This window comes from uncultured Streptococcus sp. (assembly GCF_963456385.1).
Taxonomy (GTDB): Bacteria; Bacillota; Bacilli; order Lactobacillales; family Streptococcaceae; genus Streptococcus.
The window spans coordinates 1-57671 of the sequence record NZ_CAUOLF010000011.1 but is presented as its reverse complement, the minus strand read 5'-3'; the positions used below and the strand labels follow the sequence as shown (position 1 = coordinate 57671).

General features: G+C 44.5%; 58 protein-coding genes (1 of these 58 running past the window's edge). 8 read left to right on the top strand and 50 right to left on the bottom strand.

Going from position 1 to position 57671, the window contains the following annotated elements; genetic code table 11:
• From argS to RP262_RS06055, 3 genes are all read left to right on the top strand, one after another.
• A protein-coding gene (gene argS / locus RP262_RS06065; RefSeq protein WP_311154576.1) for an arginine--tRNA ligase crosses the window boundary here: on the top strand, positions 1 to 91 show its 3' end. 1598 nt of this gene lie to the left of the window's left edge; only the last 91 of its 1689 coding nucleotides appear in the window; its start codon lies beyond the left edge, outside the window; it ends in the stop codon at positions 89 to 91.
• A gap of 123 nt (positions 92 to 214) precedes the next feature.
• Positions 215 to 1207 (top strand): hypothetical protein, encoded by a 993-nt coding sequence (locus RP262_RS06060; protein WP_311154575.1) that lies wholly within the window; start codon positions 215 to 217, stop codon positions 1205 to 1207.
• 11 nt (positions 1208 to 1218) lie between these two features.
• Positions 1219 to 1578 carry a hypothetical protein gene (locus tag RP262_RS06055; protein ID WP_311154574.1) on the top strand — a complete coding sequence of 120 codons (360 nt, stop codon included), beginning with the start codon at positions 1219 to 1221 and terminating at the stop codon, positions 1576 to 1578.
• A 118-nt stretch (positions 1579 to 1696) separates the two neighbouring features.
• On the opposite strand, the gene nrdI is transcribed toward RP262_RS06055, so the two are convergent.
• The 4 genes from nrdI to malQ form a co-directional block, all read right to left on the bottom strand.
• A complete protein-coding gene (nrdI, locus tag RP262_RS06050) occupies positions 1697 to 2185 on the bottom strand; it encodes a class Ib ribonucleoside-diphosphate reductase assembly flavoprotein NrdI (RefSeq protein ID WP_125377961.1) in 489 nt (162 codons plus the stop codon).
• Positions 2186 to 2247: 62 nt separating this feature from the next.
• Entirely contained in the window at positions 2248 to 2766 is a 519-nt protein-coding gene (locus RP262_RS06045; RefSeq protein WP_125377962.1) for a lantibiotic ABC transporter permease, read from the bottom strand.
• A 178-nt stretch (positions 2767 to 2944) separates the two neighbouring features.
• Positions 2945 to 5206 carry a glycogen/starch/alpha-glucan family phosphorylase gene (glgP, locus tag RP262_RS06040; RefSeq protein ID WP_002908475.1) on the bottom strand — a complete coding sequence of 754 codons (2262 nt, stop codon included), beginning with the start codon at positions 5204 to 5206 and terminating at the stop codon, positions 2945 to 2947.
• 32 nt (positions 5207 to 5238) lie between these two features.
• On the bottom strand, positions 5239 to 6750 hold the full coding sequence (gene malQ / locus RP262_RS06035) for a 4-alpha-glucanotransferase (protein WP_002908474.1): 1512 nt from the start codon (positions 6748 to 6750) through the stop codon (positions 5239 to 5241).
• Positions 6751 to 7186: 436 nt separating this feature from the next.
• Here malQ and RP262_RS06030 point away from each other — a divergent pair, with 436 nt between their 5' ends.
• Entirely contained in the window at positions 7187 to 8170 is a 984-nt protein-coding gene (locus tag RP262_RS06030) for a LacI family DNA-binding transcriptional regulator (RefSeq protein ID WP_311154573.1), read from the top strand.
• 117 nt (positions 8171 to 8287) lie between these two features.
• Positions 8288 to 10363: a type I pullulanase gene (pulA, locus tag RP262_RS06025; protein ID WP_311154572.1), complete on the top strand. Its 2076-nt coding sequence runs from the start codon at positions 8288 to 8290 to the stop codon at positions 10361 to 10363.
• 43 nt (positions 10364 to 10406) lie between these two features.
• Here pulA and thrC read toward each other — a convergent pair whose 3' ends face one another.
• The 40 genes from thrC to RP262_RS05820 form a co-directional block, all read right to left on the bottom strand.
• Positions 10407 to 11891: a threonine synthase gene (thrC, locus tag RP262_RS06020; RefSeq protein WP_311154571.1), complete on the bottom strand. Its 1485-nt coding sequence runs from the start codon at positions 11889 to 11891 to the stop codon at positions 10407 to 10409.
• A 112-nt stretch (positions 11892 to 12003) separates the two neighbouring features.
• Entirely contained in the window at positions 12004 to 13101 is a 1098-nt protein-coding gene (locus RP262_RS06015; protein WP_125383036.1) for a LysM domain-containing protein, read from the bottom strand.
• Between the two features lie 433 nt (positions 13102 to 13534).
• Positions 13535 to 14158: a V-type ATP synthase subunit D gene (locus RP262_RS06010; RefSeq protein WP_002894455.1), complete on the bottom strand. Its 624-nt coding sequence runs from the start codon at positions 14156 to 14158 to the stop codon at positions 13535 to 13537.
• Positions 14155 to 15549 (bottom strand): V-type ATP synthase subunit B, encoded by a 1395-nt coding sequence (locus RP262_RS06005; protein ID WP_002908469.1) that lies wholly within the window; start codon positions 15547 to 15549, stop codon positions 14155 to 14157. The genes RP262_RS06010 and RP262_RS06005 overlap by 4 nt, the downstream gene beginning before the upstream one ends.
• Entirely contained in the window at positions 15536 to 17326 is a 1791-nt protein-coding gene (locus tag RP262_RS06000; protein WP_002908466.1) for a V-type ATP synthase subunit A, read from the bottom strand. The genes RP262_RS06005 and RP262_RS06000 overlap by 14 nt, the downstream gene beginning before the upstream one ends.
• Before the next feature lie 164 nt (positions 17327 to 17490).
• Positions 17491 to 18186: a GNAT family N-acetyltransferase gene (locus RP262_RS05995; protein WP_002908465.1), complete on the bottom strand. Its 696-nt coding sequence runs from the start codon at positions 18184 to 18186 to the stop codon at positions 17491 to 17493.
• Positions 18187 to 18193: 7 nt separating this feature from the next.
• Complete coding sequence (locus RP262_RS05990) at positions 18194 to 18514, bottom strand: V-type ATP synthase subunit F (protein ID WP_002908464.1); 321 nt, start codon at positions 18512 to 18514, stop codon at positions 18194 to 18196.
• The gene (locus RP262_RS05985; protein WP_311154570.1) at positions 18501 to 19514 is read right to left on the bottom strand and encodes a V-type ATPase subunit; all 1014 of its coding nucleotides are present in this window, start codon (positions 19512 to 19514) and stop codon (positions 18501 to 18503) included. The genes RP262_RS05990 and RP262_RS05985 overlap by 14 nt, the downstream gene beginning before the upstream one ends.
• A 10-nt stretch (positions 19515 to 19524) precedes the next feature.
• Positions 19525 to 20115, bottom strand: a complete 591-nt coding sequence (locus RP262_RS05980) for a hypothetical protein (RefSeq protein WP_311154569.1) — start codon at positions 20113 to 20115, stop codon at positions 19525 to 19527.
• 10 nt (positions 20116 to 20125) lie between these two features.
• Entirely contained in the window at positions 20126 to 20605 is a 480-nt protein-coding gene (locus RP262_RS05975) for a V-type ATP synthase subunit K (RefSeq protein ID WP_311154568.1), read from the bottom strand.
• 132 nt (positions 20606 to 20737) lie between these two features.
• On the bottom strand, positions 20738 to 22693 hold the full coding sequence (locus tag RP262_RS05970) for a V-type ATP synthase subunit I (protein ID WP_311154567.1): 1956 nt from the start codon (positions 22691 to 22693) through the stop codon (positions 20738 to 20740).
• Positions 22683 to 23006 carry a hypothetical protein gene (locus RP262_RS05965; RefSeq protein WP_311154566.1) on the bottom strand — a complete coding sequence of 108 codons (324 nt, stop codon included), beginning with the start codon at positions 23004 to 23006 and terminating at the stop codon, positions 22683 to 22685. Before RP262_RS05965 ends, RP262_RS05970 begins: the two co-directional genes overlap by 11 nt.
• 151 nt (positions 23007 to 23157) lie before the next feature.
• On the bottom strand, positions 23158 to 24054 hold the full coding sequence (locus RP262_RS05960) for an ROK family protein (RefSeq protein WP_311154565.1): 897 nt from the start codon (positions 24052 to 24054) through the stop codon (positions 23158 to 23160).
• Complete coding sequence (locus RP262_RS05955) at positions 24051 to 24893, bottom strand: MurR/RpiR family transcriptional regulator (protein WP_311154564.1); 843 nt, start codon at positions 24891 to 24893, stop codon at positions 24051 to 24053. Before RP262_RS05955 ends, RP262_RS05960 begins: the two co-directional genes overlap by 4 nt.
• Positions 24894 to 25062: 169 nt before the next feature.
• Positions 25063 to 25515: a YhcH/YjgK/YiaL family protein gene (locus RP262_RS05950; RefSeq protein ID WP_004185097.1), complete on the bottom strand. Its 453-nt coding sequence runs from the start codon at positions 25513 to 25515 to the stop codon at positions 25063 to 25065.
• Positions 25515 to 27053 (bottom strand): sodium:solute symporter, encoded by a 1539-nt coding sequence (locus RP262_RS05945; protein ID WP_002901990.1) that lies wholly within the window; start codon positions 27051 to 27053, stop codon positions 25515 to 25517. The genes RP262_RS05950 and RP262_RS05945 overlap by 1 nt, the downstream gene beginning before the upstream one ends.
• Before the next feature lie 84 nt (positions 27054 to 27137).
• Positions 27138 to 28055, bottom strand: a complete 918-nt coding sequence (locus RP262_RS05940; protein WP_125337558.1) for a dihydrodipicolinate synthase family protein — start codon at positions 28053 to 28055, stop codon at positions 27138 to 27140.
• A 14-nt stretch (positions 28056 to 28069) separates the two neighbouring features.
• Entirely contained in the window at positions 28070 to 28771 is a 702-nt protein-coding gene (locus tag RP262_RS05935) for an N-acetylmannosamine-6-phosphate 2-epimerase (RefSeq protein ID WP_311154563.1), read from the bottom strand.
• Positions 28772 to 29095: 324 nt separating this feature from the next.
• Positions 29096 to 29203 (bottom strand): acetylxylan esterase, encoded by a 108-nt coding sequence (locus RP262_RS05930; protein WP_399553056.1) that lies wholly within the window; start codon positions 29201 to 29203, stop codon positions 29096 to 29098.
• Positions 29204 to 29318: 115 nt separating this feature from the next.
• The gene (locus tag RP262_RS05925; RefSeq protein ID WP_311154593.1) at positions 29319 to 29972 is read right to left on the bottom strand and encodes a DUF6796 family protein; all 654 of its coding nucleotides are present in this window, start codon (positions 29970 to 29972) and stop codon (positions 29319 to 29321) included.
• 108 nt (positions 29973 to 30080) lie between these two features.
• Positions 30081 to 30239, bottom strand: coding sequence for a shikimate dehydrogenase (locus tag RP262_RS05920; RefSeq protein ID WP_311154592.1), 159 nt, complete (start codon positions 30237 to 30239; stop codon positions 30081 to 30083).
• Between the two features lie 202 nt (positions 30240 to 30441).
• Positions 30442 to 33096, bottom strand: a complete 2655-nt coding sequence (gene adhE, locus RP262_RS05910; protein WP_311154562.1) for a bifunctional acetaldehyde-CoA/alcohol dehydrogenase — start codon at positions 33094 to 33096, stop codon at positions 30442 to 30444.
• Positions 33097 to 33400: 304 nt separating this feature from the next.
• Positions 33401 to 35206, bottom strand: a complete 1806-nt coding sequence (locus RP262_RS05905; protein ID WP_311154591.1) for an acyltransferase family protein — start codon at positions 35204 to 35206, stop codon at positions 33401 to 33403.
• Complete coding sequence (locus RP262_RS05900; RefSeq protein ID WP_002907692.1) at positions 35196 to 35621, bottom strand: MORN repeat-containing protein; 426 nt, start codon at positions 35619 to 35621, stop codon at positions 35196 to 35198. The genes RP262_RS05905 and RP262_RS05900 overlap by 11 nt, the downstream gene beginning before the upstream one ends.
• Entirely contained in the window at positions 35614 to 36036 is a 423-nt protein-coding gene (locus tag RP262_RS05895) for a low molecular weight protein-tyrosine-phosphatase (protein WP_049552807.1), read from the bottom strand. The genes RP262_RS05900 and RP262_RS05895 overlap by 8 nt, the downstream gene beginning before the upstream one ends.
• A 459-nt stretch (positions 36037 to 36495) precedes the next feature.
• Positions 36496 to 36939 (bottom strand): hypothetical protein, encoded by a 444-nt coding sequence (locus RP262_RS05890; protein ID WP_049539667.1) that lies wholly within the window; start codon positions 36937 to 36939, stop codon positions 36496 to 36498.
• 53 nt (positions 36940 to 36992) lie between these two features.
• Positions 36993 to 37556: a nucleotidyltransferase family protein gene (locus tag RP262_RS05885; RefSeq protein WP_049552806.1), complete on the bottom strand. Its 564-nt coding sequence runs from the start codon at positions 37554 to 37556 to the stop codon at positions 36993 to 36995.
• A gap of 40 nt (positions 37557 to 37596) precedes the next feature.
• On the bottom strand, positions 37597 to 37893 hold the full coding sequence (locus tag RP262_RS05880; protein ID WP_049552805.1) for a hypothetical protein: 297 nt from the start codon (positions 37891 to 37893) through the stop codon (positions 37597 to 37599).
• Positions 37874 to 38266, bottom strand: coding sequence for a hypothetical protein (locus RP262_RS05875; RefSeq protein WP_049552804.1), 393 nt, complete (start codon positions 38264 to 38266; stop codon positions 37874 to 37876). Before RP262_RS05875 ends, RP262_RS05880 begins: the two co-directional genes overlap by 20 nt.
• Positions 38248 to 39528 carry a hypothetical protein gene (locus RP262_RS05870; protein ID WP_049552803.1) on the bottom strand — a complete coding sequence of 427 codons (1281 nt, stop codon included), beginning with the start codon at positions 39526 to 39528 and terminating at the stop codon, positions 38248 to 38250. Before RP262_RS05870 ends, RP262_RS05875 begins: the two co-directional genes overlap by 19 nt.
• Positions 39528 to 39962, bottom strand: coding sequence for a hypothetical protein (locus tag RP262_RS05865; protein WP_239682250.1), 435 nt, complete (start codon positions 39960 to 39962; stop codon positions 39528 to 39530). The genes RP262_RS05870 and RP262_RS05865 overlap by 1 nt, the downstream gene beginning before the upstream one ends.
• A 129-nt stretch (positions 39963 to 40091) precedes the next feature.
• Positions 40092 to 41090, bottom strand: a complete 999-nt coding sequence (gene ruvB / locus RP262_RS05860; protein WP_049552802.1) for a Holliday junction branch migration DNA helicase RuvB — start codon at positions 41088 to 41090, stop codon at positions 40092 to 40094.
• Between the two features lie 559 nt (positions 41091 to 41649).
• Positions 41650 to 42696, bottom strand: a complete 1047-nt coding sequence (locus RP262_RS05855; RefSeq protein WP_125340214.1) for an aldose epimerase family protein — start codon at positions 42694 to 42696, stop codon at positions 41650 to 41652.
• Between the two features lie 24 nt (positions 42697 to 42720).
• Positions 42721 to 43758, bottom strand: coding sequence for a tagatose-bisphosphate aldolase (lacD, locus tag RP262_RS05850; RefSeq protein WP_125340213.1), 1038 nt, complete (start codon positions 43756 to 43758; stop codon positions 42721 to 42723).
• A gap of 14 nt (positions 43759 to 43772) precedes the next feature.
• Positions 43773 to 44951, bottom strand: coding sequence for an SIS domain-containing protein (locus tag RP262_RS05845; RefSeq protein ID WP_311154561.1), 1179 nt, complete (start codon positions 44949 to 44951; stop codon positions 43773 to 43775).
• Positions 44952 to 45262: 311 nt separating this feature from the next.
• Complete coding sequence (locus tag RP262_RS05840; RefSeq protein WP_002894390.1) at positions 45263 to 45667, bottom strand: PTS sugar transporter subunit IIA; 405 nt, start codon at positions 45665 to 45667, stop codon at positions 45263 to 45265.
• An 11-nt stretch (positions 45668 to 45678) separates the two neighbouring features.
• Entirely contained in the window at positions 45679 to 46503 is an 825-nt protein-coding gene (locus RP262_RS05835) for a PTS system mannose/fructose/sorbose family transporter subunit IID (RefSeq protein ID WP_002907685.1), read from the bottom strand.
• Positions 46490 to 47395, bottom strand: a complete 906-nt coding sequence (locus RP262_RS05830) for a PTS mannose/fructose/sorbose/N-acetylgalactosamine transporter subunit IIC (RefSeq protein WP_311154560.1) — start codon at positions 47393 to 47395, stop codon at positions 46490 to 46492. Before RP262_RS05830 ends, RP262_RS05835 begins: the two co-directional genes overlap by 14 nt.
• 25 nt (positions 47396 to 47420) lie before the next feature.
• On the bottom strand, positions 47421 to 47897 hold the full coding sequence (locus RP262_RS05825) for a PTS system mannose/fructose/N-acetylgalactosamine-transporter subunit IIB (protein WP_002898809.1): 477 nt from the start codon (positions 47895 to 47897) through the stop codon (positions 47421 to 47423).
• Positions 47894 to 49714, bottom strand: coding sequence for a beta-galactosidase (locus tag RP262_RS05820; protein ID WP_311154559.1), 1821 nt, complete (start codon positions 49712 to 49714; stop codon positions 47894 to 47896). Before RP262_RS05820 ends, RP262_RS05825 begins: the two co-directional genes overlap by 4 nt.
• A 106-nt stretch (positions 49715 to 49820) precedes the next feature.
• On the opposite strand from RP262_RS05820, the gene RP262_RS05815 reads away from it, so the two are divergent.
• Positions 49821 to 50537, top strand: a complete 717-nt coding sequence (locus tag RP262_RS05815) for a GntR family transcriptional regulator (protein ID WP_002907683.1) — start codon at positions 49821 to 49823, stop codon at positions 50535 to 50537.
• Between the two features lie 327 nt (positions 50538 to 50864).
• Here RP262_RS05815 and dhaM read toward each other — a convergent pair whose 3' ends face one another.
• The 3 genes from dhaM to dhaK are packed head-to-tail and all read right to left on the bottom strand — an operon-like array spanning position 50865 to position 52817.
• A complete protein-coding gene (dhaM, locus tag RP262_RS05810) occupies positions 50865 to 51239 on the bottom strand; it encodes a dihydroxyacetone kinase phosphoryl donor subunit DhaM (RefSeq protein WP_060976538.1) in 375 nt (124 codons plus the stop codon).
• Complete coding sequence (dhaL, locus tag RP262_RS05805; protein ID WP_311154558.1) at positions 51239 to 51817, bottom strand: dihydroxyacetone kinase subunit DhaL; 579 nt, start codon at positions 51815 to 51817, stop codon at positions 51239 to 51241. Before dhaL ends, dhaM begins: the two co-directional genes overlap by 1 nt.
• Positions 51818 to 51827: 10 nt before the next feature.
• Positions 51828 to 52817: a dihydroxyacetone kinase subunit DhaK gene (dhaK, locus tag RP262_RS05800; RefSeq protein WP_311154557.1), complete on the bottom strand. Its 990-nt coding sequence runs from the start codon at positions 52815 to 52817 to the stop codon at positions 51828 to 51830.
• 216 nt (positions 52818 to 53033) lie between these two features.
• On the opposite strand from dhaK, the gene RP262_RS05795 reads away from it, so the two are divergent.
• A complete protein-coding gene (locus RP262_RS05795; protein ID WP_002894377.1) occupies positions 53034 to 53630 on the top strand; it encodes a TetR/AcrR family transcriptional regulator in 597 nt (198 codons plus the stop codon).
• Positions 53627 to 54193 (top strand): NAD(P)H-dependent oxidoreductase, encoded by a 567-nt coding sequence (locus RP262_RS05790; RefSeq protein WP_311154556.1) that lies wholly within the window; start codon positions 53627 to 53629, stop codon positions 54191 to 54193. Before RP262_RS05795 ends, RP262_RS05790 begins: the two co-directional genes overlap by 4 nt.
• Positions 54194 to 54237: 44 nt before the next feature.
• Here RP262_RS05790 and purB read toward each other — a convergent pair whose 3' ends face one another.
• The 3 genes from purB to RP262_RS05775 all read right to left on the bottom strand — a co-directional run.
• Positions 54238 to 55533 carry an adenylosuccinate lyase gene (gene purB / locus RP262_RS05785; RefSeq protein ID WP_311154555.1) on the bottom strand — a complete coding sequence of 432 codons (1296 nt, stop codon included), beginning with the start codon at positions 55531 to 55533 and terminating at the stop codon, positions 54238 to 54240.
• Positions 55530 to 57386: a DUF262 domain-containing protein gene (locus RP262_RS05780; protein ID WP_311154554.1), complete on the bottom strand. Its 1857-nt coding sequence runs from the start codon at positions 57384 to 57386 to the stop codon at positions 55530 to 55532. The genes purB and RP262_RS05780 overlap by 4 nt, the downstream gene beginning before the upstream one ends.
• A 108-nt stretch (positions 57387 to 57494) precedes the next feature.
• A partial coding sequence (locus tag RP262_RS05775; protein ID WP_311154590.1) for an aspartate/glutamate racemase family protein occupies positions 57495 to 57671 on the bottom strand: 177 nt, incomplete at its 5' end.

The following is a 57671-nucleotide window of genomic DNA, read 5'->3' as shown; positions in this document are numbered from 1 at the left end:
CGACAGCCGTCTGGCTCTCAGCTACTCAACAGCTGTTGTCCTCAAAGAAGCTCTGCGTCTGCTGGGAGTAGAAGCGCCAGAAAAGATGTAAGCTTGATTTAGAATATCAAAAAGTCTCTTTGTCAACTGTAGTGGGTTGCCAAAAAGTCATATCCTGGAGAGGACTTCTTAGTCCTCCCCTTTTTAATATTCAAAGCAATAAGGAAGTATACAAATGAAAAACAAGAATAGGTTTGTCAAAAGATACATCTGGATTTTAATCCTATCGATTAGTGTTCTACTCTCTTTTTGGGGCTATCAGGCTTATCAGAACCATCAGAAAAAGGAAGCTAAAGCTAAAGAAGAGGCATACTACAGGCAGTTCTCAACACGTTGGGATCGTCTGAAAGATAGTTCTCCGATTTTGATTGGTGATAAAGGGCAATTTGTAGTTGCGCCTATAGGAGTTAAAGTAAATCAGAATTATATGGTGGATACAAAAATCACCACATATAAAAGAGAGGATATTCCGCCAAGAAAAAAACGAGGATATGAAGCAAAGTTAGTATCTTTGGACCTTAATCAAAACTTTAAACGCCGAGAATATGATCTTTACGAGGCGATAGATAAGTATAAAAAAGGTTCAAAATTAGTAAAGATGCTAATTGATGCTGTAACTTATGAGGGAAGGGATTGGGCTGTTCTGATTTTGACCTCTGATGATGAAAAGAAGGAAGTGGATGAGTATGTAGGTTTGAACTTGGCTACAGGGCGTATAGAAGACCTCCCTCTTCCTTTGAAAAACTTTTATGAAACATCAGATTCTAGACCTGAAGCTTCAGGATGGGAATATTATCATTATTATTACAAAGCCCCCATGACGAATACTAGCTTATTTCACATACTACAAAGTTATAATTTATATGGTAGTTCGGATATCGTATTTAGCGGTGATGACGGTGGAGATAGTAATGCAGCTAGGAATTTGAATCTTTTTGTGGAAGAGCCAACTCTATGGAATAAAATTTATATAGATGACTATGCTATTTATCCTCGGCCAGAGTCGGTCAGCGTGGAAGAGTGGTTTAACACCTCTCTTCACTGGTTTGCACCTGCCGGCGGAGAAGATTTAACAGTTTATGCAAGTGAGAAGGGGCATAGGACAGATTATGCCATTCACAACTATGCGGAATATCAGACTTGGAAACAAGCGCATCCAGATGAATAAAGGAGGGAAAAATGACAATTAATATAAAACCGGATCAGCTGAATGGAACTGTAACAAGTATATCAAACGAAGTTAGTGATATTCATGCGAATGAAGCTATTATTGATGATACTGGTACAAAATTAAATGATTGTACGGCTCTTATTCGTTATACAGGTACCATTTTAGGTGAAACAGTCAGCAAATATAATACTTTTTTGAATGATTTGGCAGAAAAGTTTAAAAAGACAGTTTATAATATCAGTACAGAGATAAGAGATAATTCATCTCGTATTAATGATGGGAAAGTTAATCCAAGCGATGATTTCTTTAGACGTTTCAGTATCCACATAATCCAAAATAGTAATGTTTCGGTCCTTTATTCCCAGTAAGTTTGCGATTAAATGTAACTATTCCATAATATTCTTTCTAACCGATGGTTTTGCTACTTTGCATTATAAGTCTTACGAGACTTTTTTCCACAATTATAGAGCCCAAAAAACGAAAACCTCACTGGTTTTCGTTTTTTTCAATATGATAAAGTTCTTCAATAATGCCTGCTACCTTCTTAATGTCTCCCAACATGCCACGCATTTCAAAATCAGCCAAAACCGGAAATCCGAAGCGCTCTGAATATTGTTTAGCGGTCAGACAGTATTGGTTGTTAAAGTTACGATTGCCGCTGCCAATGACGCCCAGACACTTGCTGGCATTCTGACCATAGGCGATAAAGTCCCCCACATCGGTTGTCAGAATTTCTACATCGCCATTGTCCACACCATTGCCGCCCTCCAGATAAGTCGGCAGAAAAGCGATAAAAGGATTGCCCATTTCAAAAAAGGGCTGCCCTTCCTTTACCAGGTCTTTGATATGAATCTTCTCTACCTCTAGGCTTGGATGCTGCTCCAGCAAATAGTCTGTCAGCCTACGGACGAAACTCTCTGTATTGCCGCTCAAGCTGATGTAAACCAAGGAAACCTTTGTCATTGTATTCTCCATTCTAAAAAATAACAGATATGGTTTCTTAAAATTGTAAGCACTTATCTGTTATTTGTCAAATCTTATTCGTTTGCAGCTAGTTCCGCTTTTTCAGCTTCTTTCTGCTGCTGAATGAGCTTAAAGATGACGATAGAAAGGAAGATTAGACTAATGACTACTGAAAGGAGGATGGAGAAATTCAGCCCCGTCATCTGTGCCGAAAGAAGAGTTGAGTCTGAAAAAGAAGAAGCTATAATTCCCTTTGATACTACATAAGCATAGGCTGTCGAAATCAAGCCCACAAGAACATCGGCAATGTAGATAAGATTGGCCTTAAATATATCTTTCCTAAAAAGGAAGAAAAGAGCCACTATTAAGAGAACGATGTGCCCGTAAAAAAAGAAATTATTGGCTAGCGAATTCGCCACTTCTGCACTCTTGCTAAAATAAGTTGCATACTGGGATTTTGCTGGTTCTTCTATCTGCTTAAGAATGCTTTTCACTCCAGCATCAGAAGAAGTGAACTTGCCAAAAAGTCCCCACAAGGTTCCTACGGTTGACAAGCCCAGCAAAACATAAAGATAAATTGGTTTCTTTTTCATGAACGCCTCCTGTAAAGAAATATTTTCACTTATTATACACCGAAAAGAAAAAGCTGACAAGGCCAAGAGGCTTTCACCTTTTCAGAAGCCCAAACAATAGCTAAATCCTTATTTATTTCTTCGACTAAAAAATCAAAGCCGAAACACTGCTGTCTCGGCTTTTTTTATTTAAAGAATATTAGCTGTTCAAGTGCCATACTTCTTCTTCGTATTGAGCGATAGTACGGTCAGATGAGAAGAAGCCAGCTTTGGCGATATTGACGATGACTTTGTCCATCCATGCATCGCGGTCTTCGTAGTCCGCCAGCATGCGCTCTTTCACTTGGATATAGTCTTCCAGATCCAGCAGGGTCATGAACCAGTCCTTGCTGATCAGTTCATTGTAAAGACGTTCCAAGCGTTCAGCTTTACCAACTGCCAATACTTCATCGCTGACGATAAAGTCAACCAATGGCTTGATAGCTTCACGTGCATAGTACTCACTAGACTTGTAAGCAGATTTTGCGTAGAGGTCAATAACAGTCTCAGAATCTTCACCGAAGATGTAGATGTTGTCTTCGCCGACTAGCTCTGCAATCTCAACGTTTGCTCCGTCCATTGTACCAAGAGTCAAAGCACCGTTAAGCATGAACTTCATGTTACCAGTACCAGATGCTTCCTTAGAAGCCAGGGAAATCTGCTCAGAAATGTCACCAGCTGCAATCAAGAAGCTAGATGCTGTAACATTGTAGTTTTCTACCATAACTACTTGCAGGTGTGGAGCTACTTGAGGGTCATTAGCAATCACTTCTGACAAGCAAAGGATGAGGTGGATGATGTCCTGAGCAATCGTGTAAGCAGGAGCAGCCTTACCACCGAAGAAGACAGTGATTGGACGAGCAGGGATGTTACCAGCCTTGATGTCCAGATACTTGTGGATAACGTACAAAGCGTTCATTTGTTGGCGTTTGTACTCATGCAGACGCTTGATTTGGATATCAAAGATAGAGTCTGGATTGATTTCCACACCTTGGGCTTCCTTCAAGTGACGAGCCAATTTACGCTTGTTGTGAGCCTTGATGCCTTCCAATTTTTCTTTAACATTTGCAGTGCCAGTGAATTCCAACAAGCCTTCGAGCTTAGTTGCATCATGGTGCCAGTCGCGGCCCAGCAACTCATCCAGATAATGAGACAGACGTGGGTTGGCATGCATGAGCCAACGACGGAAAGTAATACCGTTGGTCTTGTTATTGAATTTTTCAGGGTAGATATCGTAGAAGGCTTTAAGCTCAGAGTTTTTCAGGATTTCTGTATGCAGAGCAGCAACCCCATTAACACTGTATCCGTAGTGGATATCCATGTGAGCCATGTGCACACGATCGTCTTCATCAATGATTTGCACTGCTGGATCTGTGTATTTAGCTTTAACGCGCTTGTCAAGCTCTTTGATGATAGGCACCAGGTGCGGCACTACTTCTTTCAAGAATTCCAAAGGCCATTTTTCAAGAGCTTCTGCCAAAATTGTGTGGTTCGTATAAGCAGTCATCTTCTGTACGATGGCAATTGCTTCATCCAGATCCAAACCACGCTCTGTCAAGAGACGAATCATTTCTGGGATAACCAGAGATGGGTGGGTATCATTGATTTGGATGACAGCATAGTCTGCCAAGTCGTGCAGGTTGCTACCTTTTTCAATGGCTTCGTCAATAATCAGCTGAGCACCATTTGAAACCATGAAGTACTGCTGGAAGATACGGAGCAATTCCCCTTGCTTGTCACTATCATCTGGATAGAGGAAGAGGGTCAAGTTGCGAGCGATATCTGTCTTATCAAAGTCAATACCATCTGTGATGATATCTGCATCCACTGAGTCCAAATCAAAGAGACGAAGACGGTTCTTAGTTTCTGTCTTATAACCTGGCACATCAATATCATAAAGAGTAGATGTCAGGGTGAAGTGAGCAAAAGGCACTTGGTAGCTGCGGCTAGAGCGAACCAACCAGTTTTGCTCAGTCAGCCAGAAGTTAGGAATCGTTGTCTGTTCGTTGTTTTTCAAAACCTGTTGGAAAAGACCAAAGTGGTAGTTCAGTCCTACACCATCACCATTGAGACCAAGTGTCGCAATAGAGTCCAAGAAGCAGGCAGCCAGACGGCCCAAGCCTCCGTTACCCAGAGACGGCTCCAACTCAACTTCTTCTACCTCGATCAAGTCTTTACCAGCATCTGCCAACTCTTGCTTCACATCATCGTAAAGCCCAAGGTTGATCAAGTTGTTAGACAAGAGTTTACCGATCAGGAACTCAGCTGAGATATAGTAGAGTTTTTTCTTACCAGTATTGACTGGCTTTTGAGCGCTGGCTAATTTAGTGTAGTTCAAAAGAGCCAGGTAGAGTTCTTCGTTGCTGCAATCAGCAAGATTTTTTGAATAAGTATTTTTGATATAAGTTTGTAAGTTTGACATGATTACTCCTTTCAAGTCTAGTTAACTATTCTTTATTTGTTAATTAAATCGGTATTCATACGACGGTAAGTCTTGGTCAAGCTGTAAAGCTCACCTTCGACAATTGGATTCAGCTCTTCAGCTGTCATCCGCCAAGTCCAGTTACCACCAATTGTGGATGGATAGTTCATCCGTGCTGCACTGTCTAATTCCAGTAGGTCTTGCATGGTCGCAATGGCCATAAAGCTGACTGAAGCAAAGATTGTGCGCAGCATTGCATGAGGTACTGTTTCGTACTCCTTACGGTTGGTGTACTGTGCCATGTACTGGCGAGTAGCGTCGTCAATCTCATCCTTGTACCAGCCCAGAACAGTATTGTTATCATGGGTTCCTGTATACATGACTGAGTTGTTTGGCGCTAGATGCGGACTGTCGATACTTTCATCATCAGGATTGAAGGCAAATTGCAAGATCTTCATTCCTGGGAAACCAGTACGCTCACGCAGTTCAATCACTTCATCCGTCATAAAGCCTAGATCTTCTGCGATGATATTCAAATCACCCAAGGCTTCCTTGACTGCAGCAAAGAGCTTGTAGTCTGGGCCTTTAACCCATTTACCAGTAGCAGATGTATCTGAGTCAGCAGGCACTTCCCAGTAAGACTCAAAGCCGCGGAAGTGGTCGATACGGACAATGTCGTAAATCTTGAAGCTTTCGCGCAGGCGCTCAATCCACCAAGCATAGCCATCTTTATCCATCGCTTCCCAGTCATAGATAGGATTGCCCCAAAGCTGGCCAGTTTCTGAAAATTCATCTGGCGGGCAGCCTGCCACACAGGTCGGCTTGCCAACAGCGTCCGTCTTAAAGAAGTGCGGCTGTGCCCAGACATCAGCACTGTCAGCTGCCACATAGATTGGCATATCTCCGACAATCTCGATGTGATGTTCATTCGCATAGGCTTTTAATCTTAACCACTGCTTAAAGAAGAGATACTGGGTCACACGATGGTAGGTCAGCTTGTCAGCCAGCTTCTCACGATAAGAAGCGAGACTAGCAGCATCACGGCGGCGGATGGCTTCATCCGGCCACTCTGTCCAAGCTAGATTATCAAAATGCTCTTTGATAGCCATGTATTCAGCGAAAACTTCCAACCAAACTGCATTTTGCTCTACAAAGCTCTCATAGTCAGATAGATCATCTGCTTTTAAGAAGCGAGCTACCGCTTTTTCCATGATTGGACGGCGAGCATCGAAAATCTTTGCATAATCCACTTTTCTAGGATCATCTCCAAAATCAGCTCCCTTGACATCTGCCTCGGTTAACAAACCTTCTTCTATCAGAATATCAAAATCGATAAAGTAGGTATTTCCCGCAAAAGCAGAGAAAGACTGATAAGGAGAATCCCCATAACTGGTCGTTCCCAGTGGCAAAATCTGCCAATAGCGCTGCTTGGTGCGAACCAAGAAGTCTACAAAATCATAAGCACTTTGGCCAAAAGATCCGATACCGTACTTGCCCGGAAGGGATGAAATGTGCATGAGCACGCCGCTTTGACGTTTTTTCATTTTGTCACCTCGTTATTTTTTCCTCTACGCCTTTTCATTTTTACTTAATGCAAACGTTTGCGTCGACTTGATTATAACCTATTTTTTTTTTTAGTGCAAGGGGTTTTTGAGATTTTTTTCAATTTATTGGTTAATGGATATAATGCTCTTTTAGGACTCTCTTACAGCCCCAATTATTTACCGTTTTTCTCTTCTTGCAAGCGTTCTCTTTTTGTGTTAAAATGTTCTTACAAACAGAAAACGTTTGCGTTTACTGAGAAACTGCTTTATACTTGTTTTTTCGACCATCATAGTTAAGCAAAATCACTGGTTATAAGAACCATTTTGGGCAGAGGTTTGCATGACTCTTAGAAAGCAAGTGCTTCTACTAGTAGATTTAAAATAGTTGATATTATAGAAAGGATTTCCAGCAAATGCAGGCCTTTAGGAGGTTTTTATGCGAGTTACTATCAAAGAAGTCGCAAAACTAGCAGGCGTGTCGCCCTCTACCGTGACCCGCGTCGTACAAAACAAATCAACCATCAGTGAAGAAACCAAAAAACGGGTCCGTGCTGCTATGAAGGAGCTGGACTATCATCCCAACCTCAATGCCAGAAGTCTGGTCAGCCAGTCCAGCCAAGTCATCGGCTTGGTCCTGCCGGACGACTCAGATTTCTTCTATCAAAACCCTTTTTTCCCAACTGTATTGCGGGGGATTTCTCAGATTGCTTCTGACTATGACTATGCCATCCAGATCAGCACTGGGCAAGATGAAGAGCACCGCTTGGAAAATATGAAGCAGATGATTTTAGGAAAGCGAGTAGACGGACTGATCTTCCTTTATTCTAAGCAGGACGATCCTTTGGTCGACTTTGCAGTCAGAAACAACTTCCCCTTCCTTATCCTTGGGAAAGCTGTCTCACCTTTCATCTCTCTGGTGGACAATGACAATATCAAGGCTGGCTACGACGCGACCAGATACTTCCTTGACAAGGGCTATCGAAAAATCGCCTTTCTGGCCGGGAATAAGGAGTTGGTCGTTTCTCAAGATCGTTACACAGGCTACAAGCAAGCTCTGAATGAAGCAGACCGGCCTTTGGATGATCGCATTATCAAATTTGCTTTCGGTTTCCTTCTGGAAGACAACAGTTACAAGATTATGGAGGAGTTACCGCTGGATGAGATTGAAGCTATTGTGACATCTGATACGCTGGTAGCAGAAGGAGCCCTGCACTATCTCAAAGATCAGGACTACCAGATTCCCATTATCACCTTTGACTCTATCAAACCGCGCATCGATGTGGATGCCTATATTGATATCAATGCCCTCGAGCTTGGGAAAGAGTCTTTCCGGACCCTCTTCCAAATCATCAAGGACAATAAAGAAGACAAGCAAATCTGCTATCGCCAGCTGATTCCGCATAGCATCAGCACTCGCTAATCCGAGTGTTTTTGCTCATTCATCAACGATTCACATATCGGCCTTGTCCCAACCAGGGCAGAGCCCTAAACTCAAAACAATTACCCGAAGAGAAACTGACAAAGAAAGAGGAAAAACATGGCCTTTCGTATTTTTCAAGCCTATTTAGATGACGAAAACATCATCACCATCGAACTGGAAAAGAGCTTTGATGCCTACTCCATCCACTTTACACTGGAAGACAAGCACAGCTCCAGCCCTTTAACTATCAAAAACATCAACAATCAGGAAGAGCGGATTATCTACACCGTGTCGGCTAATGAGCCCATTGACCTGACGCAGTCCTACAAGGTCTATGACCAAGACCGCAACCATACCGACCTGCAGTACCGCCATATCGTGAAAAAGCCTATTTTCGATGAGATTTTTGACTATGCAGGCGACGATTTAGGAGCTCAGTACAGTCCCCAAGCCACCGACTTCAGACTCTGGGCACCTATTTCCGAAAAAGTCCTCCTGCATCTGAAAGACCAGGTTCACCATCTCAAACGTCTGGATAGGGGAGTCTGGCATACCCGAATCGAAGGAGATTTAGAGGGAGCCTCCTATTCTTATCTCCATAAGATTAATGGCATGTGGGTTGAAGTCCACGATCCCTACGCCCTATCCTCAGATGTCAATTCGGGAAACAGCTATGTCATCGATCTAGACAAGATTAAAAAGCCTATCAAACGAGCAAAAACACAGCTGAATCCGACAGAAGCCGTCATTTATGAAATGAGCGTCCGCGATTTTTCTATGCAGAAAGAAGCTGGTTTCTCCTATCCTGGGAAGTTTACCTCGCTAAGCGAATCTCCAGTCGTCCACGGTCAGAAGTTTGGTCTGGACTATCTGAAAGAGCTAGGTATCAGCCACGTGCAGCTTCTGCCTGTCTACGATTTTGGCAGCGTTGATGAAAAGCATCCTGAGCTCGTCTACAACTGGGGCTACGATCCTGTCCAGTACAATGTCCCAGACGGCAGTTTTGCCAGCGACCCACGAGACCCCTATGCCCGTATCATAGAGCTACAGGCGGCCATTACTGCCTTCCACAATGCTGATATCAGCGTCATCATGGACGTGGTCTACAATCATGTCTATGATGCCAACAGCTATGCTTTTGAAAAAATCGTTCCTGGCTATTTTTTCCGACTCAATGACATGGGCTACCGGACTAACGGAACCTTCTGCGGCAATGATGTAGCCAGTGAGAAGGCCATGGTCCGCCGCTATATCAAGCAGTCGGTCAAACAATGGGTCAGCCTCTATGGCTTTGACGGTTTCCGCTTTGATCTGATGGGGATTTTAGATATCCAAACCATGCAGCAGATAGCTGGCGAACTCAAGACGCTCTATCCTAACATCTACCTCTACGGCGAAGGCTGGCAGATGGATACTGGGCTGGCAAGTGAACGTTTGGCTCATCAGTACAATGCTGCCCAGCTGCCAGATTATGGGTTCTTCAGCGACCATTTCCGTGACAGTCTCAAGCAGACCATCGCTCAAGGCCGGCAAACCGAGAGTAAGACTCCTGCCAGTCAGCTTGAAAATGTCCTGACAGCCAATGTTGGTCTAAAAGGCGAGGCCCACTTCACTGCGCCCCAGCAGGCTATTAATTATGTCGAGTGCCATGACAATGCAACGGTTTTTGATTACTTTGATATCGTCAACCCTGCTATCACCTTGCGGGATCGGCTGGCCAATTCGCGGCTGGCTCTCCATCTCGTCCTCCTAGCTCAGGGCGTGCCCTTTATCCACAGCGGTCAGGAATTTTTCCGGACTAAAAATTTGATTGATAACACCTACAATATGCCTGACGAAATCAATAAACTAGACTGGCTGCGCTCCCTGCATTACACAGAGGATATTGCTTTTCTTAAAAAGCTGATTGCCTTTCGCAGAGCACATCCGCTGCTGCATCTAAAAACCAGCGCCGCTATCAAGCAAGCCTGTCAGGTCAACTGGCTGACAGACAGTTTATTGGAGTACAAAATTCAAGACAGGAAAGAAAGTATGACAATCGTCATCAACTTTGGCAACCAAGAGGCTGTCTACGAAAACAAAAACAAGCAAAAGCTGCACCTTCAATACCCAGCCATTGATGCCCAAAAACCAATCGCACCACTAGCTGACAGTTACAGCCTAGCTGGCAAGCAGTTGATTGTGTTAAAATAGATTATAAAACATCAGCCAATGAATAAGCTGATGTTTTCGTTTTTTATAATCCCAAATAATCCTCAACTGCTGCCTGCATTTGGTCTGCAGCGACCGTCGTTTTGTGGCGCACTGGGGCTGTTTCTAAGCCGTCCACAGCTGGTGGCAAGGCTACGCCAGAAAGTTCGTGCAGTTGGTCCAAAGCCTCGAAGTCACTAAGTCCTGACTGACCAGTCACAGCCTCAACAGCCACGACTGGGAATTTATAAGGGCTAGCGGTAGACGCGATAACAGTCTTGCGCTGATCACCTGTCTCTGCCAAGTATTTTTGATAGACAGCGGACGCAACGGCTGTATGAGGATCTTCGATGTAGTCAGATGCCTGATAGACCCGCTTGATTTCAGTTGCTGTTTCTTCTTCTGTCGCATAATCAGCCGCAAAGAGCTCTAAAATCCCAGCGTCAAAGTCCGTTAGTTCATACTGTCCATGCTCATTCAGAGCCGCCATCAGGGCAGCTGTTTTCTCTGCGCTGTTACCAGACAGATGGAAAATCAAGCGCTCCAAGTTAGAGGAAACCAGAATATCCATGGATGGACTAGACGTCACCTTAAAGCTCCGCTTCTTGTCATAAACCTGAGTCTTGAAGAAGTCGGTCAGGACATTGTTCTCATTCGATGCGCAGATTAGCTTGCCAACTGGCAGACCGATTTGCTTGGCATAGTAGGCCGCCAGGATATTACCAAAGTTCCCTGTCGGAACGGTAAAGTTGACCTTGTCTCCTGCTGTGATTTCTCCCGCCTTCACTAGCTGAGCATAGGCATAGACATAGTAAACAATCTGCGGCACCAAACGGCCGATATTCATGGAGTTAGCTGATGAAAACTGCAGTTTGTGCTCCAAGAGACGAGCTCGTAGGTCTGTGTCATTGAACATGTGCTTGACATTAGTCTGGGCATCGTCAAAGTTGCCATCAATAGCCACCACATGCGTATTGGCACCTGTCTGTGTCGTCATTTGCAGCTCTTGGACCTTGCTGACACCGTCTTTCGGATAAAAGACGATAATCTCAGTTCCTGGAACATCCGCAAAGCCTGCCATAGCCGCCTTGCCTGTGTCGCCAGAAGTCGCCGTCAAAATGACAATTTTGTTTTCCAAGCCGTGCTTTTTAGCTGCAGTTGTCATCAGATGAGGCAGGATGGACAAAGCCATGTCCTTGAAGGCAATAGTCGCTCCGTGGAAAAGTTCTAGATTATACTGACCATCCAGCTTGACCAAGGGAGCAATAGCCGCATCATCAAACTTGCTGTCGTAGGCATGGTTGATACAGTAGTCCAGCTCTGCTTCAGAAAAATCATCCAAAAATGCAGACAAAACCAGCTTGGCTACTTCCTGATAAGAAGCGTCTTTGAGCTTGGCAAAGTCCAAATCGACCTGCGGATAGGTAATGGGCGTAAAGAGCCCGCCATCTGTTGCCAAGCCTTGTAGAATCGCCTGGCTGGCTGTTACTCTATTCTTTTCGTCGCGTGTTGATTGATAAACTAAGGTCATTCTCTCTCATCCTTTATCTGTAGTTCGCTTTATTATACCAAAATTTATCAGAAAATTCTCGCCTTTTCACAGAGAATATCAGAAAAAGCCCATTTCTGGGCTTGTATCCATCTTATTCATTCATAGATACGTGAACGTGGTCGTAGTGGTTTTCGGTTACGCTGCCACGGTCTGGCATTTGGTTCCAAGTGTTAGCTGGTCCATAAATGCTTTCAAATGGTGCATAGAACTGTTGCTGCCAGATAACGTAAGAGATTCCTCTTTCAGTCATGTTAGAAGTAACATCGGCTGCGACCTGGTTTCCTAATTCAGTATTCTCACCAACGATAAAGTCAGCTGCCAAGCCCTTACCATGATCTCCGCTATCACCTGGGCGGTAAAGACTAAATTCTGTAATGCCATATTTAGCTGCTATCTCTTCTTTCAGAGCAGCAGTCTGTGGCTGAAGACCTTCATTAGCAGGATTGTTAGTCGTCACGCTAGCAGCATCTGTTACAGCTGGAGCATTGTAAGTTGTTGGCTCAACAGCGGCAGTTGCTTGACTGACTTGGTCTTGGCCTAATTCAGTAGCTTCTGGAGCCGCCTCTGCTGGAGCTGCTGGACTTGCAGCAACTACTGGCTGTGGCGCTGCCTCTACAGGAGCGGCTGCATTTGCTTCCGCAGCTGGGGCTGCTTCACTTGCAACTTCTGCTACTGGGGCAGGAGCTTCTTCAGCAGGCGCTGGTGCTTGGTCTGCTGGAGCTGCAACAGCTTCCTCAGCAGCCGGAGCTGGAGTTTCTGCTGCTTGAGCCGGTGCCGCTGGAGCGGCTTCTTCAGCACCAAAAATATCGCTAGCTGTATAATCTTCCGTTACCAATCCTGCATTATTGCCTGCTTGGTAGCTTTTGATTTCTACAGAGGTGATTTCGTTTTGTCCATTTGTTGTAATGGTCAAAACAGTACCTGGGAAAATCAAGTCTGCATTGGCAATTTGATTGATTTTAGCCAAATCAACAAGATCAATGTTCATCGCTTGAGCGATATTTCCCAAAGTGTCTCCATATTGAACAGTGTATGTTTGTTGGTTTTCATTGCTCGTAATATCTGCTTTAATTTGCTCAACTGTTCTAGCAGTCCAGTTTTGTGGCTGCTCCTCAGCTCGCGTTGTCAACAAAGGCAATGCTGACAAAGCAACAGTTGAAGCCAAAAGTAATTTCTTATTCATTTTCATATGCAAAATGCACCTTCCTAATCATTCATGATACGAAAACCATCTTACCATAATTTTTCTAAGAAAAAAGCCTTTTTCGACCTATTTAACAAAACTGTCCGCCCTTTGTAATATGGAGATTTTTTTGTAACATATAAAAAATGGCAGTAAGCAAAAGAACCCCGTTTAGAGAGGTTCTGTTTCTTTTGGACTTATTTAAACTCTTGGTATTCGGCTAAACTGAACCCGACCTAAGCTCTTGGCAAAAAAGATAAAATCCCTAGAAGCTATCGCTTCTTCGTCTATTTTTGCTGTGAATATATCTATTTACTCTGGCTTAGTTCAGCTAAATCGAACTACGGCTAAAAACTCGGAAAAAAGAGAACTGGACTTGGATTCATCGAATCCATCGTCCAGTTCCTATTTTTCAGTCGTTTTTTAACGCCTACGCATCTTACTTCACCTTCATCATTCGGACGAGGCTGGCTCGTTCGGCTTCTTCCAGCTTCATTTCGATGTAGTAGATGGTTTCTTTGAGGTCAGGGATGGTAGCATACTCTAGCCCGTTGACCCGACGGCGGGTTTTCTCGATTTCATCCGCCATGAGCTGGCAGCTTTTCTCAATCTCAGCCAGTCGCAGCAAGTCAGGAAGCAGATCGCTCATGCTTTCAATGGTTTCATCCATCTGGCTGTTAGACGCCACATAGCTATAAACCACGTCTCCCTCGTCATCACTATGCGGATTGTCAATATGAGCATGCATCTTGGGCACGCGCACACTCATGATATTCTCAGTCTCCACATGCAGATTGACCTCCCGCGTAGGGACGGCAAAAATCTCCTCGACCATGAGGTCGCTCTCCAGCGCCTTTGCCATGACAAAGTCCTGCAGGTGACCGACCAGAGCGGATTCGACCTTTTGGCGGAGCTGATTGTTCTCACGGACAGACTCAATGAAGCGCCGCATCAGCTCATCCCGCTTGTCCTTGAGCAATTTATGCCCACGGACAGCCGTTTTGAGACGGGCTTTTAAGTTATTCAGCTCCATCCGAGTCGGCTTGACATTGAGTCGCGTCATCTTTCTTCCTCCTTGGTTTGCGGCAGGTATTGATCAATCATATCGTCCTTGATCCGCTTGAGCTCCGTTCTAGGTAAGATGGACAGGAGTTCCCAGCCCAGATCCAAGCTTTCCTCGATGGTTCGGTTGTTCTGGAAACCTTGATTGATGTATTCCTGCTCGAAACGGTCAGTAAAGCGCACATAGAGCTTGTCCGTTTCGGACAGGGCAGATTCTCCCAGAACGACAGCTAACTCCTTGGCCTGCTTGCCTTGCGCATAGGCAGCAAATAGCTGATTCATAGTTGCGGCATGGTCACCTCTAGTCTTACCCTCACCTGAGCCCTTGTCCTTGAGACGGGACAGAGATGGCAGGACATTGATGGGCGGACGATAACCACTGTTGTAAAGGTCGCGTGAAAGGATAATCTGCCCCTCTGTAATATAACCCGTCAAGTCTGGAATCGGATGGGTAATGTCATCCTCTGGCATGGACAGGATCGGAATCTGAGTCACTGAGCCTTTCTTGCCGACCAGACGGCCAGCCCGCTCATAGAGGGTGGACAGGTTAGTATAGAGGTAACCCGGATACCCACGGCGGCCCGGCACTTCACGACGAGCTGCAGAAACTTCCCGCAGGGCTTCGCAATAGTTGGTCATGTCAGTCATGATGACCAGAACGTGCATGTCTTTTTCATAAGCTAGGTACTCAGCTGCTGTCAGGGCAATACGCGGCGTCGCAATCCGCTCAATAGCTGGGTCATTAGCCAGATTGATAAAGAGCACCGAGCGGTCAATGGCTCCCGTCTCCCGGAGGTCATTCATGAAGAACTCAGCTTCTTCAAAGGTAATCCCCATGGCAGCAAAGACCACGGCGAAGTTTTCATCAGAGTTAAGCACTGTGGCCTGACGGGCGATTTGAGCGGCTAATTCCTTGTGGGGCAGACCAGAGCCAGAGAATACTGGCAGTTTTTGTCCCCGAACCAAGGTATTGAGGTGGTCGATGGCCGAGATACCGGTCTGGATAAACTCATCCGGATAATCGCGAGCTATTGGATTGATGGCTTGACCGTCAATATCCAGATATTTCTCTGGCAAGATATCTGGCCCGCCATCAATTGGCTTGCCCATGCCATTGAAAATCCGTCCCACCATGTCTTCTGACACTGGTAGCTCTAGCGGATGGCCAGTAAAGCGAACCTTGGCTTTTTCCAGATTGATACCGCTAGATCCCTCAAAAAGCTGAACCATAGCCTTGTCTTCTTGAACTTCCAGAACCTGACCCTGACGCTTGCTGCCGTCATGTAGCTGGATTTCTACCAATTCATTGAAATGCACACCAGCGACTTGGTCGACAATCATCAGAGGGCCGACAACTTCACTGACGGTGCGGTATTCTTTAATGACGCTCATTGTCTAGTCCTCCTTGGGCAAGAATCTGGTGCAGGGTTTCCTCGATAGTCTGACTGAGAGCCTGAATTTTTTCCAGCTGGTCTTCGTGGATAAACTTGCTGCGGGCAATTCGGTCACGCAGCTCCACCGTTCCTTCCATAATTTCCCGGAAATAAGCCCCCAGCTCCAAGGCACGATTGGCCTCCGCATCGAAGGTTAGGATATTGCTCAATAAAGCCACCTGTTTTTTGAAAGAAGTATAGGTGTCAACTTCATCAAAGGCATTCTGCTGCAGATAGTCCTCACGAATCATCTTGGCTGCATTCATGGTCAGCCGGTCCTTTTCAGACAAGGAATCCAAGCCCACCAAACGCACGATTTCCTGCAGTTCGCTTTCCTTTTGCAGGATATTCATGGCCTTGGTCACCTTTTCTGCCCAAGCAATCTTCTCATGCTGGTCGATATAGGCTCCCACTTCGTCTAGGTAGAGCGAGTAAGAGCTCAGCCAGTTGATAGCTGGGAAATGCCGGCGTTGAGCCAGCTGGGCATCCAATCCCCAGAAGACCTTGACAATCCGCAGGGTATTTTGCGTCACCGGCTCAGAAATATCGCCACCCGGAGGTGATACGGCTCCAATAGCAGTAATAGATCCTTCTCGCGCAGACGAACCGAGCGTCTTGACCCGGCCAGCCCGCTCGTAGTACTCAGCAATCCGGCTGCCAAGATAGGCTGGATAACCTTCGTCACCTGGCATTTCTTCCAGACGGCCAGACATTTCCCGCAGGGCTTCTGCCCAGCGAGAGGTAGAGTCCGCCATGATGGCCACGGAGTAGCCCATGTCACGGAAGTATTCTGCGATCGTAATCCCTGTGTAAATTGATGCCTCCCGAGCCGCCACCGGCATATTGGAGGTGTTGGCAATCAGCACCGTCCGCTGCATGATGGACTGGCCAGTTGATGGGTCAATCAGTTCTGGAAATTCATTAAGTACGTCGGTCATCTCATTGCCACGCTCACCGCAGCCGACATAGATAACGATGTCAACATTGGCAAACTTGGCCACCTGATGCTGAACAACAGTCTTACCGGCTCCGAAAGGTCCTGGTACGGCTGCTGCTCCGCCCTTGGTCACTGGGAAGAAGGTATCAATGACCCGCTGACCTGTCACCAAGGGCTCAACTGGAATCAGCTTCTGAGCAAAAGGACGCCCACGACGGACCGGCCATTTTTGCATGAGAGTCCCTTTAAAGACAGACCCGTCCGCCTGCTCAATCTTGTAAACAGTTTCTTCAACAGTGAAACTGCCAGCCGAGATATTGGTCAAACGTCCACTGACACCGACCGGCACCATGATGCGGTGCTCCACCAGATTGGTCTCCTGCACTATTCCCAGAATATCGCCTGCCTCAACCGCATCTCCGACAGACAGACTTGGAACAAAATCCCACTTAGTCTCTCGGTCTAGATTTGGCAATTGGACACCGCGGACGAGGAAGTCGCTCGCCGTGATGGTTTGGAAACGCTCCAAAGGCCGCTGAATTCCGTCAAACATCTGGGAAATCAGGCCTGGTCCCAGTTCAACGGACAGAGGACTTCCAGTCGTGATGACTGGCTCTCCCGGACCCAAGCCAGAAGTTTCTTCATAAACCTGAATAGAAGCTTGGTCCCGCCGCATTTCGATAATTTCACCGATCAGCCCCAAATCGCCAACCCGGCAGATATCCTGAATATTCGCTTCCTGCATCCCTGATGCCAGCACCAGAGGACCAGAAACTTTGATAATCTTTCCTTGACTCACAATCTTCCTCCATTCTTGGGAGATTTTTCTTGTTTCTCAATGAAAATCTAAGCTCAAACTAAGCAACAGTTTGAATTTCATTTCCAAAGAGTATTTTTTGATTCTTGCCGCGAGTTTGAAATTCTTCTTAGCTAACTCTAGGGCAAGGATTGTTTCTTTTTATTTTAAAAATCAGATAAGGCTTTTATTTGCTGGCCCTTTTTGTCGAAATTGTCTGGGCTTAGCCATTTTTCTAGACGGCTCTTGACGGCCGGCCAATCCTTGTCAATCATGGACAGCCAGTCAGTATCTCGATTGCGCCCCTTATAGACTACCGCCTGACGAAACCTACCCTCATAGATGAAACCAAGCCGCTCTGCTGCCCGTCTTGAAGGCTGATTGAGGGAGTCGCATTTCCATTCATAGCGGCGATACTCCAGCCCTTCAAAGACATAGCGTGCCAGTAAGTACTGGGCTTCCGTAGCCAGTCTGGTGCGCTTCAGCTTGGGTGAATAGGTCACCGCTCCCACTTCGATAACGCGGTTATTTCGGTCAATCCTCATCAAGGCAAAAGTTCCTAGAGCCTTGCCGCTCTCCTTGTCCACAATCGCATAGTGGAAACGATCCTGTGCTGCCAGCATCTGATCTAGCTTCTGTGACCATTCTGCCTGATTTTGGGCAGGATTTTGGAAGAGATAGGTCCACATATCCGCAGGAGAATCTGGGCCATACACCTCATACAAATCCGCTCCATGCTTGTCCTTGGACAAACGCTCGATAATAACATACTGGCCTTCGATTCGCTCCAGATTGGGCAAGTCCCCCGGCTGAAAATCCGGCAGAGCATCCCCAATGGGTTGGCCTAGTTGATTGATTCGCATAAAAACCTCACAATATATCTTGTCCTACAGCCTTCTCGACATTTTCATGAATCCGCGAAAGAGCCAGTCCCGTGCTTCCCTTATGAGTAGGAATGAGCACAAGAGCTGGAATCTCCAGCTGGTCATAGTAGGACAGGGTTTCTGGAATATCCGCAGCCATATCCTCCGTCAGATAGATAATGCCGAAATCTTCACGAGCGAGCCTTCGCAGGGTATTGACCGTCTCCTGAGCTTCCTTCACTGGAAAGGTCTGAAAACCAATCAGCTTAAATGGGAGAATGGTGTCGCGATTCCCCACGACAGCAATCTTGTAGCTAGTCTTGTCCATAAATCGGTCGCATCCTTTCTCTGATAAGCTCTACCGGCAGCTGATTGTCCATACCTGTCAAAATCAGCCGCAGATTCTTGACTTCCAGCTCCTTGCCCAGCAGATAGCGGGCCAGAGGGAGCGGGCCATCTGTCTCAAACTGACCAGCCGCAAGCAACTTAGCCTGCAAGAGGTCCGCTAGATATTCTAACTCTACTGTCGTCAAGGTCTGGTTCCGCATTTTTTCCTCAAAGGAGCGCAGATCCAGATCGTAACCGCAGGGATTGATCTGGCTAAACCAAGTCAAGAAATCCCCCTGCTCTGCCATGGCAATCCAGTTGGCAGCAGAGAGGCTCCCTTCATCAGACAGGAGCTGCCTCATAAAGCTGCGCGGTTTTCCCAAGTCAACAGCCCGCTTAACGGTGATGGCATTATAAAAATCAATAGTCAGATTCACCAGCTGCAGCAGGCTCTCATCTTCCAACTCCTGTGTCAGACGCTTAAGATGCTGGAAATAAGCCATGTCCATGCCAATCTCCAGCACGCGCACATCCTGATAATCCTGGTATTCCTGCCAGGTCGCAAGCACCTCGTCCAGCATAAAATCTGGACAATACTCAGCCGAAAAGGCCATGACCAAGTGCTCTAAAACCTCCAGCGAATAGGTCCCCACTGGCATCAGCAAATGCTCCAAGGACTGACCTGTCGCCCGACCCTTGAGAAAAACTTTGAGATTGTGGTAGGTATAGCGGAGCGTGAAAATCTCCACTAACTCCTTACTTGGACTGATCTCAAGCGCCCAATTATAAACAGAATACAAATGCTTCATCAGTACTTGCTCAATGGCATTGAGATCCTTAATCGCTTCAGCATCCATGGCATAGACCGTTCCCTGCAGAAGAGCCAAACGGCTGGCAGCATCGTCAGTTTGCAGCAACTGATCATATTGCTGGGGCGTCAAAAAGGAAGCCTCCTGCACACTAATGGCTGTATTGACTTGAGAGAAGCTTGTTTCACTCATGGTCCGCCTCCTATTCTGCCTGGTCTTTGAAAATGTCCTGAGCCAGACGGTAGCTTTCCTCCTGCCAGACAGAGTCCAGCAAGTCGCGATAGAGATAACTATCATCCACTCTTCCTTGGCTCAATACAAAGCCTGCCTGACCGGCTATGGACTGGTCTGAAAAGTGTACTTGCGGAAAGGCTTTTTTCAAGTTTTCTAACTGGCTGGAGCTGAATTTCTCAGCTGATAGAGCACCGAAAGTCAGTGTCAACTTTTCCTCTGGATATTTGGCCAGGACACTCTTCAGAAAATGCTCCTCTTCAGCTGATGACCAAGCCATCATCTGAGCATAGGCTTCCTCAAAAAGCTCTCTGAGAACCCGTTGCTTGATGACCAGAGTAGACTGACGCTTTTGATTTTCCAGCTGCTGAATCTCACGCTGGCTGCGCCGGCTGATTTCTTTCAGCTGCTGCTCTCGCTGTCCAAGCTTTTGCCGAACCAGCTGGGCCTCACGTTCCTTGGCTTCCTGTTCAATTTTCTCAGTAGCCTCGGTCAAAAGCAGACGCCCCTTTTCGTGAGCCTGCTCCAAGACAGAAGCTTTGAGATCTGATATGTCAGACATAAAAGCCTCCTTACTTCACATTCAGAACCATGATGAAGGAAACAACGAAAGCCAAGATAGCGTAGGTTTCAACCATGGCCGCTAGGATAACCCCTTTCATGACCTCTTCTGGTCGCTTGGCCAAAATCTGAATACCAGCGGTTGCTACTCGTCCTTGATGCTTGGCTGAAAAGTAACCAACAATCGCAACTGGCAAAGCTGCTAGGAAATAAGCCACGCCTGATTGCAGAGCCAATTCTGGCTTGATATTAAAGAAGACGGTAATCCCGATAACAAAGCCGTAGAGACCTTGGGTACCTGGCAAAAGCTGCAGAATCAGAGCCTGAGCAAATTTTTCCGGCTGCTCTTTCAAGAGGGCTGCCGCTGCCTGACCAGTGCTTCCGACACCCAGAGCTGAGCCCATTCCGCTGAGAAAGACCGCCAATGCTACTCCCAGACCTGCAAAAAAGGCGCCGCCGTAAGTTCCAAAATATGATGCTAATTGTTCCATGATTTACTCCTATGAAAATGCTGTAATCGTCGTAAAACCAACAGCTAGTTAAATGAATGATACTTGTTTTGATGTTTTAGAAAGTGTTTTCCTAAAGATGAGCTTCTCATCTCTTATCCTAGTTCCTAATCTTTATTTCTTGCTTTGCTGAACGTATTTCTCACTAGGCTTAAGCGGAGTGAAAGGCTTGCCGCCACCGTCGTAGAATTTTCCAAAGAATTCCACGAAAATCAAACGCGCTCCGTGTACATAACCGGACAGAAAAGATAGAAACATATTGACTAAATGCAGGGCAATAAAGAGCAGAATGCCAACGCTAAAGCGAGCGACAGGTGGAAAGAGGCTGACAATCAGGTTAAAGGCCGAGCCAATGCTGGCCCCCGAAAGCCCCAGAGCCATCAGCCGCGTAAAGCTGACAAGGTCTCCTACATAGCCGCTGACATTGTAGAGATTAAAGAGACCTGACCCCAATCCTGCCAAGCTTTTAGCACTGACAATGGATACTGCCAATACGCCAAGTGCATTGATGATAGCCAGCCACTGACCAATCGTTGCTGCAAAAGCCAAGGATGGGAAGAAATTTCCCAGGGCCAAGAGCAGCAGCCCTAGCAAAATCAGTACCCAAGCAAAGCCTGCATTATAAGCTTCTGCATAATCCTTGATGCGAATATTTTTCAGCCCGCTGAGGAAGAGGCTCGCCAGCACTGTAATGAAGCCAAAGACGACCGAAATAACCAGAATCGTCATGGCGTCGGAGCTGGTGCTAATGAGAGCAAAGGGCAGTTCAAAGCCAAAGAAAGAACCATAAACCAGCCCCCAGATGATGACTGCCACACCCAGCAGGCGGAAGAATCGCAGATTCTTAGCCAGTCCCGGCTTGACATGCAAGAAGTGCAGCGCCAGGCTGGTGCCCACAAAGAGCAAAAGGCCGTAGCCGATGTCCGCAACCATCATGCCAAAGAATACAAAATAAAATAGGGAAACGACGGGGGTTGGATCCTTATCACCGTACTTAGGCAAGGAATACATCTCTGTCACTAGCTCGAAGGGCTCCACCAAGGCATTGTTTTTTAGCTTGGTCGGAACTTTATCTTCCTCATCCGGTCGAATCTCTCTGGTCTGGATGAGAATGCTCTGGCCAAACTGCTCCGTCAAGCAAGCCTCAAGAGCTTGAACTTGATTGCTTTCGATCCAGCCTTCCAAGGCCGCCAGATTTTGCGTACTGGCTAACTGATTTTTACTTTCTTGGCGGGAGGAGAGATTGCAGAGATAGTCCAGCTGAACCTTGAGCTGATCCAGTTCATTCTTGGAAGCTGCCAGACTCTTGGTCATAGCATCTGCCACCGCCTCATGCTGTCGAATATTGGCCTTGAGCTGGGCTATCCGATCAGCAGGCAGTTCCTCATGGTCATACTCAAAAGGCTTAAAGCCGTACTCTTTCAAGATTTTGCGAACTTCTTCCAGAGAGCCTGTCTTGTAAAAAATAAGAACCCCGTGCTCCGTATCATCGGTAAAGACTTCCTGAAACTTCAGGTCAGGATGTGCTCCCAGAGTCAGGCGCAGAGCATCGTCGTCAGTATTAGGAATCGTCCCAATCAAAGCTCCCAGATGGCTGAAAGTCGCAGCTGCTTGCGGTGTTAGCTCCAGCGGCTCCCACCTCTCCAGCGCAGCCACTTCCAAGCGGTCAGCTTCTATCTGACCTTTGGCCTCTTGTAAGACCTTGAGCTGCTTGCTGATTCCTTCTAATAGCGCCACCTCATCCCGAGCCTTCCCTGCCTGCTCCAAAGCAGCAAAGGACAGCTCCAAGGGCTCTTCTTTTAAGGATTCCAGAAGTTTCTTTTTGGGCATAAAAGGCTCCAGCTCTGCAATTAGCCGTTCCAATTTCTCCTGACGACTGAGCAAATCCTGCTGAGATAGCTGCCGATCCGGTTGGCCGACTAAAGCCTGCTCAAAGGCTGCCTGCCAGTCCTCTTCCTGCCGCAGGTCATGAATCTGAACCGACTCTAACCCCTGTAGGTAAAAGAGAAGCTGATCCAGCAGTTCCTTGGGCAGAAGCAGAGACAGCTGCCGCATTTGACTAATGGCCATAGGCTTCTACCACCTTCTCTACAATGGCTCGCGCCAAGTCTGCTTTTTTGTCCGTCAACGCAGCCGCAACCTTGGCCTCATTTTGCTGGGTTGTCTGCTCCAAGTCTTGCTGCAGGAGCACCAACTTTTGCTGGGAACTCGCGGTTAATTCCTCTGTCAGCTTTTGCGTTTCATTGTCATAGGTCTGACCCATCTGCCTGAGATTTTCATCTACCTGCTGTCGCAGCTCCTGAGCCTGCGTCCTGTAGCCTATCAAAACTTCTTCTGCAGCAGTTTCAATTTCCTGCATTTTTTCAAGTGTTTCATTGGCCATCTATTCACCCCCTCGTTTTCAAAAACCTTCGAAAACGGATTTTAAAATCTGCATTCCTGGCTGACTGTCCAACCATCTGGCAAACTCATCTTCTGGAATACAGCTTCGTACTTGCATAAATTATATCATATTCTTTCTGAAAACATCTTTTTCAAACAGAGTTTTTCTCTTGATTCAGAAAATGTCGAACAGCGCCTAATCGTCCGGCTTCATTCCCTAGGGCTGCTGACACCAAGTTTTTAGGCAAAAAGCGCGGATCTACCACTTGCTGCTTCATTAGGCTTTCCAATCGCGGCAGAATAAGCTCTGACCGGGCTAATATGCCCCCGCCGACAATCAACACCTCTGGATTTAGAATATAGGACAGGGTTAAGAGACCTTTAGCTAGGCGACCTAAGAATATATCAAGTGTTTCCTGCGCCAGCTTATTTCTCTGGTCTATCGCCGCAAAAAAGCTACGCCCAGTATGGCCTTGCTCACCTGTCTTTTGGCTGTATAATGCCAACAAGGCAGTTGTTGAGGCCAGGGATTGCCAGTCCTGTCCATCTTCCATGGGCAGATAGCCTACCTCACCAGCAGTATAAGTGGATCCATTGACAATCTTTCCATCATTGATAATGCCACCGCCAATGCCTGTACCAACCGTAATCATGACAGCAGAAGCATGACCTTTAGCAGAACCGAGCCAGGCTTCACCAAGGGCAGCACAATTAACATCATTTTCAATCGCACTCGGTAAACCAAATTCTTTTAAAATCCGACTCCGGAAATCTGTCCCAATATAGCCTGGAATGGTATAGCCAGCGTAACTGATTTTCCCTGCCTGGCTGTCAACTACACCAGCAGATGAAATCGCTACACCATCTAGCTCAAACTTCTCCTTATAAAATGCTATTAGCTTGCAAACCTGTTCTAAAATCTGATTCGTTTTCTTTTCAAAGTCGATCTCAGTAGCAACTTCTCGAAATTGATTTAGACTACGTCCGTCAGACTGATAGAGATCTGCTTTAATCGTTGTCCCACCGATATCTATTCCAACAATATTCACGATTCATGCTCCTTGTCATCTTGATTTTCTTCTAAAGCTGAAAGTGTATTTGTAAAGATTTGGCTGCGATGATCTCGGTCTAAATCCATATAATAGGCATAGAAAATGTCCATCACGACTAAAACCGGAAACTGAGGAGAGATATTATTGCCCTGTGCTAAGTGCTTCTTGACAGCTACTAAGACCAGTTCATCACACTGCTTCCTTAAGTCATCGCTGTTATTGGATGTTACCAGCACAGTCTTGGCTCCGACTTTTTTGGCATTCTGAATAGCCTGCGTGATAATTTTAGTCTCGCCAGATATGGAAATGCCAATAACCAGACAGTCCGAATCCAGCATGACTCTATTCACCCGAATCATATGGTCGTCCGTAATGGCCTTACAAACCATTCCCAACCGCATGAAGCGAAACTCCATTTCCCGAGCCACTAAGCCTGAGCTCCCCTGCCCGTAGATATAGACTCGCCCAGCATTGTTGAGCATATCTCCCACGCGCAGGAACTGTTCTTCATCAATCAAGGAAAAAGTCTTATTGAGCAATTCGCCATAATCAGACAAGACATTTCTCGTCAAATCCCTACTGACATTTTTACTTTCTGAGCTGGATTCCTGAAATTCAAAGATAAACTGCCGATAGCCTGAAAAGCCACATTTTTTGGCGAAGCGAGTCAGAGAAGGCACAGAGACATAGAGCTTCTGAGACACAGCCTGAGCCGATAGATCAGCTGTCAGCGCCTCAGCAGACAGAAAATAGTCTGCAATCTTCTTTTCCAGGTGTGTCAGACTGCCGTATACAGACTCAATCACTGGCAAAATGTTTTTTTCCAAAGAAACCATCAGACATCTTCCTCCTGCAACTATTTTCTTTATTCTACCACTTTCTCAAAAGTAATTCCAACCCTTCCTTGCTAGAATTCTCCATCAGAAAATAAAATTCAAAACTAACTAAAAAAGCTGGGGCAGCATGTTAAGAACAATCCGTCTTTCTCATCCCGCCCGCAGCCTTTTATACAATTTTTACTTTAAAGACAACCTTACGGATGGGGCCGGCTTCTTCAGCTATCAGTCCAGTCTTATGGGCGTCATTAGGATCCAGCAAGAGTAGGCTGCCAGGAGTGAATATCAGGTCAAACAAAGCTTGGCCGGACATCTGCTGCCAGTCTCCTTCCGCATCATAATCCCCTTCTTCCATATTGGACAAAAAGTTATAGTGGATGCGCTCCCTTCCTTCAAAAATCAGATGCACATCGTAAAATTCCCTATGACTTTCCCAGACCCGTTCATCTTCGGTCGTGGTCGTCATTTCAATGACATTGTAAAAGAAATCATCAGACACAGGGTGATTGCCCTTTTCATCTTGGCTAACATCATGTGTCTGTAAAAATTCTAGGACTTTTTTTAAGGCAGGATGCTGAATGTCTCTCTCAACAGCTGCTCCTTTATATTGAACTAGTTCCATTAGTGCCGTACCTCCCATGATTTATCTGCATGAATACTTGCAATATCGTAAACTGTTGTATTCTCTGGCGCAGCCTTGCCGCCAGTTAAGACGGAGACCACATAGCCTACAATCAAGGAAACGACAATTGAAATCAAGGAATAAGCCCAAATACTAACTGCTTCTGCTGGCAGAGCGTACTTGATGACTAGCAGGACAATACTGGAAGCAATCATAGCTGCATAAGCTCCCTTGAGGTTGGCACGCTTGGTGAAGATTCCCAGAATAAAGATTCCTCCCAAGACACCTAGCACCAAGCCCATAAAGCCATTGAACCAGACATAGGCCGATGTAATACCAGTATGAGCCATTACGATTGAAACTACTGTAGAGAAGACTCCTACACCTAGAGAAACATATTGAGCAATTTTAGTCCGTTTCTTGTCGTCCAGATTGCTGGACACAACATCTTGAATATCCAGAGTCCAAGAAGTCGCTACAGAATTAAGACCCGTAGAAATAGTAGACTGAGCCGCCGCATAAATGGCTGCAATCAGAACACCGGTCACTCCAACTGGAAGACCATAGGCGATAAAGTAAGTGAAGATCTGGTCTTGAGGAATAGAGCTGCCCTCACTGCCTGGATGCTGTACTTGATAATAGACGTATAAACCTGTACCAATCAGATAAAAGACAGAAGCGATAAAGATTGACAAAACTCCATTCGTAAACATCATTTTATTGAGTTTCTTCACATTCTGAGTTGTCGTAAAGCGCTGAACGATATCTTGCGAAGATACATAAGAGGACAGGGTATTGATACCAGATCCCAAGATAATTAGGAAAATAGAATCTTTTAGCAAGTTAGGATTGAAAATAGTTTCTTTCCCTGAGATAAATTTACCACTGGCCAGCTCACTAGCAATATCGCCAAAGCCACCCTTGAGATTAGCAATCAGGAAGAAAAGCCCTACAACTGTACCAATCAAGAGTACTGAACCTTGGATAAAGTCTGTCCACAGAACTGACTTGACTCCACCGGTATAGGAGTAAACAATGGCAATCGCACCCATCGCGATAATCAGGATATTGACATCAATCTTCGTCAAAGTAGCCAGGGCCACTGAAGGTAGATACATAATGATGGACATGCGGCCGATTTGATAGATGATGAAGAAGACAGCTGACAAAGCTCGCAAGGCCTTAGAGCCAAAACGTTTTTGCAGGTAGTCATAGGCTGTATCAATATCTAGACGTGCATAAATCGGCAAGAAGAAACGAATAGCCACTGGAATGGCAAAAATCATACCCAACTGGGCAAACCAGAGAAGCCAAGTCCCTGCATAAGAGTTCCCCGCCAGTGTCATAAAGGAAATCGGACTTAGCAATGTAGCAAAAATGGAAACAGATGTTACATACCAAGGCACCGTTCCATCACCTTTAAAGAACTCTTTACCCTGCATCTCCTTTTTGGAGAACAGCAAACCTGCTACCAGAACAACTAGTAAATACACAATCAGAATAATCATATCGATTGTGGTAAAACCAACATTTCCCATAGAATTTCTCCATTATTATTCATCTCCAGAGCGTGGGATGGGCAGGCTTAGACTGCCCTAGACTCTGGTGTCACACTCTTTATATTACAAGAAATCTTCTCTTACCTGCTTAATCATAGCAGCCGCTTCTTTGGCAATCGCATAGTCTCCCTCAGATAGAGGCTCTAACGGTGCTCGAACAGAACCAATATCTAAGTCCTCATTGAGACGAAGAATTTCTTTCATAACAGCATAGAGATTTGCGCGACCGCTGACCATCTTGTAAATCACACTATTAATCGCATGCTGCAGTTCTTTAGCACGATCCAGTTTTTTGTCAATGATAAGCTGGTTGAGCTTCAGGAAGAGGTCCGGCATAACAGCATAGGTTCCGCCAATTCCAGCCTTAGCACCAATAACTCGACCGCTGATAAACTGTTCATCTGGACCATTAAAGACAATATGATCTTCCCCACCTTCTGCGACAAAGATTTGAATATCTTGAGTCGGCATAGAAGAGTTTTTAACCCCAATAACTCGTGGGTTTTTACGCATTTCTGCATAGAGGGCTGGTGTCAGGGTCGTTCCAGACAGCTGCGGAATATTGTAGATGACAAAGTCAGTATTCGGAGCCGCTGCACTCATATCGTTCCAGTACTTAGCGATAGAATAGTCCGGCAAACGGAAGTAAATAGGAGGAATAGCAGCGATGGCATCGACACCCAAACTTTCAGCATGCTTAGCCAGTTCCACACTGTCCTTAGTGTTGTTGCAAGCCACATGAGCGATAACTGTCAGTTTGCCCTTAGCCACTTCCATGACATTTTCCAAAATTAATTTCCGGTCTGCTACACTGAGGTAAATACACTCACCAGAAGAACCATTAACATAGACACCCTTAACTCCCTTATCAATAAAGTACTGAGTCAAAGCGCGAACACGTTCTGGGCTTACTTCTCCTGCTTCATCATAACAAGCATAAAAAGCCGGAATGACACCTTCATATTTTTCTAATTTTGACATATTCTTCCTCTTTTCTATTCTTTCGTTGCGTCTGCAAACTTCCTTGTAATCAGCTGCGGCCGTGTAATAGCAGATCCAACTACCACACTAAAGGCTCCCAGCTCTAGAACTCTTTTCACCTTTTCAGGACTATCAATATTCCCCTCAGCAATCAGAGGGTGCTGAATCTCAGCTAAAGCTTTTCGGATGATTTCAAAGTCATTGGCTTCAATCTTATCTCCTTCGCTCTGACTAGTATAGCCCACCAAGGTTGTTCCGATAAAATCAAATCCCATTCGATCAGCTTCCAGCATCTCGTCAAGAGTTGAACAATCAGCCATCAAAAGCTGCTGAGGATATTTTTCTTTCACTTTTTGAAAAAATGCTTTTAAACTCTCTCCTTGAGGTCTGCTGGAATTTGTCGCATCTAAAGCAATAATCTCCGGATGGGCTTCCATCAGCCCATCCACTTCCGCTATAGTTGGTGTAATAAAAGCTTGGGCATCTGGATAATCTCTCTTGATAATCCCAATTACTGGCAAATCCACCGCTTCTTTAATAGCCTTGATGTCTATAACCGAGTTAGCCCGAATTCCGCTAGCACCTCCTTCTTTGGCCGCCACTGCCATACGAGCCATGATAAAGTCGCTATGTAATGGTTCGTTTGGTAGAGCCTGACACGACACAATTAACTTATGTCTCAACTCTTCCATTTGATTCCTATCCTCCTTACTCATTTATTGTAAGCCTTTACATTTATTATCTTAACATTTATTGCAATTAGTTTCAATATGATTTTACTTTTAGAAAGTACTTTCTTTTTAAGTATTACTTTTTATCTCAGTTTGAAACTTATACAGACGAATATAGCTAAAATATTTATTTTTTTCGTGGCTGTTCCAACATTTTTCTACAACTAAAAAGAACTAGGCGAATGCCTAGTCCTAGGGGGAAGCAGTTTTGTAGACTTCCAGTCTTAAAGGAATAAAAGCTAACAAACACTAAGCTCAACCAGCTTATTTAAAAGCCCAAATTTGAAGTATAAATCAGCAGAATGCCAATTAGAAAACCTCCGCCACTTGTTTATCCCAAAAGGTATCAAAATCGTCGGGCATTTCATCTCTTCCGCGATAATGTAACATTTCTTTAAGCAAAGTAGGGTTTTTCATGTCTTATCCTCCCAACGATTCTTGAGACCTCTTTCATCATACCATATAAAGAGGAAGTTTTCAATAGGTTAATATATAGATTTTCTGTTTTTCTGAAATTTTACCGATTCGCCGCCTAAGAACCTATATGAAGCAGGAGCAGTAAATAGAACAAACTAAATCCTATGTTTAGGCCAGCTCCGTTAAGGTAGGGGCGTCCGATTCTCAGCTTTTCTACCAGTAAGATAGTCAACAGACTGAGAGGTAAAGGAGTCAGCAGCCCCAGATAAGCAGGCAATATTGTCTGACCGGTAACTATTAGCAGCGAGTAAACGAGCCAGCCTAGACCTGTCAGAGCGATAGCTGTCCGCCAAGTTATATCTAGAAAGAGCACTGCTTCATTGATAAGCCCGCTATCTTCGTCTGAGCAGACCTGTCCGCCGCTTCGTTTATAAGCCTTTTTGCTGATGATTCCAACGTAGTAAAAGGCCACATGTGCCACGGGCGACAGGGCAAATCCAATTCCTAACAGTGCTATTGACAGATAAGCCCACAAGCCCTTATTTGTCAAACCAAAGAGAGCATAAAGCGAGACTAACATAAGAGGGATTGAGAAGTTAGCCACCAGAGCGCCCAGACGCAGCCGACCGACAGAGCCAGACAGCATCAGCATAGCCAGATTCTTATTGCCAATCCGACTCTGCTCCGTAAAGTAGGCATAACTTTCCTTATCTACCTCAAAGCCAACCAGCAGAATATCCCCCAATAACCAGCAAAGACCACTCAACAGCCCAGCCCATAAAGATTAAAAAATCACATTACTCTCCTTTTTCCATTGTCCTCTTATCTTAGCACAAAAGCTCACTTAATCACAAGTAATCAGAAGGTTTACGTCTTTTTACCCCAGCAAGCTCCTTTCGTTAAGAGACCTAGAGCTCACGTCGCTCCGCTCCTCAGCATCAATGTCTCTAAGCTCGGCTTCGACCGACGGTCTTGCCTGGTTATGTGTTTCTTCAAGGTGTACAGCTTTTGTCCTAAAGGACAAAACTGCATCCACTGCTCTATAACTCAACTTTGTCCTACGGACACGTTTCGTTAAGACACATAGCGCTCACGTCACTCCGCTCCTCAGCATCAATGTCTCTAAGCTTGGCTTCGACCGACGGTCTTGCCTCGCTAAGACACATAGAAAAATCCCCTACCAAAGGGTAGGGGATGACCGACAAACTGTCTTATTTTTAATTGAGGAAGCTGCTCGTTTATTTGCGGCGTCCTGGGCGTTCCTTGTAGCCATAGTATGCGTCTTCGATGATTTCCTGCATGTGGTCAACCATTGGAAGACGTGGGTTGGCTGGAGAGCATTGGTCTTCATAAGCAAGGAAGGCCAATTCGCGTGAATGTTCTTTCCATTCTTTTTCGTCAATACCTTGAGCCTTGAAGTTCATTTCGATACCGACACGTTCTCCCAGTTCATAAACAGCTTTCGCAAATGATTCAACACCTTCTTCTGGAGTAGAAGCTGGCAAGCCAAGCATACGAGCGATGTCTTGGTATTTCTCATCCGCACGGTAGTAGTTGTACTTAGGCCATGTCGCTGTCTTAGCTGGACGTGTACCGTTGTAGCGGATTACATATGGCAGCAAGATCGCATTGGTACGACCGTGGATCGTATGGAACTGAGCACCAATCTTATGGGCCATAGAGTGGGAAATTCCCAGGAAGGCATTGGCGAAGGCCATACCAGCGATAGTAGAGGCATTGTGCATCTTTTCGCGAGAGTGGAAGTCAGCGTTCTTAACAGAGCTTTCCAGATTTTCAAAGACTAGTTTGATCGCTTGGAGAGCCAAACCATCTGTAAAGTCGCTGGCCATCTGAGATACATAAGCTTCTGTTGCGTGAGTCAGCACGTCCATACCAGTGTCTGCTGCGACAAATCCTGGAACAGTCAGTACCAGAGCTGGGTCTACAATGGCTACAGTTGGAGTCAGAGAGTAGTCAGCAATTGGGTACTTGCGGTTGTTAGCCTTGTCAGAGATAACGGCAAATGGTGTTACTTCTGAACCTGTACCAGATGTTGTAGGGATTGCGATAAACTTAGTCTTCTTACCAAGCAACGGGAATTTGAAGGCACGTTTACGGATATCCATGAATTTTTGCACAAGGTCACGGAAGTCCACTTCTGGTTGCTCATAGAAGAGCCACATGACTTTAGCTGCGTCCATTGGTGAACCACCACCCAGAGCGATGATTGTATCAGGTTTGAAGGTACGCATAATCTCTGTACCACGTTCAACTGTTGTGATATCTGGATCTGGTTCTACGTCTGCAAAGATTTGGTAAACAACCTTATTACGACGAAGATCGAGTTGTTCGATGATACGATCTAGGAAACCAAGCTCTACCATAGCATGGTCTGTTACGATCATGACACGTTCCACATCGCGACATTTTTGCAGGTATTGGATAGAGTCACGCTCGAAGTAAGTTTTTGAAGGGAGTTTCATCCATTGCATATTATTTCTACGTCTTCCTACTTTTTTGATGTTCAAGAGATTCACAGCACTAACGTTATCACCAACTGAGTTGCGACCATAAGAACCACAGCCCAGAGTCAGTGATGGCAGGAAGGCATTATAAACATCCCCGATACCTCCGAAAGTAGAAGGTGAGTTACAGATAACACGAATAGCTTTAACTGCTTTACCAAATTCTTTAGTTAGTTCTTCATCTGCTGTGTGGATGGCTGCTGAGTGACCAAGACCATGGAATTCTACCATTTGACGGGCCTTTTCAACACCGTCTTCACGGGATTCAGACTTGAGAACAGCGATGACAGGTGACAGTTTTTCACGTGTCAATGGCTCTTTTTCCCCAACTTCTTTACACTCTGCGGCCAAGATATTCGTATCTTCTGGCACGCTGAAGCCTGCTTGCTCTGCAATCCAAGTGGCTGGCTTACCAACGATATCCGGATTGAGCTTAGCACCAGCACAGTTCTTGCTGTTTGCCTTAGCGCCGAAGCAGAATTCTTCCAACAGAGCTTTTTCTTTCTTATTGACAAAGTAAGTATGATAAGATTTGAACTCTTCTACAAATTCATCATAAACTTCCTTATCAATGATAACGGCTTGCTCAGAGGCACAGACCATACCATTGTCAAAGGACTTAGACATAACGATATCGTGCGCTGCTTGACGGATATTAGCTGATTTTTCCACGTAAGCTGGTACGTTTCCGGCACCAACCCCAAGAGCTGGCTTACCACATGAGTAAGCTGCCTTCACCATTGCGTTACCACCTGTCGCAAGGATTGTTGCAATCCCTTCGTGGTTCATAAGTGCAGAAGTTGCTTCCATCGATGGCGCTGTAATCCACTGCACACAATTCTCAGGAGCACCTGCTGCAATCGCTGCATCACGCACGATTTGTGCTGCATGGGCAGATGATTCTTGTGCAGATGGGTGGAAAGCAAAGATAATCGGATTACGTGTTTTTAAGGAAATCAAAGATTTGAAAATCGCTGTTGAAGTTGGGTTGGTTGTTGGAGTAATTCCGCAGACAACACCCACTGGCTCCGCAATCAAGGTCAAACCAGTCACATCATCTTCCTGAATAACACCGACAGTTTTCGTGTGGCGCATATTATTCACAACGTGCTCACAGGCAAATAAGTTTTTAGTCGCCTTATCTTCAAAAACTCCGCGACCCGTTTCTTCATAAGCATGCAGAGCCAACTCACCATGGGCATCCAAAGCTGCTACAGAGGCCTTGGCTACGATGTAGTCCACCTGTTCCTGATTCAGCTTTCTCATTTCCTCCAGTGCAACCAGACCTTTTTGCACCAATTCATCGACATGCTTTTGCGCTGCCAAAGCCTTGTCTTCTTGTTCTACCGTTTTCTTCTTTTCAGCCATTCTATTCCTCCAATGGTTTTGCCTTAGGTTAGACGAAGAACACTAACCTTTGTTAATTATTTCACAATACAATTATAACTTATTTAATACCTTTTGTAAACACTTTCACTTAACATTCACAAACTTTTTCCTGTTATTTTGTGAATGTCATACAATAAGCGCTGATTTGCCAGATTATTTTTGTCTATTTTGTGAAAAACTTTTTTAATTTTTTAGAGATTTCACATACTTTTGTTTTCACATAATATATGAAAACACTTTCTTGCTTTAGATATAAAAAGCTCGGACGAACCGAGCTGATTATTTATGGTTTCACATTGCCAGAATTTGCTTCATCTATGGCTTGCTTAATGGTATTGGCATAGAGAGTCCCCCCCTCAATGATGGACTCTGAGTTCGAGCCAAAGTGTACATAGTCTGTCCCTTCCCAAATCTGCGGATTTTCGATAGCAGTTTGATGCCAGTCAGCCACAAAGACATAGTCGTACTTTTTGGCTAATTCCAGCTCATACTCCCGCTGCTGAGCTAAAACACCGCCCTCTGAGCGACCGTCATAAGGAGTCACGAGAATCAGTTGATGACCTTTAGGCAGGCTGGAAACATACTCATCCAAAAGTTCATTTGAATAACCAGACGAATTGGTCCCGAGAGCCAGGACAACCTGCTTCTTCAGCACTCTATTAGCAATATCTGTCTTATAGACCTCCAAGCCTGTGCTCAGACTGCGACTAACGACAGTGTCTAGCTCGATTCCTGGTAAGATCTTTTGCAATTGATCGCTTGAGCGTAGGGCAACCGAGTCACCAATCATGGTAATCCCGTCCGCCACATTGTACTCAGTCGCCTTGGACTGATCAACCTGACTCCGAGTTGTCTGCATCTTGGTGTCTGCTTGATTTAGAGCGTTGACAATCAAACTTTCCTCAAAAGCTCCGACCTTGGGTGCTGTCACCGAGATAAAGAACATAATCAAAGTCAGCGGAATCATGCTGTAAAAGATTGGTCTGGTAAGAGACGACAGGTCCATCTTGGTGCCCATGATAACTGGCTGACGACCAGCAAGAGTTGGCTCCAAGATATAGAAAGACAAGGCTGCAAAAATAAGAGACAGCAGCGTGGTCAAGAGAACAGCCAAGCCGTTACTCATCAGCTGGGTAAAGATAATATAGAATGGCCAGTGGAAGAGATAAACACCATAGCTGGTATCTGCGATAAAGTTGATAAGGCTAGGCTCCTTCACATCAGGGAGCTTATCATGCAACATCCTAGCAGCAAAAATCATCAGACAGGCCAAGATAGTCGAAATCAAGAATCCTACCAGGTAGGTCCAAAGATTATCAAACTTGAGTAGGAAGCTGAGCAAAAGCAAAACAGCTATGCTGCCCCCCATAATTCCTAGCACTTGCTTGAGAGCCAGCTTTCCCTCCAGCATCTTAAAGCGACTGCTGACATGGCCGACGCCAGATAAGGTTGCTAGGATGCTTCCTGCAAAGAAAGGAAAGACGTGGGTCAAACTTGAAAAATAAATATCAGAATAATTCTTAGTGGTCAAACCGCCAGCAAACATTGATACAAAGCTGAGCAAAAAGAGACCTGCAGAAACCAACGCAATCATACCGCGATAGCGGGCCGTTGACTTGGCAACCTTGCCCAAGCCCCAAGCAGCCAAGCCCCAAAGAACATAATAGTGCACTTCTAAAGCCAGACTCCAAGTGTGAATCAAGATGTGCGGCACAAACTGACTCTCATAACTGCCGCCAGATAGCATTTCATAAAAGTTGGTCACAAATCCCAAGGCAGCCGCAATCTGCGTTCCAATTCCAGCCACAAAATCCTTACGAATCAAGAGGGTAAAGGGCATAACGACCAAAATCATAAAGACCAGAGGGGGTACAATCCGATAAAAACGCCGTTTGAAAAAGCCTTGGATATCGATTTCTTTCTTCTTGGCAAACTCGTCAATAAGCAGAGCGGTAATCAAGAAGCCAGAAAAGGTAAAGAAGATATCCACACCAATAAAACCGCCAGGGAAAACGCCCTGGAAGTAATGATAAAGCAGAACTAGAAGCAGCCCCGTGATTCTGACGAGCGAAAACCATTTAATGCGCATTTTGATAAATTCCTTGTTTAAACGTTCCTTCATAAACGACATTGCCTTCTGTCGTTAGCTTCCCTTGTCCATCAGCCTGACCCTTGCTGAAGTCCCCTTCATATTTCCAGCCAGCCTGCGAGGTAAAGGTTCCTTTTCCGTCAAAGATGCCATTGCGAAATTGACCGCTATAACTGTCCCCATTTTGAAAAGTCATCGTCCCCTGACCGTTCATCTTCCCGCGAACCAAGGTTCCGTCATACTTGATTTTCCCCTGATCCAGCGTTAAAACGCCCTTACCAGGAATCCCCGAAGTAAAGACCAGAATAGCTGACAGTACAATGACCGTGACAGCCAAGAGTTCTAAATTCTGCCGGGTCAGATAGACCTTGTATTTATCGTAAAATTCTTTTACTTTATCCATATTCCTATCCATCCAAACGCTCTAGCCACTTCTTGCAGCCAGCCAAGACCAAATCATAGGTTTGGTCAAAATCTCCTGTGTACCAAGGATCTGGTACACTTTCTTCTTCAAACTGATAAATTTTATGCTGAAAATCCTCAGGCGCCAGCCGCTTCAAATCTCGGACATTGCTTTCATCCATACCAATGACGTAGTCAAAATCCGCAAAATCCGCTGTCGAAATCTGCTGAGAAGTCTTGTTCCTATCATAAGAAATGGCATATTTCTTAAAAATAGCCTGTGTTCCCCGATGAATGGGATTGCCTTGCTCCCAGCTTGAAGTTGCCCGGCTCTCGATTTTCAGTTGGTCTGTTAAACTCTTCATGACAAACTCTGCCATCGGACTGCGGCAGATATTGCCCAAACATACAAATACAATTTTCTTCATAGAATACCTCGCTATCTATTATAACAAAATAATGGCAAAAACTAGCCCTGAATCGTTTACAGTTTCCTGATTCTCGTTGAAAACGGGCAAGCCCTGCCCCTCTCATGTCTGAAAATAGCAAAAAACCACCGTTTGGTGGCTTTTTGTAGGGAGATTATTTTTTAAAAAGAAAAAAGTTTTAGGAGTTAAGTTAATTTCTTAACTTGGTTATAGTATAATATCCATTCCTTAAAACTTCCTTAAAATAACTTAAACATTTTACTCTTAATTTTTACTTATTTATTAGGATAGTGAAATGCCTGACCGTCTGAAGTTGTAATGGTGTTGGTTTCGTTATTATCCTTTGGATTAGACGTCACTAATTTCTGTTTATTCCGATCTAAAAAGTCTTTATTCATACTATAGACAGCATAATTCTGACCCAGACTATTCAATGTTAATCTGTATAATCAAACGACATTACACTTCTCCTCTCTCGCTATTAGAATAGATAACTAATATTTTGGATGAAGTTTTCCCCCTATGACTTTGAAGCATCTTCCATTGCTGATCAATTTCTTCATCTGTCTTTCCTTTCATTAGTCCATCATGATTTTCTTTACTATACAATTTATGATTTATTCCATAAATTATTTTTTCTCCATTATTAAATCGTATTTTTACATCACAAGACCAAGAACCTGGTTTATCATTATAGTAGGGTTCTGTTATCTCAATTTCCTCAAGACCTTCATAAGAATTCTTCAAAGCCTTTACTAGACTGACTTCATACTCTCTATTGTGGCGCTCTTCTTCGGAGTTTTTGTTCAAGGTAAACATATAAATCCCTCCTACAGTGATGATAGTCAACAATACAATAACAATGAGCCATTTGAATCTGCTCATATATCTAGATTTTGCCATAAGATTTTTAAACTTCCTTAAAATAACTTAAACATTTTACTCTTAATCTTTGCTTATTTATTAGGATAGTGGTATTCCAACTGCGGCCAGCGTTTCTGCCAATTCTTCTTAGCCAAGCGCTCAACATACACATGCTGGCGCTCCTTATTTTCAAGAAAATGAGAAGTCGGTCTGACCTGAAAGTTTAAGATATCCTCCAAACCATAGGGAGCAAAAAGTTCCAGTTTGTCATTTTCCAGCAAACGCAGGCCGATAGCAGTGCAGCGCTCAGGATACTTACTCATGGCTTCGCAAGCATTTTTATAAGGAGCCGTTCCAGGACTATGGCGGTGCATATAGGCTTGATTTCTGAGCTCCCATCGATACTGTGGCCAGTCTGCCTTGAGTTTGGCTTCCAGCTCTATCGTCTCTGCCTCAGCATAAGTCGGATCAAAGAAAATGACATCTACATCCGTCTCTGAGTCAAAACCTGGTCGCTCTGACAGCATATTCCAGATAAAATTCCTCACACATCCAGCCGCTAACCAAGAATCCTTGAGCTCCAGACTGCGAATAATTTCCAAAATCGCTCGGATGTCTGGATCCTGACCTAGTTGATTTAAGGCAATCTGTTCCATTTTCGTTTCATGTTGGATATTAGTATCCCCCTTCACTTTATCACTTACCTATATCATCATATTTTACTAGCATATTGGGAACATACATTTCTAATCTTTTTAGGATATTACCCCGGATAGCCGTATCCATCTGACTACTGATATTGGTAATAGTTGTCTTTGTCTCAAGGGCAATTTGCTTAGCTCTAGTCTGAAATTCTTTCTTCACTTTTTCACGAGCTTTCTGCGCAGCCTGAGCTTCTGCTAATGCACGCTTGCGTTCCATTATCCTTCGCATCTCTTTCAAAGCAAATTCATATTCCTTGTCTGTATAATATTCATTTATTGGAGCTCTCATATCTCTTCCTCATCTGATAATATTCTTCTTCTAGCTTATCCCTGTTCTTTCGGAAAGCTTTTTCGCATTCGAGTTGTTTTTCATCTAATTTTATAGTTTGTTGATTATAAACAGTTTGGGATTCCAACATTAGATTTTCCATGTTAAAGAAATAGTCCTGCATATCCTCGGAAGAAACCGAAAACCTCTCCAAAACATAAGTCATTTTCTCTATCTCCTCATCTACTAAATTCCCGAATTCCCTGAAGCGGTCATAAAGTTCTTTCTCATTCCTCTCAAATAACTTTTTTTCATGACGATATTTATCTTCAAACTCAGTCAATTCTCGTTCTTTTCTGTTTACATCTTCCCAAGTTACATCTCTTCTTTCCATCGTTTAAATTCCTCCGCCAATCCTGCATCTGTTGCCAGTACTTTTTCAATAGCTTCCTGAAGCTGCCCGTTTAGTCGCTCAAAAGCTGTCGCTGAATCAGCCATTTTAGCAACTTGATGATTGGTTTCACTCTGAAAGCCATCTACATATTGGTCTTTTGTAACACCTTGACTAGCATAGATAGCTTCTACTTCTTCAATGGACAGTTCTGTATAGTTAGTAAAGTCAATTTTGGACCAGAGATTCGCTACTTGATTATTTGCCTCTTCAGATAATTTCAATAACTCTTCCGCTCCAATACGCGCTGCGTTCATCATACTAGAAGACAAAATCTGTCCCTGTACAGCATCCAGATAAATCTGTTCTGCTCCACTAATACGATTGGAAGCCCACCTCGTTTTTAATTCCTTATAACGCTGCATTCTACTCAAGCTATCAGCATAAGCTTTATAGAGCCCGCTGACTAAAGGTCTACCTACCTTGCTATCAATCACCTGTCCAGTTACAGGGTCAAATATCCATTCATCAATTCTATGACTAGTTCCATCTATCCAATATATAGTTTTGGGAATAGAATTTGATATATCATTTTGACTAGTAAACCATTCAGGATGATTAAAATCATTATAGCGGACTACATCGTCATTCTTTCTACGGTAATCCACAAACATAGCAGAGTTCTTTTCCAGAAACTGTTTTTCTTCCTCAGTCAAAGCTCCATATTTAAACCAAGCATTAAAAGTGGTTGTTGGAATATGATACTTTGCCCCCAATTTAAGCATGTATGCTCCTTGAGAATAACCAGATAATTTACTTACTTCATACTGAGGATTATCCATAATCTCTTTGACAAATTGATCCGCTACCTTATATTGAGGAGATAAGTATGTTTGTCTGGCTTCAACTGCACCAGCGGCATCACGCGTAAGCGGACCCAACTTGTTAACTGGACTTTTAGGATCCGTTCCTGCCGAAATTACAGCCACACTCTTATAGTCAGGCAGTCCGTTAACAATTGGCGCAACAGCCATGCCATCAAAACCAGTCTTAGAATCCACCTTAGTCGCAATAACACGAAATTCCTGACCGTCTGAAGTCGTAATAGTGTTGGTTTCGCCTTTTTTCAATTCACTATCTGGTTTAGCAGAGACAATGTTTGTTCTATTTTCTTTACGCTGTGCGTACTCTGGATTAACACTATAAACATTCGGGCCTTGGTTTAATTCATTGAGTTGCTTATCTGTATACATGTATGTAGTCATCACTGCTCCTCCTCTGACCCATCCGAATATCTAACTTTCACTTTTGATTTAGTTAAACCTCTCCTAGACTCTAAAAAATGTTGAAATTCTTCATCTTCATTATTATATACACCTATTCTAATTTTTTTAACATTTTTATCAAAAGCTAAAACGTGTTCCTTTAACGTCCCATCAAAAAATTTGAGCTTCACATCTGCCCCCCACGCTTCTGAAGGAATTGAGGTATATGATGGATTCGAAATATAAATTTCCTCAATTCCCTCATAAGAATTCTTCAAAGCCTTTACTAGACTGACTTCATACTCTCTGTTGCGACGCTCTTCTTCCGATTTTTTGTTCAAGGTAAACATATAAATAACTCCTACAGTAATGATAGTCAATAATACAATAACAATGAGCCATTTGAATCTGCTCATATATCTAGATTTTGCCATAAGATTTTTTCTCCTTTAGCTTTATTATACTATAATTTTTAAAGCAAAGTATAATAGAATAATGTTCTTTAGAGCCAATAATTCTACGATATATTGTTCTGACGTATGAAAAAAGAAACAACGTTTCCGTCATTCCTTCATATACTCATATCCTAAATGCTCATAGGCTTTACGGGTAGCCACGCGCCCAGTCCGAGTTCGCATGACAAAGCCTTTCTGAATCAGGTAAGGTTCATACATGTCCTCTACTGTTTCACGCTCCTCAGCAATATTGACCGAGAGGGTTCCCAGCCCTACCGGACCGCCACCGTAGACCTCAATCATAGTCTTCAAAATCTTCTGGTCCACATAGTCCAGCCCTTCTTGGTCCACATCCAGCATGGAGAGAGCTTGGTCGGTTATCTTATCATCAATCAGGCCATTGCCCATAATCTGCGCATAGTCCCGCACCCGCTTGAGCAAACGATTGGCAATCCGCGGTGTGCCTCGGCTACGCAGAGCAAGCTCCTTCGCAGCCTCGTGGGTAACATCCATCTCAAAAATCTCTGCCGTCCGCTCGACGATTTCCGTCAAGTCGCCAGCTTCATAATACTCCATGTGACCAGTAATTCCAAAGCGAGCCCGCAGAGGATTGGACAGCATGCCTGCCCGAGTGGTCGCCCCAATCAGAGTGAAAGGCGGCAAATCCAGATGGACACTGCGACTGGTCTCGCCTGAGCCAATCATAATGTCGATGTAAAAGTCTTCCATAGCGCTGTACAGCACTTCCTCTACTGCCATTGGCAAGCGGTGAATCTCATCTATAAAGAGGACATCACCCGGCTCAAGGTCATTTAAGATCGCAACCAAATCACCAGACTTCTCAATCACCGGACCTGAAGTCTGCTTGAGATTTACACCTAGTTCATTGGCAATGACAAAGGCCATGGTCGTCTTTCCTAGACCTGGGGGACCAAAAAGCAGGGTATGGTCCAGCGCCTCATCCCTCAGCTTGGCCGCTTCAATAAAAATCTTCAGTTGGTCCTTGACCTTGTCCTGGCCGATATACTCCTGCAAATACTGGGGACGCAAGGTGCGCTCCACCAATTCCTCATCACCCATTAATTCATTGTCTAAAATTCTACTCATAGAACTATTATAGCAGAAAATAAGGCAGAGGAAGCAAATCTAATCCACGTCTGAACACAAAAAAAGACCACCGGATTGGGTGGCCTTTATGGGAGATTATTATGAAAAAGTTTAGGATTTCTATCAAATAAAGTTAGGAGGTCTTCATTTGATACTCATAGTATACTGGCCCTAACTTAAAGAAACCTTAACTTTGTATAACGTATCCTTTAAAATTTAACATTTGAGTTACAATCCGATAAACTTCCTGTCTTATTCTAAAATTTGAGCAAAAAAAGACCACCGGATTGGGTGGCCTTTATGGGAGATTATTATGAAAAAGTTTAGGATTATCAAACAAAGTTAGGGGGCTTCATTTGATACTCATAGTATACTGCCCTTAGCTTAAGAAAAACTTAAAGTAAAATTCAGTTAGCAAAAAAATTTTGCTTTTGATTGTGGAGGCTTTTTCCTTTCTTAAGATTAGCCACTTATGAAAACATAGTCTCTAAAAACTGTACAAAGAAAAACGGCAGAAGGAGGTACTGCCGTTTTTCTGTGCTCTTTCGCGATTGTTTCTTTATAAAGTTGCTTTTACATCAGCAAAATACACTGTCCTGCTGGTGAAAATCTGACCGGCCTTGAGAATGACATCTGACTGCTGGCTACTGTGAATGGCATCCGGCAGTGCCTGGGCTTCCAAAGCCAAGCCATTATGCTGAATCATAGGCTGTCCGTCAAATTGAACCGAATCATCTACGCAATTCGCTGAATAAATCACTAAGCAGGGCGCCTGAGTCTCAATAGTCAGGCGGCGGCCCGATGCTGGATGATAGAGCGTCCCTGCCTGGTCTCGGATTGGGTTTAGCGCAAAAGGATGATCCAAGCCAGATACCAGATGAATTTGCTCATCGGTCGCAGCAAAAATTTCTTTAAGGGAAGCGCCCTTGGCCAGCTTCTTGACAAAGTCACGCTCTGCATCAGCCTTTTTTTCAGGAAGGCCGTCAGCTGCGATAGGATAGACACCACCAGTATTGAGCTGCAGGATATGGTCATCAATGGGCTGATTGAAACGACCAGACAGGTTGAAGTAGCTGTGGTTGGTCGGATTGACCAAGGTATCCTGATCTGTCTGGACCTGATAAGAAATTTCCAGCTTGCCCTTCTCTGTCAGGGTATAGGAAACCCAGATTTTCAGATTGCCAGGAAAGCCGCCAGTCCCATCAGTTCGCTCTGTATAAAAGGTGAGTCCGTCATTGCTGACTTCCTCTACTTCAAAAACCGTACTATCCCAGCCGCTGGAGCCACTATGGTTGCAGTTTAGGCCATTATTGACCTCTAGCTGAAAGGTCTGGCCATTTAGCTCAAAAGTTGCTCCGGCAATACGCCCAGCCACCGGACCAATACTGGCTCCGTGCTTGGGACTGTTTCCAATATAATCCTCAAACCGATTAAACCCGACGACGATATTGTCAAAGTGATTATCCTTATCAGGAGTAACATACTGGACGACAGTTGCTCCGTAGTTCATAACTATCAGACGATAGCCTCGATCGTTTTCAAAGGTATAAGCCAGAATCTCCTGACTGCCCAGCTTGCCAAAAATGGATTCTCGGTAAGATTTCATACCAAACCTCTTTTATCTATCCTGTTAAAAATCACGAACTTCCCAAGTCCTGTCTTCAAAAGGCAGGTCAAGCTTGTCCACCCAAGACACAGCTGTCTGGCGCAAGACTTGATTAAGATCCTCGATATTCTGACGGCCTGCCTCGTCCAGCCATGCTCGAGCTGCTGCAGCTCCCTCTTGGGCAAAGACAGAAACTGCATCCTTCCAGGTAGCCCGTCCGCACAGAACACCGTTAAACTGTGAGCCCGCTTCATGGGCTAGCCGCAGCGTTTCTTGGAAAAGTTCGGCACTGACACCAGCGCTGAGGAAGATGAAAGGCAAGTGCGTCGCATCTGACTGTTCTTTAAAGAAAGTTCGGGCTTCCGTCACGCTGTAGACTGGCTCAACTCCTTCTTTGGTGAAGCCCTCAACAAAGTTCATATTGACTGGCACTTCAACCTTTAAAACATCTACATGATAGCGGGGATCTGAAAAGTGCTTGACTGCCTCATTGACCTTGTGTGGCTTAAGCTTGGCATAGTTAGCATCCAAGACACTGTCACTCTTAGCATCATAGGTCAGAACCTCCAGAAAATAGGGGATGTCCTCAGCTAAACATTCACTGCCCACGCGCTCAACCCAGGCCTGCTTGATGTCGTTGATTTCAGACTTGTCATCAACATCATAGTAAATCAAGACCTTGACGGCATCTGCGCCCATGTCTCGGATGCGACTAGCTGACCAGTTAGGCAGCAAGTCCGGCAGGCGGCCCTCGGCTGTCGCATCATAGCCGGTCTTCTCATAGGCTACTATTAGCCCGCAGGAAGCATCTCGCAGCTTGGCTGCAGGCAGACCGAACTCCGGATCCAACAGGATGGAGCTGGCATAGGGCGTCAGCTGACTAGAGATTAATTCTTTAAACTGAACCAGAGCTTGGTCACCAGATGGCGCATCTTCTCCGCTGGCCAGCATTTTCTTGAGCGATCCACGCTGATCAATAGCCAAAGCCCCGATAATTCCCTGCTCGTCTGATAGTTTTTTCAAATGGCTCACTTTTTTGTGGCTGATTTGTAATTTCTCCATAACTTTTCCTTTTCTTACTGCCCAAGAGGGTGAATGATAACTCCCTGTACTACACGATTGACCGTGCCTGTCGGAGACGGTGTATCTGGACGGTTTTTGACCTTGAGCGAGGACAAGAGGGCAAAGAGCTGAGCGTAAACAATGTAAGGGAAGATGCGATAGCTATCTCCCAGAGGCTCTTGGGTACTTAGCACTACTTGACCGACTCCTTCCAACTGCTCCTCCCGGTCAGTCAGCAAGACCAGTCTACGGACAATCCCGTCACCAGCCACTTCCCTCACCAAGTCCAAATCATAAGCCTTGGTATAGGCATCTGCCGAACCAAAGACCAAAACGACTGTGTCTTGGTTAATCAGCGACTTAGGGCCATGCCGGAAACCGACTGGGCTTTCGTACATGGTCGCAATTTGGCCGGCTGTCAGCTCTAAAATCTTGAGTTGGGCTTCATGTGCCAAACCAAAGAAAGGCCCTGCCCCTAGATAAATGACCCGACTGAAATCCAAATCAACCAGCTGCTGCACATCTGCAACGTTTTCTAAAACATCCTGACTGAGCTGAATCAGAGCCGTAACCTTGGCTTCCTTCTGGGCTAGCTCAGCCCGGTCAAAGACCAAAAGGGCTGTCAACATCATAGAGCTGAAGCTAGAAGTCATGGCAAAGCCAGCATCGTTAGAAGCTTCTGGCTGCAGGAGCAAAAGATTCTTTTCATCACCTTGGGACTGCTGGGCTAACTTGCCTTGGGCAGCACAGGTAATGGTAATCTGATACAAGTCATCTACCAGCTGCTTGGCCAAGTCCACAGTCGCTACACTTTCTGGGGAATTTCCACTGCGGGCAAAGGAAACCAGCACTGTTGGTACTTCTCTCTTCAGATGCACCAAGGGATTGGCAACGATATCTGTCGTCGCAATGGCATTGAAATTCCATTTGCGCTCATCATAAATCTTCCTAAAATAAGGCGTCAAAGTATCTCCGACATAGGCTGATGAGCCTGCTCCGGCAAAAATGACCTTGATGTAGTCATGTTTGTCCTCGATTTTTTTCAGAAAAGCAGCGATATCTGCGGCCTGAGCCTTGTAACTGTCAAAAGCTTCTTGCCAGACCTCAGGCTGCTGGTAGATTTCTCTCGTTGTGATGTCAGCCCCCAGACGCTGCAATTCTTCCTGTGAATAATCTAACATTCTCTTTCTCATTCCTTTCCATCATTTGAAAAAAGGGGGAGCGAGACAGAAATCCAGAAAATCAAAGATTTTCGGCTCACTGTCCCACCCCCGCAACGATGGCCAGGCTTGAAATATGCTTTTAACAAGCTTTTTCAAACCAGACAGCGACTGCATTTTGCAATGCTGAACCACCCATTTCCCTAGGCCAAGAGGCATCTCCCAAATTCCCCTTAGACCAATATGCCTGAATCAACCACTGTGGCCAATCCTTACCTATCAGCAGTCTCCCATCTGCTGACAGCGCAAGGACTTGACCCAACTAGAAGTGATTGTTCAAGTTTTTATTCATCTTCATCATCCATTAGGCCTGCTAGGACATCATTAACCTTAACAATATTCTCTGCTGCTTTGGATGGATAGCTAACTTCTGCTCCTGTCAAAGAAGCGTTAATAAACTCAATGACCATGGGCAGATTGACCCCCGCATAAAGCTCGATATCCTGTCCTTCCATAATGAAGCGGCTGACTACATTACAAGGAGTGCCCCCCAAGAGATCCGCAAAAACCAAGTAATCCTCAAAATCTTTGACCGTCTCTAAGAATTTAGCTGCGAAATCTTCTGGACCTTCCTCCGGAAGCAGGGCTACTGCATGGATGTCTTCCTGAGGCCCCATAATCATTTCCGTAGTGGTTTTCAGTTCTTCACAAAAGCGACCGTGGCTGACTAAAACTAATTTCTTACTCATAAATTACTCCATTACTCTGGTACTTGTCCCAGCAGGAAGTAGCCGATAGCAGAGAAGCTTACTGCCATGATAATGATAATGAAGATAGCCTTAGTAGAGTTCATTCCTTTCTTGCCCAAGAGCCAGAAGATAAAGCCTGTAAAGACTGCTGGAATCAAACGTGGGAAAATCAGATTCATCATGTCTTGGAAATCAATAGCCTTTTTACCGATGTTCCATACCCAAGATACTTCAAAGTTAATCATAGTAGCAATCAAACCACCCACCATGAAGATACCCAGTACAGAAGCCGCTTCAACAAGAGCTGTCAAAGTACTTTGCATGTTGGTAATGAGATTGACCCCTTCTTTATAGGCGAATTCTAGCTGTTTCCAACGGAAAATGTCATAAGCAACTGCTACAGCAATCCAAAGGAAAATTCCCCAAGGCTGGCCTGCAATAGCCATGGTAGCAGCGATAGATCCCATGATAGCTGGTACAAGTGAGCCAAAGATGGAGTCTCCAAGAGGAGCGAACGGCCCCATAAGACCTGTCTTGATACCATTGACCGCATCTTTTGATTTAACGCCGTCTTTTTCTTCCATAGCTAGGTCAAAACCTGCAATAATAGTATGGAAGAAAGGTGAAGTATTGAAGAATTGCGTATGCAATTTCATCATTTCTTTCAATTCAGGAGTGCCGTCACCATACATTTTGCGCAGCTGAGGCAAGAGCATGTAGAGGTAACCAGAACCTTGCATCCGCTCGTAGTTCCAGCCTAATTGGAAAGTGAACAAGCTGCGTTTATTGATTTGTTTAAAATCTTCTTTTGTTAATTTATAATTAGAGTTCGTCATCTTCAATTTCCTCACTTTCTGATTTTGTACTAGCAGCTGGAGCAGCAGCTACTGTTCTTTGGCTGTATTTGAAATGCTGTACTGCAAGGAAAACACCAAAGATCGCCACACCAATCATAGACAAGCTTTTGAAGTTGTTGGCAAATGTGATTGCAGCATCTTTTGGAAGAGTTCCAACAATACTAGATACAGCCCCACCCAAAGTTTGGATGTTTGAGTAAAGCACAGTCAGCATAGCAGTCAAGCCAAAACCAAGAGCTAAGTAGTGAAGATTACGTTTAACTGGAAGGTAACGAAGCAAGATAGCAAACCCAAGTCCTGGAAGCATACGACCTGCCAGCGTCAAACCTGCAGCCAGCCATTTCACACCAGCAACACCATCTACTATCGCTTGAACAAATGTTCCACCAAATGCCAGAGCCAGAAAGACTGGGAGGGCACGAGACAGAGCCCAAGGAAGGGCACCTAAGAGATAGTTGCGTTCAATACCTTTATAGTCGAAGCGTTCAATTGCTGCATCCACACGGTGCGCGAAATAAGTCGTTGTCATACGACCTAAGATATCAAAGTAAGTTAGCAAAGTTGCTACCGGTACTGCGATTGTCGCAATAGCCAACTCCGGCTTAATGCCTTGTGCTACGGAGAAGGCTGTCGCCAAAACGGCACCTGATGTCGCATCAATACGAGAAGCCCCACCAAATGTCCCTACACCAAGAACGAACAATTGCAGGCTACCACCGATAAACAAACCGGTCGTCAAATCACCCATAATCAAGCCAGTAATGAAACCAGCAAATACAGGGGATCCTGCTGAAGAAACGATGGTCAACTCATCACAGATTTGATAAGCTGAGTACAAAGTGAGTAGTAAAATTTGCCACCATTGTATCATAACAATGTCCTCCTAAAATTTTGTCTTATTTTAATAACTTCATGAAATCCTCAACTGGATCGTTGGGAACCATTTGCGCTGTCAGTTTGACTCCTTTTTCATGCAGCTTGTGAAAGGCTTCAACATCTGCATCTACCACGTTGATAGAGCGGGTAATGGAGCGAGTTTCATCTGACTGAGACATATTGCCGACGTTCAGCGTTTCCAGTGGAACACCAGCTTCGACCAACCGCAGGAAGCGGTCTGGCTTGCGAGCGACAATCAAGAGTCGCTGTGAATCATACTTGCCGGCCAAGATATTTTCTGCTGCCTTAGCAATCGGCAAGACACTAAGTTTCACACCAGCTGGCGTTGCGAGCTTGAGCCCGCTCTTTTCGATAGCGTTTTCAGCTACCTCATCGTCAATCACCATAATGCGTGAAATGTTAAGCTTGGTAGTCCAAAGATTGGCTACCTGTCCATGGATCAAACGTCCATCGATACGTGCACCTACTATTGTCATAGATTTTCCCCCTTTATTGTTTTAAATGTAGGTTGGTTAACTAAGTGAATGGTTTCGCTGTAGATCTCTTCTGTCTCAAAGATAATAATGCGATTGTCGCCTTCTCTGAGCAGGCTGTGCGGGATATAGAGCGATAAGGTCGGTCCGACATTCCAGAAACGGCCAATGCTGACACCGTTGACAAAGACGACGCCCTTGCCAAAGTCGGACAGATCCAGGTAAGTATCTTTAAGCGCTTTCATTTTAAAGTCAAAAGCGTAGAAAGCTGGTTGCTTTTCCTGCCACCCTTTTGAAAAGTCGATCTTTTCTGGATGGTCCAGCGGCAATGGATAATGCTGCCAGTCAAGCAGGAAGTGCAGGTCCTTGCAGACACCTGTGCGAATCCCCTTCTGCTGGGTATCTGCCAAGAGCTTGTGGCCATAATTGACCCGACCCATATTCTCCATCAAAATATCAATCTGGTGCTCTGTCTTTTTCTGGCCGTCCACCATGATATCCTGACCGATTTCTGTCTGGTACTGGGTTGCTATGTGCTGACCGTCCACATAGAGCTGCATACGGTCGCGGCCATCAATGACACGGAGCCTTTCCTGATCAGCATCCCAACTAGCCCAAGTTCGATAGAGCAGGTAGCCGACATTTTGCCCCAACTCCTCCATCTTCATCGGATAGAGACTTTCGATAGGCTGAGCCAAGTCTGGCAATGTCTCAAAGAGACTAACTTTCTGACTGAGCGGGATATTCCTGAGTTCAAAAGACTCTTTCACCAGCGGCTCCATCTGTGGATACTCTGGATAATGCTCTTTCAGCATCCTCTGGACTGCATAGTACTTATCCGTCGGATTGCCACGCTCATTGAGTAGAGCATCATAGTCATAGGAAGTTACCTGTGGCAGGTCAATGACACCTCTGGCCGAACAGCCGTTCATGAAGCCAAAGTTGGTACCGCCATGAAACATATAGAGATTGATTGAGCCCTGCTGGAGCACTTCGTGAACAGCTTGAGCCAGCTCGTCTGGATCTCGCTTGATGATAGGTTCTTTCCAGCGATTGAACCAGCCATCCCAGAACTCCATACACATGAGTGGCCACTTTTTGCCATGCTCGTCAAAGAATTCCTGCATCTGACCAAAGTTATAATCTGCCTTGGAGCCGAAATTTCCTGTCACAAAGAGATTATCTTCAATCAGTGTACCGGCTTTCAGTGTGGCCCGCCAAGGTCCATCTGATGTGAAGAGCGGACAGGTCACACCGCGCTCTTCCATGAGCTGTCTGATTGCTCTCAGGTAGGCCTTGTCTTCCCCATAAGAACCGTACTCATTTTCCACCTGCATCATGAGGATATTACCCCCATTGTCCAGCAGCCTTGGAGTCAGTCGCGGCAGCAGCTCGTCATAATAGCTGGCTACGGCCTGCAGAAAGGCTTCATCTGATGAGCGGATGCGCATATTTTCATTGAGCAGCCAGGCCGGCAGACCACCGAACTCCCACTCCGCGCAGATAAAAGGCGAAGGGCGGATAATGGCATAAAGTCCCAAATCCTGAGCCGTCTGTAAAAATGCCTCAATATCTAAAATCCCTTGAAAATTAAAGACACCTTTTTGGGGTTCGTGCATATTCCAGGGAAGATAAGTCTCCACTGTGTTAAAGCCCAGAGCTTTGAGATTATAAAGGGAATGATACCAATCCTCAGGCTGTACCCGAAAATAGTGAATGGCTCCCGATAAAATCTTAAACTCCCGATCATCCAAACAGAAGGAATGACCAATTTTGAATCTTGCCATCTGATGTTTCCTCAGGTATAAAACCGCTTTCATCTCTTATTAATATTAATATAATAAATTTTTGCATAAATGTCAACATTTTTTTTAAAAATATGTTAAAATCTTAAGTAAGAAAAGTAAAAAAAGAGAGGTGAACAAAATGGCTATTCCAAAATACCAACAAATCAAAGATGAGCTCAAGCAGCAAATCATTTCTGGCAAATTTGAAAATGGCGATAAGTTTTACACAGAGGCTGAGCTGATTCAGATGTTTAATGTCAGCTCCATTACCGTTGTCCGCGCTTTGAATGAACTGGCCAACGATGGTTACATCATCCGCCAACAAGGCAAGGGAACCTTCGTTTCACGTGCAAGAAAGCACAAACTGGTGGAATTTTCTGACGTTGAGACCTTCCCTATCCAAAAAGATAAGGTGACTGTTCTCTCCATTAAACGCGGGAATGACCTGAAAATCTTAGATAAGCTAGAACTAGCACCAACGCAGTTCTACTATAAGATCGACCGGATCAGACGGACTGGCGATAAAGTCTATATCTATCACCAAACCTATATCCCTGAGCAGTACATCAATCCTAACTATCCAGATATGGACTACTACAGCTCTATCTACAACCGCTTCAAAACTGACTACCACATTCACATGAATGATGAGCATTTTGAAGAGACCAATGAAATTGTCTTCCCAACACCAAAAGATGTTGCGAAAGTGCTGGAAGTTGATACCAACTTCCCGACCGTTCATCAGGTGAAGATTACCCAGCTGGAAAGCACTGGACAGATCTTAGAGTACAGCGAAACTTACAAACGCGGCGACTTCTTCAAGATCAAGTTCATTTCCTGCAATCGGGACCACTAAGATTGAAAACGATGGCTTCTAATCGGCTGTCGTTTTTTGTTTCATCTTGTGTACTTATATCTATTATAAGTCTATCTATACCAATTTGCAATCCATTCTAAGAACTTTTGTTCATTAAAAAGTGAATTGTGTCAAAAAGTAAACAGGGCCTATTAATTTGTCCTGTTTTTCAATTATCCTAAGGAAGAAAAAATAAGAAACACTGGCTATTCCCCTGAAATTGGTACAGTGATAAAGCAAAAAAGCTGGGATTGAATCTCAGCTTTTTGATATAAAATGTTCTTTATTTTGCAAATGAAGTCGTTTATTAAGTCTCTAGAAAACCTGCTATTTCTTTATTTCTAATTCACGGACCTGAAGCAAAACATTAGGTAAATCTGCCCCAGCCTGAAGAAGGGCAGCAGCCGTATAAGTGCCTTCTACTAAGGGAACATTATTGATAATGATTTCCTTGTCAGAAAAGTCCGCGACCATTTCCAGATTCATCCGAGCCGAACCCAGATCGAAAAAGGCCAAAATAGTGTCCTTGTCATTAGCATCTAAAGCTGCCTGAATCCCTTCAAAGCTCGTACCAATGCTGCCGTCTTCTAGCCCGCCTACATAGCTGATGCTCACATCTGCCGCCACCTGCGAAATGAGGTCAAACAAGCCTTGGGCCAGGTTTTTGGAATGAGAAACGATAAGAATGCCAGTATCTGCCATCAGCCTGCCTCCGTTTCTAGAAGAGCCTCAAAGAGGAGACCAGATGAAGCCGAACCGGGATCGATATGACCGATAGAGCGCTCACCGACATAGGAAGCCCGCCCCTTGGTCGCCTTCAAATCCTTAGTCGCTTCCACTAGGGAACCAATCATTTCACGCGTCAAGTCTCCGGACTGCAGAGAAATGGGAATCCCCGACCAGACATCCACCATGGTCTTCTCACCTGGCACAGCCTTGCCCCGCTTCTGAATCATGTCCAGCCCAGCTTGGATGACTTCTGACAAGTCTTTGCCGTCTTTTTCAGCTTTGGCCATACCCATGAAAGCTGAGCCATAGAGAGGTCCGGAAGCACCGCCGACCTTGCTAATCAGCTGCATAGAAACAGCCTGAAAAACCTCAGCCGCACTGGCAAAGTCCTTAGCAGCTAGACTCTCTACTGCTGCCGCCATTCCCCTGGCCATATTGGCGCCATGATCACCGTCGCCGATGGGAGTGTCGAGATCAGACAGGTAGACTTTCTGGTCCTGGATCTTCTCGTTGAACAACTGCATCCATTTTTTTGCTCTTGCTGCGTCCATAAGTACCTCCTTACCAAGCGGCTGTTGTGACAGGACTGTTGAGAGCTGTCAGCCAGTCTGGCTGGTCCAGCTGGATAAAGGTCAGAGAAATCCCCGCCATATCAATGGAGGTCATGTAATTACCCAGCTTTTTGTAAACAACTTCGACTCCAGCATCTGCCAGGAGATTTGCTACATCTGCCGCAAAGACATACTGCTCCATGAGCGGTGTTGCCCCCATACCATTGATGAGGATACCAATTTTTTTGCCAGATTTGAGCTCAAAGGACTGACTGAGTTTTTCGACCAATTCTTTAGCTAAGTCCTTAGACGGCTGCATCTTTTCCTTGCGATAGCCTGGCTCACCATGGATGCCAATACCGAACTCTATCTCATCATCAGCCAAAACAAAACCAGGCTTGCCGACTTCCGGTACGGTTGCCCCGCTCAGAGCCAAGCCAACCGTGTGAATATTTTTGACCAGCTCATCAGCCAAAGCCTTGATTTCAGTCAGAGATTTGCCTGCACGCGCCGCATCCCCTAGAATCTTATGGACAAGAATGGTGCCAGCCACTCCACGGCGACCTTGAGTATAGAGACTGTCTTCCACTGCGATATCGTCATCTACGACGACACTAGCCACCTCAATTCCTTCCATCTCAGCCATTTCCTGAGCCATTTCAAAGTTCATGATGTCACCGGAGTAATTCTTAATCACCATGAAGACCCCAGCTCCCTCATCTGCTTCCTTGATAGCCTGCAAGACCTGGTCTGGTGTTGGTGAAGTAAAGACCGCTCCGCAGATAGCGGCCGACAGCATGCCCTCCCCAACAAAGCCCGCGTGGGAAGGCTCATGACCACTGCCACCGCCAGAAATCAAGCCAACCTTGCCTGTCTTCTCACTCTTGCGGGCAATGATATCGAAGCCCTCCACCCGATAAACCAAATCGCTGTGAATATAGGCCAAGCCGTCCAGCATCTCGTCCACAACCGCTGTTGGATCGTTGATAATTTTCTTCATAGATGTCCTCCGTTTCTCAGCGTTTCTTTACAACGAGCAATTCTCTCTAAAAAGAAAGCGCTATCATTTTAATGTTATTTTAACATTTTATCTTACCGAAAGCAAATTCTGCCACATCCTAGACTAGAAGAAAGCATCAAATTAGTTGACAAGAAAAAGTAGACAGTGTATACTAAAGATAAATAAGTAGACAGTGTATACTTTAGGAGAAAATGAATGAAACGCAATACTGCCCAGCTGAAAGAACAACTCATCCAAACAGGGATTGACGAAATCGGAAAACACGGAATTGAACAGCTTTCGCTCAGGACTGTTGCCAAGGCCTGCGGTGTAACTCACGGCAGCCCCTACCGCCATTTTGAGAGCAAGGAAGGCTACCTCAAGGTAGTTTTGACCCAGCTTTCGCTGTTTCTCAATCAGGAAATCAATGAAAATATTGATGCGACAGGTTCTGCGCGTGATCAGCTGACCCGGCTTGGACTTAATTTCATTATTTTTGCCAAGACCTACCCTCATTTTTTCGAAGCTCTCTTTATCAAATTTCCTTTTAAATATATGAAGGTGACTCAGGACACCATTCTCTTGGAGTCTGACCTGCCTGGATTTGATAAATTTAAGGAGCTTGTTTTAAAGCTTCGCGAGGAGGAAAATTTTAGCAATAGCGAAGCAGAAAGCCTTTTTCACTTTTGGAGCTTTATCACAGGCCTAGCCGTTCTGACCAACAGTCCTATCGGACAAGACCTTGATCCTCAAGCCATCCAAAGCACGATCGAGCACATGCTTGACATTTATATCAAAGGAGAACGATCATGAAAACCTTGATTATTTACACCCACCCCAGCCCAACTGGCTTCAATACTGCTATTCTCAAAGAGGTTCAAAGCAACCTTTCTAAGAAGCATGAGGTGAAAACCTTGGACTTGTATGCTGAAAATTTTGACCCGATTTTGCGCTTTGACCAAGAACATAGACGCCGTGACCTGCACAAAGACCCTGAAATGGCCAAATACCGGGATTTGATTACCTGGGCAGACCACCTGATTTTCATTTTTCCTATCTGGTGGAGCGGTATGCCGGCCATTCTCAAAGGCTTTATCGACCGTGTCTTTGCTGCTGACTTTGCCTACTCTTATAAGAAAGTCGGACTCCAAGGCCACCTGCAAGGCAAGTCCGGCTGGATTATCGTCAGCCACAACACACCAGGTTTTGCTCTGCCTTTCGTCCAAGACTACGGCAAGGTACTTAAAAATCAAGTCCTGAAACTTTGTGGTATTTCTCCAGTCAAACTGACCGAGCTCAACGGAGTAGAACGTAAAACAGACCAACAACGCCAAGAAATGCTCAAGAAAATCGGGCAACTGGCCAGTCAAATTTAAGATAAAGCAAATAGGCGCTTCTTACGAAGTGCCTATTTTTTTGTTTAATCTAGCCCCACACGCTTGAAGATTTCATCTACGCGTTTTGTATAGTAAACTGGGTTGAAGATTTCATCGATCTCTTCCTGAGTCAGACGAGAAGTGACTTCTGGGTCCGCTTCGAGCAAAGGCTTGAAGTCCACTTGATTGTCCCAAGACTGGGCAGTCTTTGGCTGCACCAAGTCATAAGCCTGCTCCCGCGTCATGCCTTTTTCAATCAAGGTCAACATAGCCCGCTGGCTGAAAATAAGACCAAAGGTTGAGTTCATGTTACGCTTCATATTTTCTGGGAAGACGGTCAGGTTCTTGACGATATTACCAAAGCGGTTGAGCATATAGTCGATGAGAATGGTCGTGTCCGGAGCGATGATCCGCTCAGCTGATGAGTGGGAAATGTCGCGCTCATGCCAGAGAGAGACATTCTCAAAGGCTGTCACCATGTGACCACGAATGACACGCGCAAGACCAGTCATATTTTCAGAGCCGATTGGATTGCGCTTGTGAGGCATAGCTGAAGATCCTTTTTGACCCTTGGCAAAGAACTCTTCGACCTCGCGCTGCTCAGACTTTTGCAGACCGCGGATCTCAGTTGCCATGCGCTCGATAGATGTCGAAATCAAGGCCAAAGCAGAGAAGTATTCAGCGTGGAGGTCACGTGGCAATACTTGAGTCGAAATCTCCTGCGGACGGATGCCTAATTTCTCACAGACATAACTTTCCACGAATGGCGGAATGTTGGCAAAGTTCCCAACCGCACCAGAAATTTTCCCAGCTTCCACACCCGCAGCCGCAAGCTCAAAACGCTCGATGTTGCGCTTCATTTCGCTGTACCAAGTTGCGAGCTTAAGGCCGAAAGTCGTCGGCTCCGCATGCACCCCGTGGGTCCGTCCCATCATGATGGTGAACTTGTGCTCCCGCGCCCGCTCTGCAATAATGTCGGTAAAGCGACGCAGGTCCTCACGAATAATGTCATTGGCCTGCTTGTAGAGGTAGCCGTAGGCCGTATCCACCACATCGGTCGAGGTCAGGCCATAGTGCACCCACTTGCGCTCCTCGCCCAGCGTCTCAGAAACCGCACGAGTAAAGGCCACCACATCGTGGCGCGTCTCCTGCTCAATCTCCAAGATGCGGTCAATGTCAAAGCCTGCCTTCTCACGAATCAAGGCCACATCTTCCTTGGGAATCTCACCCAGCTCAGCCCAAGCCTCATCAGCCAGAATCTCTACCTCTAGCCAAGCCTTGTACTTATTTTCCTCAGTCCAAATGTTCGCCATTTCAGGGCGAGAGTAACGGTTGATCATTTTTGATCCTCCTTGATTTCTCTATATCTGTTAAATTCTTCCACCAACTTAGGATCATTTGTTAACACTCTTTCAAAATGTTTACCTTTTTCTTTCAACAAATTTAACAATTTTTCCAAGTTATTATTCTTTAACAACTCATGAGTCTTGAAATAGTTATCTATATCTTCTTTTGTAATATCAAATTGAGCAGGATTAAATTGAAAAGCATCATTAAAAATAATATTTAACAAGTCTTCTTTTCTATGTTGAAAATCAAAATTACCATTATCATCTAAGTAATCTTTTAGCTTTTGGTTACTTTTAATCGTAGAACGTTTTTCTAAAATATCTAATTTTTCTACTAAAGTTTTATTCTCCAACTCCTCCGAATTAATTTCAGAACTTGTCAGTGTTAAATTTTGGATTAAAGAATTATCAGTATAACCATCATCACATAACAAATGTTCTATAGTAAGTTTAGTTATAGGTAATTTTGTATCTAAATGATCTAATTCATACAAAACACCTAAAACATAGCGAACAAGGGCTCTGTTTTTAGATAATGTATCGTCTTTATTAGAAAAACGGAATGTCTTATTTTCGCTAAATGTCTTCTTTAAATCTCCATCAGGAAGAAGTGTAGCGGCTTCATAAAAGAAACGTGATAAATACAATTTAAATTCTGTAGGAAAGCTAGAATGATAAATATCATATGATAAATTGGCTACTAGTTTTTCCAATCTATTACTTGAGAGTCTGAACGTATTAAAAGCAAAGAAATAGTTTCTTATCGTTTTAAAACTTTCTAACTTTAGTTTTTCGTCAATGACTCCTTGCTTTTCTTTTAATAATATCGCGCTTAGAAGTGGCTTAACTTGTTGATTTCGTTTAATATTGAAATATTCAATTGTACGATCATCTGTATCCTTATCAGAAATTTCAATAAAAACTTCTGCATATTCGTTGAGATTATGAAGAAAATCAGATAGTTCATCAACTGGAACTTCTTCTTTTATCAAACGATAGACAGATTCTAAATTACTAGCCTGTTTCTTGATATAACATTTTGCAAACCCTTGTAGTAGTGAATCAGGATTACTTAATTTACTGGAGTTAGTTTCAATTCTTCTCCATGTTTGTTTGGCTTTATCAATAAATGCGTCTTCTCTTGGTTGGACGTACTTCATAATATGATTTTTAAGAAGCTCTATCTGCTTAAGTTTTTGTCCTCTAGCATTTAGTACTTCAAATATATTATAAATTTCTTCTTCTTGATCAGAAATAATTTCTACAACTTTTGCACTCAGCAACTTATCAATAAATTGTGATAGTTCATCAAAAATAGAAGACTTAAATTCATTATAAAAAAATGAATACAAATTATAATAATTATTTGATTTGGATACTTTGACTACTTCCTTAGCTGTCGCAGCGTCAATTATTTCTTTGATATCTTCATCAAAGTCTTCATTCTTTATAACAGGAATCCTTTGTGATTCATTATTTAGACTAGAAATAAATGAGTTAAAAATGTATTTCCCTCTATTTTTAGCAGTTTCATCATTTAGTTCTATTAGTTTTCTATACAAAGCAATAATTAAAATATAAATAGTAGTTAGACGTTGCTGTCCATCAATAATTTCGTATTTATCAATACCTTTTTCATTGTTCAGCTTGCTAAGTACAATGGTTCCTAAAAAATGAGACCAAGGAATTTCATCCCCATTATTCATCGAAAAACGAATATCAACTAATAATTCTCTCCAGTTAACTTCTTTCCAAACATAATTCCTTTGATATCGTGGAATACTATATTCTACTGATCTCTGAAAAATATCATTAATAGGTCGTGTCTCAGTTGTAAAAGCCATAAATTTTTTACCTCTTTTAATAATTATTCCTAAACTCAGCCACACTATCCGGCACATCACTAAACAAAGTCACATGTCCCATCTTGCGGTTGTGCTTGTCTTCTATAATCATTTATTTACCGCCCACTCCGCTGCTTTCTCTGCATGAATCACCGTTGTGTCGTAGAGTGGCAGGTCAGTGTCGGATTGCTTGACGAGAAGACCAATCTCGGTACAACCCAAGATAACAGCTTCTGCGCCTGCTTTTTTCAAATCATCTATAACGGCAAGATAAGTCTGCTTTGA

Coding starts and splice junctions, on each gene's coding strand:
- RP262_RS06060 (WP_311154575.1), top strand. CDS start 215: ATGAAAAACAAGAATAGGTTTGTCAAAAGATACATCTGGATTTTAATC.
- RP262_RS06055 (WP_311154574.1), top strand. CDS start 1,219: ATGACAATTAATATAAAACCGGATCAGCTGAATGGAACTGTAACAAGT.
- nrdI (WP_125377961.1), bottom strand. CDS start 2,185: ATGGAGAATACAATGACAAAGGTTTCCTTGGTTTACATCAGCTTGAGC.
- RP262_RS06045 (WP_125377962.1), bottom strand. CDS start 2,766: ATGAAAAAGAAACCAATTTATCTTTATGTTTTGCTGGGCTTGTCAACC.
- glgP (WP_002908475.1), bottom strand. CDS start 5,206: ATGTCAAACTTACAAACTTATATCAAAAATACTTATTCAAAAAATCTT.
- malQ (WP_002908474.1), bottom strand. CDS start 6,750: ATGAAAAAACGTCAAAGCGGCGTGCTCATGCACATTTCATCCCTTCCG.
- RP262_RS06030 (WP_311154573.1), top strand. CDS start 7,187: ATGCGAGTTACTATCAAAGAAGTCGCAAAACTAGCAGGCGTGTCGCCC.
- pulA (WP_311154572.1), top strand. CDS start 8,288: ATGGCCTTTCGTATTTTTCAAGCCTATTTAGATGACGAAAACATCATC.
- thrC (WP_311154571.1), bottom strand. CDS start 11,891: ATGACCTTAGTTTATCAATCAACACGCGACGAAAAGAATAGAGTAACA.
- RP262_RS06015 (WP_125383036.1), bottom strand. CDS start 13,101: ATGAAAATGAATAAGAAATTACTTTTGGCTTCAACTGTTGCTTTGTCA.
- RP262_RS06010 (WP_002894455.1), bottom strand. CDS start 14,158: ATGACGCGACTCAATGTCAAGCCGACTCGGATGGAGCTGAATAACTTA.
- RP262_RS06005 (WP_002908469.1), bottom strand. CDS start 15,549: ATGAGCGTCATTAAAGAATACCGCACCGTCAGTGAAGTTGTCGGCCCT.
- RP262_RS05995 (WP_002908465.1), bottom strand. CDS start 18,186: ATGCGAATCAATCAACTAGGCCAACCCATTGGGGATGCTCTGCCGGAT.
- RP262_RS05990 (WP_002908464.1), bottom strand. CDS start 18,514: ATGGACAAGACTAGCTACAAGATTGCTGTCGTGGGGAATCGCGACACC.
- RP262_RS05985 (WP_311154570.1), bottom strand. CDS start 19,514: ATGAGTGAAACAAGCTTCTCTCAAGTCAATACAGCCATTAGTGTGCAG.
- RP262_RS05980 (WP_311154569.1), bottom strand. CDS start 20,115: ATGTCTGACATATCAGATCTCAAAGCTTCTGTCTTGGAGCAGGCTCAC.
- RP262_RS05975 (WP_311154568.1), bottom strand. CDS start 20,605: ATGGAACAATTAGCATCATATTTTGGAACTTACGGCGGCGCCTTTTTT.
- RP262_RS05970 (WP_311154567.1), bottom strand. CDS start 22,693: ATGGCCATTAGTCAAATGCGGCAGCTGTCTCTGCTTCTGCCCAAGGAA.
- RP262_RS05965 (WP_311154566.1), bottom strand. CDS start 23,006: ATGGCCAATGAAACACTTGAAAAAATGCAGGAAATTGAAACTGCTGCA.
- RP262_RS05955 (WP_311154564.1), bottom strand. CDS start 24,893: ATGGTTTCTTTGGAAAAAAACATTTTGCCAGTGATTGAGTCTGTATAC.
- RP262_RS05950 (WP_004185097.1), bottom strand. CDS start 25,515: ATGGAACTAGTTCAATATAAAGGAGCAGCTGTTGAGAGAGACATTCAG.
- RP262_RS05945 (WP_002901990.1), bottom strand. CDS start 27,053: ATGGGAAATGTTGGTTTTACCACAATCGATATGATTATTCTGATTGTG.
- RP262_RS05940 (WP_125337558.1), bottom strand. CDS start 28,055: ATGTCAAAATTAGAAAAATATGAAGGTGTCATTCCGGCTTTTTATGCT.
- RP262_RS05935 (WP_311154563.1), bottom strand. CDS start 28,771: ATGAGTAAGGAGGATAGGAATCAAATGGAAGAGTTGAGACATAAGTTA.
- RP262_RS05930 (WP_399553056.1), bottom strand. CDS start 29,203: ATGAAAAACCCTACTTTGCTTAAAGAAATGTTACATTATCGCGGAAGA.
- adhE (WP_311154562.1), bottom strand. CDS start 33,096: ATGGCTGAAAAGAAGAAAACGGTAGAACAAGAAGACAAGGCTTTGGCA.
- RP262_RS05905 (WP_311154591.1), bottom strand. CDS start 35,206: ATGCGCATTAAATGGTTTTCGCTCGTCAGAATCACGGGGCTGCTTCTA.
- RP262_RS05900 (WP_002907692.1), bottom strand. CDS start 35,621: ATGGATAGGAATATGGATAAAGTAAAAGAATTTTACGATAAATACAAG.
- RP262_RS05895 (WP_049552807.1), bottom strand. CDS start 36,036: ATGAAGAAAATTGTATTTGTATGTTTGGGCAATATCTGCCGCAGTCCG.
- RP262_RS05890 (WP_049539667.1), bottom strand. CDS start 36,939: ATGGCAAAATCTAGATATATGAGCAGATTCAAATGGCTCATTGTTATT.
- RP262_RS05885 (WP_049552806.1), bottom strand. CDS start 37,556: ATGGAACAGATTGCCTTAAATCAACTAGGTCAGGATCCAGACATCCGA.
- RP262_RS05880 (WP_049552805.1), bottom strand. CDS start 37,893: ATGAGAGCTCCAATAAATGAATATTATACAGACAAGGAATATGAATTT.
- RP262_RS05875 (WP_049552804.1), bottom strand. CDS start 38,266: ATGGAAAGAAGAGATGTAACTTGGGAAGATGTAAACAGAAAAGAACGA.
- RP262_RS05870 (WP_049552803.1), bottom strand. CDS start 39,528: ATGACTACATACATGTATACAGATAAGCAACTCAATGAATTAAACCAA.
- RP262_RS05865 (WP_239682250.1), bottom strand. CDS start 39,962: ATGGCAAAATCTAGATATATGAGCAGATTCAAATGGCTCATTGTTATT.
- ruvB (WP_049552802.1), bottom strand. CDS start 41,090: ATGAGTAGAATTTTAGACAATGAATTAATGGGTGATGAGGAATTGGTG.
- RP262_RS05855 (WP_125340214.1), bottom strand. CDS start 42,696: ATGAAATCTTACCGAGAATCCATTTTTGGCAAGCTGGGCAGTCAGGAG.
- lacD (WP_125340213.1), bottom strand. CDS start 43,758: ATGGAGAAATTACAAATCAGCCACAAAAAAGTGAGCCATTTGAAAAAA.
- RP262_RS05845 (WP_311154561.1), bottom strand. CDS start 44,951: ATGAGAAAGAGAATGTTAGATTATTCACAGGAAGAATTGCAGCGTCTG.
- RP262_RS05840 (WP_002894390.1), bottom strand. CDS start 45,667: ATGAGTAAGAAATTAGTTTTAGTCAGCCACGGTCGCTTTTGTGAAGAA.
- RP262_RS05835 (WP_002907685.1), bottom strand. CDS start 46,503: ATGACGAACTCTAATTATAAATTAACAAAAGAAGATTTTAAACAAATC.
- RP262_RS05830 (WP_311154560.1), bottom strand. CDS start 47,395: ATGATACAATGGTGGCAAATTTTACTACTCACTTTGTACTCAGCTTAT.
- RP262_RS05825 (WP_002898809.1), bottom strand. CDS start 47,897: ATGACAATAGTAGGTGCACGTATCGATGGACGTTTGATCCATGGACAG.
- RP262_RS05820 (WP_311154559.1), bottom strand. CDS start 49,714: ATGAAAGCGGTTTTATACCTGAGGAAACATCAGATGGCAAGATTCAAA.
- RP262_RS05815 (WP_002907683.1), top strand. CDS start 49,821: ATGGCTATTCCAAAATACCAACAAATCAAAGATGAGCTCAAGCAGCAA.
- dhaM (WP_060976538.1), bottom strand. CDS start 51,239: ATGGCAGATACTGGCATTCTTATCGTTTCTCATTCCAAAAACCTGGCC.
- dhaL (WP_311154558.1), bottom strand. CDS start 51,817: ATGGACGCAGCAAGAGCAAAAAAATGGATGCAGTTGTTCAACGAGAAG.
- dhaK (WP_311154557.1), bottom strand. CDS start 52,817: ATGAAGAAAATTATCAACGATCCAACAGCGGTTGTGGACGAGATGCTG.
- RP262_RS05795 (WP_002894377.1), top strand. CDS start 53,034: ATGAAACGCAATACTGCCCAGCTGAAAGAACAACTCATCCAAACAGGG.
- RP262_RS05790 (WP_311154556.1), top strand. CDS start 53,627: ATGAAAACCTTGATTATTTACACCCACCCCAGCCCAACTGGCTTCAAT.
- purB (WP_311154555.1), bottom strand. CDS start 55,533: ATGATCAACCGTTACTCTCGCCCTGAAATGGCGAACATTTGGACTGAG.
- RP262_RS05780 (WP_311154554.1), bottom strand. CDS start 57,386: ATGGCTTTTACAACTGAGACACGACCTATTAATGATATTTTTCAGAGA.